The 57,671-nt window shown below is 54.3% G+C and carries 47 protein-coding genes and 1 riboswitch (2 of these 48 running past the window's edge); of the genes, 22 read left to right on the top strand and 25 right to left on the bottom strand.

Annotated features, from left to right (window positions below; genetic code table 11):
* Positions 1–4,360, bottom strand: partial view of an Ig-like domain-containing protein gene (locus tag ACO07T_RS19260; protein WP_422050731.1) — the 5' portion only. 3,845 nt of this gene lie to the left of the window's left edge; the window shows 4,360 of its 8,205 coding nt (coding positions 1–4,360); it begins with the start codon at positions 4,358–4,360; the stop codon falls past the left edge of the window.
* A 556-nt stretch (positions 4,361–4,916) separates the two neighbouring features.
* On the opposite strand from ACO07T_RS19260, the gene ACO07T_RS19255 reads away from it, so the two are divergent.
* The 10 genes from ACO07T_RS19255 (at position 4,917) to ACO07T_RS19210 (ending at position 15,824) form a co-directional block, all read left to right on the top strand.
* Positions 4,917–7,562: a molybdopterin-dependent oxidoreductase gene (locus tag ACO07T_RS19255; protein ID WP_422050730.1), complete on the top strand. Its 2,646-nt coding sequence runs from the start codon at positions 4,917–4,919 to the stop codon at positions 7,560–7,562.
* Between the two features lie 236 nt (positions 7,563–7,798).
* Entirely contained in the window at positions 7,799–8,851 is a 1,053-nt protein-coding gene (locus tag ACO07T_RS19250; RefSeq protein ID WP_422050729.1) for a TRAP transporter substrate-binding protein, read from the top strand.
* Between the two features lie 58 nt (positions 8,852–8,909).
* Positions 8,910–9,494 carry a TRAP transporter small permease gene (locus tag ACO07T_RS19245; protein ID WP_422050728.1) on the top strand — a complete coding sequence of 195 codons (585 nt, stop codon included), beginning with the start codon at positions 8,910–8,912 and terminating at the stop codon, positions 9,492–9,494.
* Positions 9,491–10,804, top strand: a complete 1,314-nt coding sequence (locus ACO07T_RS19240; RefSeq protein WP_422050727.1) for a TRAP transporter large permease — start codon at positions 9,491–9,493, stop codon at positions 10,802–10,804. Before ACO07T_RS19245 ends, ACO07T_RS19240 begins: the two co-directional genes overlap by 4 nt.
* An 81-nt stretch (positions 10,805–10,885) precedes the next feature.
* Positions 10,886–12,055, top strand: a complete 1,170-nt coding sequence (pobA, locus tag ACO07T_RS19235) for a 4-hydroxybenzoate 3-monooxygenase (RefSeq protein ID WP_422050726.1) — start codon at positions 10,886–10,888, stop codon at positions 12,053–12,055.
* 44 nt (positions 12,056–12,099) lie between these two features.
* Positions 12,100–12,507 carry a 4-carboxymuconolactone decarboxylase gene (gene pcaC / locus ACO07T_RS19230; protein ID WP_422050725.1) on the top strand — a complete coding sequence of 136 codons (408 nt, stop codon included), beginning with the start codon at positions 12,100–12,102 and terminating at the stop codon, positions 12,505–12,507.
* Between the two features lie 15 nt (positions 12,508–12,522).
* On the top strand, positions 12,523–13,251 hold the full coding sequence (gene pcaH / locus ACO07T_RS19225) for a protocatechuate 3,4-dioxygenase subunit beta (RefSeq protein WP_422050724.1): 729 nt from the start codon (positions 12,523–12,525) through the stop codon (positions 13,249–13,251).
* Positions 13,251–13,865 (top strand): protocatechuate 3,4-dioxygenase subunit alpha, encoded by a 615-nt coding sequence (gene pcaG, locus ACO07T_RS19220; RefSeq protein ID WP_422050723.1) that lies wholly within the window; start codon positions 13,251–13,253, stop codon positions 13,863–13,865. The genes pcaH and pcaG overlap by 1 nt, the downstream gene beginning before the upstream one ends.
* Before the next feature lie 34 nt (positions 13,866–13,899).
* The gene (locus tag ACO07T_RS19215) at positions 13,900–14,736 is read left to right on the top strand and encodes a 3-keto-5-aminohexanoate cleavage protein (protein WP_422050722.1); all 837 of its coding nucleotides are present in this window, start codon (positions 13,900–13,902) and stop codon (positions 14,734–14,736) included.
* Positions 14,737–14,765: 29 nt separating this feature from the next.
* On the top strand, positions 14,766–15,824 hold the full coding sequence (locus ACO07T_RS19210; protein WP_422050721.1) for a 3-carboxy-cis,cis-muconate cycloisomerase: 1,059 nt from the start codon (positions 14,766–14,768) through the stop codon (positions 15,822–15,824).
* Positions 15,825–15,852: 28 nt separating this feature from the next.
* Here the strand turns inward: ACO07T_RS19210 and ACO07T_RS19205 are convergent, their stop codons facing one another.
* The 6 genes from ACO07T_RS19205 to ACO07T_RS19180 all read right to left on the bottom strand — a co-directional run bounded on the left by ACO07T_RS19205 (position 15,853) and on the right by ACO07T_RS19180 (position 20,722).
* Positions 15,853–16,509 carry an energy-coupling factor ABC transporter ATP-binding protein gene (locus ACO07T_RS19205; RefSeq protein WP_422050720.1) on the bottom strand — a complete coding sequence of 219 codons (657 nt, stop codon included), beginning with the start codon at positions 16,507–16,509 and terminating at the stop codon, positions 15,853–15,855.
* Positions 16,506–17,288: a cobalt ECF transporter T component CbiQ gene (gene cbiQ / locus ACO07T_RS19200; RefSeq protein WP_422050719.1), complete on the bottom strand. Its 783-nt coding sequence runs from the start codon at positions 17,286–17,288 to the stop codon at positions 16,506–16,508. The genes ACO07T_RS19205 and cbiQ overlap by 4 nt, the downstream gene beginning before the upstream one ends.
* On the bottom strand, positions 17,288–17,869 hold the full coding sequence (locus ACO07T_RS19195; protein ID WP_422050718.1) for a cobalt ABC transporter permease: 582 nt from the start codon (positions 17,867–17,869) through the stop codon (positions 17,288–17,290). The genes cbiQ and ACO07T_RS19195 overlap by 1 nt, the downstream gene beginning before the upstream one ends.
* A complete protein-coding gene (cbiM, locus tag ACO07T_RS19190; protein ID WP_422050717.1) occupies positions 17,866–18,477 on the bottom strand; it encodes a cobalt transporter CbiM in 612 nt (203 codons plus the stop codon). The genes ACO07T_RS19195 and cbiM overlap by 4 nt, the downstream gene beginning before the upstream one ends.
* 6 nt (positions 18,478–18,483) lie before the next feature.
* Positions 18,484–19,269 (bottom strand): DUF4198 domain-containing protein, encoded by a 786-nt coding sequence (locus tag ACO07T_RS19185; protein WP_422050716.1) that lies wholly within the window; start codon positions 19,267–19,269, stop codon positions 18,484–18,486.
* Positions 19,270–19,401: 132 nt separating this feature from the next.
* Positions 19,402–19,601, bottom strand: a riboswitch (cobalamin riboswitch).
* Between the two features lie 107 nt (positions 19,602–19,708).
* Positions 19,709–20,722 carry a LacI family DNA-binding transcriptional regulator gene (locus ACO07T_RS19180; protein WP_422050715.1) on the bottom strand — a complete coding sequence of 338 codons (1,014 nt, stop codon included), beginning with the start codon at positions 20,720–20,722 and terminating at the stop codon, positions 19,709–19,711.
* A 241-nt stretch (positions 20,723–20,963) separates the two neighbouring features.
* On the opposite strand from ACO07T_RS19180, the gene ACO07T_RS19175 reads away from it, so the two are divergent.
* From ACO07T_RS19175 to ACO07T_RS19145, 7 genes are all read left to right on the top strand, one after another.
* A complete protein-coding gene (locus ACO07T_RS19175; RefSeq protein ID WP_422050714.1) occupies positions 20,964–22,259 on the top strand; it encodes an extracellular solute-binding protein in 1,296 nt (431 codons plus the stop codon).
* Positions 22,260–22,331: 72 nt separating this feature from the next.
* Complete coding sequence (locus ACO07T_RS19170; protein WP_422050713.1) at positions 22,332–23,213, top strand: ABC transporter permease subunit; 882 nt, start codon at positions 22,332–22,334, stop codon at positions 23,211–23,213.
* Positions 23,214–23,224: 11 nt separating this feature from the next.
* Complete coding sequence (locus ACO07T_RS19165; protein WP_209079662.1) at positions 23,225–24,121, top strand: ABC transporter permease subunit; 897 nt, start codon at positions 23,225–23,227, stop codon at positions 24,119–24,121.
* 11 nt (positions 24,122–24,132) lie between these two features.
* Positions 24,133–25,173, top strand: coding sequence for a sn-glycerol-3-phosphate ABC transporter ATP-binding protein UgpC (ugpC, locus tag ACO07T_RS19160; RefSeq protein WP_422050712.1), 1,041 nt, complete (start codon positions 24,133–24,135; stop codon positions 25,171–25,173).
* The gene (locus ACO07T_RS19155) at positions 25,170–26,189 is read left to right on the top strand and encodes an endonuclease/exonuclease/phosphatase family protein (protein ID WP_422050711.1); all 1,020 of its coding nucleotides are present in this window, start codon (positions 25,170–25,172) and stop codon (positions 26,187–26,189) included. Before ugpC ends, ACO07T_RS19155 begins: the two co-directional genes overlap by 4 nt.
* Positions 26,190–26,522: 333 nt before the next feature.
* Positions 26,523–27,008: an HPP family protein gene (locus tag ACO07T_RS19150; RefSeq protein ID WP_422050710.1), complete on the top strand. Its 486-nt coding sequence runs from the start codon at positions 26,523–26,525 to the stop codon at positions 27,006–27,008.
* 57 nt (positions 27,009–27,065) lie between these two features.
* Positions 27,066–28,430, top strand: coding sequence for a sodium:proton antiporter (locus ACO07T_RS19145; protein ID WP_422050709.1), 1,365 nt, complete (start codon positions 27,066–27,068; stop codon positions 28,428–28,430).
* 89 nt (positions 28,431–28,519) lie between these two features.
* On the opposite strand, the gene ACO07T_RS19140 is transcribed toward ACO07T_RS19145, so the two are convergent.
* The gene (locus tag ACO07T_RS19140) at positions 28,520–31,837 is read right to left on the bottom strand and encodes an error-prone DNA polymerase (protein ID WP_422051053.1); all 3,318 of its coding nucleotides are present in this window, start codon (positions 31,835–31,837) and stop codon (positions 28,520–28,522) included.
* 59 nt (positions 31,838–31,896) lie between these two features.
* Positions 31,897–33,375 carry a Y-family DNA polymerase gene (locus ACO07T_RS19135; protein WP_422050708.1) on the bottom strand — a complete coding sequence of 493 codons (1,479 nt, stop codon included), beginning with the start codon at positions 33,373–33,375 and terminating at the stop codon, positions 31,897–31,899.
* 227 nt (positions 33,376–33,602) lie between these two features.
* Here ACO07T_RS19135 and ACO07T_RS19130 point away from each other — a divergent pair, with 227 nt between their 5' ends.
* Complete coding sequence (locus tag ACO07T_RS19130; protein WP_422051052.1) at positions 33,603–34,721, top strand: aminotransferase; 1,119 nt, start codon at positions 33,603–33,605, stop codon at positions 34,719–34,721.
* Positions 34,722–34,846: 125 nt separating this feature from the next.
* Here ACO07T_RS19130 and ACO07T_RS19125 read toward each other — a convergent pair whose 3' ends face one another.
* Positions 34,847–36,931, bottom strand: coding sequence for a Hint domain-containing protein (locus ACO07T_RS19125; RefSeq protein WP_422050707.1), 2,085 nt, complete (start codon positions 36,929–36,931; stop codon positions 34,847–34,849).
* A 383-nt stretch (positions 36,932–37,314) separates the two neighbouring features.
* Here ACO07T_RS19125 and ACO07T_RS19120 point away from each other — a divergent pair, with 383 nt between their 5' ends.
* Positions 37,315–38,715, top strand: a complete 1,401-nt coding sequence (locus tag ACO07T_RS19120) for a DUF4856 domain-containing protein (RefSeq protein ID WP_422050706.1) — start codon at positions 37,315–37,317, stop codon at positions 38,713–38,715.
* 44 nt (positions 38,716–38,759) lie between these two features.
* Positions 38,760–39,725, top strand: a complete 966-nt coding sequence (locus tag ACO07T_RS19115) for a sterol desaturase family protein (RefSeq protein WP_422050705.1) — start codon at positions 38,760–38,762, stop codon at positions 39,723–39,725.
* Positions 39,726–39,776: 51 nt separating this feature from the next.
* Here the strand turns inward: ACO07T_RS19115 and ACO07T_RS19110 are convergent, their stop codons facing one another.
* From ACO07T_RS19110 to ychF, 15 genes are all read right to left on the bottom strand, one after another.
* Complete coding sequence (locus ACO07T_RS19110; RefSeq protein WP_422050704.1) at positions 39,777–41,264, bottom strand: mannitol dehydrogenase family protein; 1,488 nt, start codon at positions 41,262–41,264, stop codon at positions 39,777–39,779.
* Positions 41,264–42,037: an L-iditol 2-dehydrogenase gene (locus tag ACO07T_RS19105; RefSeq protein WP_422050703.1), complete on the bottom strand. Its 774-nt coding sequence runs from the start codon at positions 42,035–42,037 to the stop codon at positions 41,264–41,266. The genes ACO07T_RS19110 and ACO07T_RS19105 overlap by 1 nt, the downstream gene beginning before the upstream one ends.
* Positions 42,034–43,038 carry an ABC transporter ATP-binding protein gene (locus ACO07T_RS19100; RefSeq protein ID WP_422050702.1) on the bottom strand — a complete coding sequence of 335 codons (1,005 nt, stop codon included), beginning with the start codon at positions 43,036–43,038 and terminating at the stop codon, positions 42,034–42,036. The genes ACO07T_RS19105 and ACO07T_RS19100 overlap by 4 nt, the downstream gene beginning before the upstream one ends.
* A 12-nt stretch (positions 43,039–43,050) precedes the next feature.
* Positions 43,051–43,881, bottom strand: coding sequence for a carbohydrate ABC transporter permease (locus tag ACO07T_RS19095; RefSeq protein ID WP_422050701.1), 831 nt, complete (start codon positions 43,879–43,881; stop codon positions 43,051–43,053).
* 10 nt (positions 43,882–43,891) lie between these two features.
* Positions 43,892–44,770, bottom strand: a complete 879-nt coding sequence (locus ACO07T_RS19090) for a carbohydrate ABC transporter permease (RefSeq protein WP_422050700.1) — start codon at positions 44,768–44,770, stop codon at positions 43,892–43,894.
* 109 nt (positions 44,771–44,879) lie between these two features.
* Positions 44,880–46,196, bottom strand: a complete 1,317-nt coding sequence (locus tag ACO07T_RS19085; RefSeq protein WP_422050699.1) for an ABC transporter substrate-binding protein — start codon at positions 46,194–46,196, stop codon at positions 44,880–44,882.
* A gap of 91 nt (positions 46,197–46,287) precedes the next feature.
* Entirely contained in the window at positions 46,288–47,313 is a 1,026-nt protein-coding gene (locus ACO07T_RS19080) for a LacI family DNA-binding transcriptional regulator (RefSeq protein WP_422050698.1), read from the bottom strand.
* A 150-nt stretch (positions 47,314–47,463) separates the two neighbouring features.
* Entirely contained in the window at positions 47,464–48,237 is a 774-nt protein-coding gene (locus tag ACO07T_RS19075) for a Gfo/Idh/MocA family protein (protein ID WP_422050697.1), read from the bottom strand.
* Complete coding sequence (locus ACO07T_RS19070) at positions 48,197–48,454, bottom strand: Gfo/Idh/MocA family oxidoreductase (protein ID WP_422050696.1); 258 nt, start codon at positions 48,452–48,454, stop codon at positions 48,197–48,199. Before ACO07T_RS19070 ends, ACO07T_RS19075 begins: the two co-directional genes overlap by 41 nt.
* A 216-nt stretch (positions 48,455–48,670) precedes the next feature.
* Positions 48,671–49,366: an urea ABC transporter ATP-binding subunit UrtE gene (gene urtE / locus ACO07T_RS19065; RefSeq protein WP_422050695.1), complete on the bottom strand. Its 696-nt coding sequence runs from the start codon at positions 49,364–49,366 to the stop codon at positions 48,671–48,673.
* A 1-nt stretch (position 49,367) separates the two neighbouring features.
* Positions 49,368–50,108, bottom strand: a complete 741-nt coding sequence (gene urtD, locus ACO07T_RS19060; RefSeq protein ID WP_422050694.1) for an urea ABC transporter ATP-binding protein UrtD — start codon at positions 50,106–50,108, stop codon at positions 49,368–49,370.
* Complete coding sequence (gene urtC / locus ACO07T_RS19055; RefSeq protein WP_422050693.1) at positions 50,105–51,286, bottom strand: urea ABC transporter permease subunit UrtC; 1,182 nt, start codon at positions 51,284–51,286, stop codon at positions 50,105–50,107. Before urtC ends, urtD begins: the two co-directional genes overlap by 4 nt.
* A gap of 3 nt (positions 51,287–51,289) precedes the next feature.
* The gene (gene urtB, locus ACO07T_RS19050) at positions 51,290–53,257 is read right to left on the bottom strand and encodes an urea ABC transporter permease subunit UrtB (protein WP_422050692.1); all 1,968 of its coding nucleotides are present in this window, start codon (positions 53,255–53,257) and stop codon (positions 51,290–51,292) included.
* 64 nt (positions 53,258–53,321) lie between these two features.
* Positions 53,322–54,602, bottom strand: a complete 1,281-nt coding sequence (gene urtA / locus ACO07T_RS19045) for an urea ABC transporter substrate-binding protein (protein WP_209065597.1) — start codon at positions 54,600–54,602, stop codon at positions 53,322–53,324.
* Positions 54,603–55,073: 471 nt separating this feature from the next.
* On the bottom strand, positions 55,074–56,171 hold the full coding sequence (gene ychF, locus ACO07T_RS19040; protein ID WP_422050691.1) for a redox-regulated ATPase YchF: 1,098 nt from the start codon (positions 56,169–56,171) through the stop codon (positions 55,074–55,076).
* Between the two features lie 336 nt (positions 56,172–56,507).
* Here ychF and ACO07T_RS19035 point away from each other — a divergent pair, with 336 nt between their 5' ends.
* On the top strand, positions 56,508–56,993 hold the full coding sequence (locus ACO07T_RS19035; RefSeq protein ID WP_422050690.1) for an acyloxyacyl hydrolase: 486 nt from the start codon (positions 56,508–56,510) through the stop codon (positions 56,991–56,993).
* An 86-nt stretch (positions 56,994–57,079) separates the two neighbouring features.
* A protein-coding gene (trpA, locus tag ACO07T_RS19030; RefSeq protein ID WP_422050689.1) for a tryptophan synthase subunit alpha crosses the window boundary here: on the top strand, positions 57,080–57,671 show its 5' portion. Its footprint extends 200 nt past the window's final position; 592 of the gene's 792 nt are visible here — the first part of the coding sequence; the start codon lies at positions 57,080–57,082; its stop codon lies beyond the right edge, outside the window.

The following is a 57,671-nucleotide window of genomic DNA, read 5'->3' as shown; positions in this document are numbered from 1 at the left end:
CTATCGGATCATAGAGCGAGCCAACGGTCACAGATACATCTGCCATGCTGGACGTGGTGCCGTCTGACACCGCGTAAGAGAAGCTGTCGCTGCCGATAAAGCCCGCATCCGGTGTGTAGACAATCTCGCCGTTCACCACAGACACCGATCCATTGGCAGGTGTGGATCCCGAGACATCCAGCGTGAGACCGTCCCCATCCACATCGCTGTCATTGGCCAGAACGTCAATGGTGACGGCCACATCCGGGTCCGTACTGGCGCTGTCGTCCTGCGCCACCGGCGCATCATTTTGCGCCTGAATGGTCACCGTGGCACTGCCATCGGTGGTGGTTTTGCCATCACTCAGCACATAGCCAAAGCTGTCCGTCCCGGCATAATCCGCATTCGGTGTGTAGGTGGCAACGCTGCCCGCCAGGGTCACTGAACCATGTTCGGTTTCCACAACCCCTACGGTGCCCGCGTCATCATAATCGCTGGTCAGAGCCGTCACCGTCAGCGGATCGCCATTGGCGTCACTGTCATTGGCCAGCAGATCCAGAGCCACGGCTTGATCTTCCAAGGTGTTTGCCGCATCCGCCACGGCCACAGGTGCCGCATTGGTCTCATAGACTGTGACAGACACAATTGCTGTGCTGCTGCTGCTGCCATCGGAGATCGCATAGGTAAAGTTGTCGCTGCCCACAAAGCCGGGATCGGGCAGATAGACGATCTGCCCATCCACAACGGAGACCTGTCCGTTGGATGGAGTAGAACCGGAGACATCCAGCGTCAGGCTGTCGCCATCCGCATCGCTGTCGTTGGCCAGAGCATCAATCTGGATCGGGCCATCCTGCTCGCCATTGACCGCGTCATCCTGGGCCACCGGTGCATCGGGGGCAGGGGCCACGGTCACTGTCACCGTGGCAACAGATTGCGTGCCCTGATCATCGCTCACTGTGTAGGTGAAGCTGTCGGTGCCATTGGCGTCGGCATTGGGGGTGTACGTCAGCTGTCCCGCATCAATCACAACAGAGCCAAACTGCCCTGGAGTGACCGCATCCAAGCTCAGCGCAGCGCCTTCAGGATCGCTGTCATTGGCCAGCACATCGATGGTCACCGCTTGATCCTCTGTGGTGCCGGCACTGTCATCCACCGCGTCCGGCGCGGCGTTGGGGCTGGCCGTCAGAAGGCCACCGCTGGCTTCCAGGGATGCCTCGGTGCCTTGCAGGTTACGCACCCCTTGCAGGATGGCGACGGGTACAAAACCACTGACCCCATCCGGATTAATCTCCATCAGCGTGTCGCTACCAGTCGTGGTGAAGCGTACAAAATCCGTGATGTCATCGGTCGCAGAGTTGTAGCCAGCCAGCGCTTCCGTCACATCAATGAAGTTCCACCAGGCGTAGTCGGTGACCGTATCCACCGCGCCATCCACCACAGAGAACTTATAGGTGTCGTTGCCCTTGCCGCCGGTCAGCGTGTCCGCACCAGCACCGCCATCCAAAGTGTCGTTCTGCTTCTCTCCGGACAGGTTATCATTGCCAGAGCCGCCGTAAAGAATATCCGCGTTGCTGCCACCATAGAGGGCATCATCGCCAATATTGCCATAAAGCGTGTCCAGTCCATCACCACCATAAAGCGTGTCATTACCCGCCAGCCCGTCAATCGCATCAGCACCGCCAGTCAGGATCGGTAGGCCATCGTCATTTCCGTCGGTGAGCAGAACCGCGTTGGGATCAATCGGATCATAGAGCGAACCAACGGTCACAGACACATCTGCTGTGCTGGACGTGGTGCCGTCTGACACCGCATAAGTAAAGCTGTCGCTGCCGATAAAGCCCGCATCCGGTGTGTAGACAATCTCACCGTTCACCACAGACACCGATCCATTGGCCGGTGTGGATCCGGAGACATCCAACGTGAGACTGTCCCCATCCACGTCGCCATCATTGGCCAGAACGTCAATGGTGACGGCCACATCCGGGTCCGTGCTGGCGCTGTCGTCCTGCGCCACCGGTGCATCATTTTGCGCCTGTATGGTCACCGTGGCACTGCCATCGGTGGTGGTTTTGCCATCACTCAGCACATAGCCAAAGCTGTCCGTCCCGGCATAATCCGCATTCGGTGTGTAGGTGGCAACGCCGCCCGCCAGGGTCACTGAACCATGTTCGGTTTCCACAACCCCTACGGTGCCCGCGTCATCATAATCGCTGGTCAGAGCCGTCACCGTCAGCGGATCGCCATTGGCGTCACTGTCATTGGCCAGCAGATCCAGAGCCACGGCTTGATCTTCCAAGGTGTTTGCCGCATCCGCCACGGCCACAGGTGCCGCATTGGTCTCATAGACTGTGACAGACACAATTGCTGTGCTGCTGCTGCTGCCATCGGAGATCGCATAGGTAAAGTTGTCGCTGCCCACAAAGCCGGGATCGGGCAGATAGACGATCTGCCCATCCACAACGGAGACCTGTCCGTTGGATGGAGTAGAACCGGAGACATCCAGCGTCAGGCTGTCGCCATCCGCATCGCTGTCGTTGGCCAGAGCATCAATCTGGATCGGGCCATCCTGCTCGCCATTGACCGCGTCATCCTGGGCCACCGGTGCATCGGGGGCAGGGGCCACGGTCACTGTCACCGTGGCAACAGATTGCGTGCCCTGATCATCGCTCACTGTGTAGGTGAAGCTGTCGGTGCCATTGGCGTCGGCATTGGGGGTGTACGTCAGCTGTCCCGCATCAATCACAACAGAGCCAAACTGCCCTGGAGTGACCGCATCCAAGCTCAGCGCAGCGCCTTCAGGATCGCTGTCATTGGCCAGCACATCGATGGTCACCGCTTGATCCTCTGTGGTGCCGGCACTGTCATCCACCGCGTCCGGCGCGGCGTTGGGGCTGGCCGTCAGAAGGCCACCGCTGGCTTCCAGGGATGCCTCGGTGCCTTGCAGGTTACGCACCCCTTGCAGGATGGCGACGGGTACAAAACCACTGACCCCATCCGGATTAATCTCCATCAGCGTGTCGCTACCAGTCGTGGTGAAGCGTACAAAATCCGTGATGTCATCGGTCGCAGAGTTGTAGCCAGCCAGCGCTTCCGTCACATCAATGAAGTTCCACCAGGCGTAGTCGGTGACCGTATCCACCGCGCCATCCACCACAGAGAACTTATAGGTGTCGTTGCCCTTGCCGCCGGTCAGCGTGTCCGCTCCTGCGCCGCCGTCCAAAGTGTCGTTCTGCTTCTCCCCGAACAGGCTGTCGTTGCCGGAACCGCCATAAAGAATATCCGCGCTGCTGCCACCATAGAGGGCATCGTCGCCAATATTGCCATAAAGCGTGTCCAGACCATCACCGCCATAAAGCGTGTCATTGCCTGCCAGCCCGTCAATCGCATCTGCGCCGCCGGTCAAAATCGGCAGGCCGTCGTCGTCAGCATTTGTCAGTTGCGTCGCTTTAGGATTAATTGGGTCCAAGCCTACTTGTACGACCGCCCATGCGGTATTGGATGTCTCACCATTAGCATCAACAACTGAGTACTCAAAACGGTCAACACCCACGAAACCTGCGCTATTAGGAGTGTAAGTAAAGACTCCAGAAATGGGATCCTGGTTCAGACTTCCGTAAACCGGAGCTTGGGTAATGGTGATATCTAAATCGTCTAGTGCCAGACCATCTGGATCATAGTCGTTGGCCAGTAAGTCGAGCTCCATGAGGCTGCTTGTTTCGCTGAAGAACCAATCGTTTTGTGCGATCGCAGCAGTACGCGCAGTGAAGCTGACACTTTCGTAAGATGCCGTGGTGGACGGAGCAAAGTTCGGGTCCCCCATCCAGCTAGGTGTACCGTGCCAAATGCTCATGAATATTTGAGCGTCAGCAGTCGGTACATCCAGATCCATAGGGTCGACAACTGAATGTAAAAGAACGCCATCCGCGTACCATGAAATTGAATCCGGTCCCCATTCAATTTCATAAGTGTGGAAACCAGCGGAGGAATCAAAGCCGAGATCGACCACAGTTCCAACGCTTTCACCCTCAAAGTGGTAGGTCAGCCAGGCTTTTGTGGGATCTTCGCTTAGAAACTCAAAATCTATCTCTGTTTCCGGAGAATAGAGAAAAAATGTCGAATTTGCGCCGCTGCCAGATGCGGTCTGCATTTCGACGGTATAACGCCCAAAACTATACTCGTTGATCGTGCGGACTTCCCCACCGCCATATGATTTCCCGTCAGACGGTTGATCATCAAGTGTCAGGGTCAACTGCCCTGCCGAAACAGCAACATTGCCCGGAGACCAAGCAGTGTCGATCCATCCTCCTGGCAGTGCATAATCTGAAATCAGCCAGACGTTCGAATCTAACTGGCTGTTAAAGTCATCAGAAAAATTAGACATGCATCCAAACCCATAAAATCCCACAAAAACACGACTTATTAAGGAACAAGAAATGTCGCTTAAATTGCTAATATAATTAAATAGTCTTGAACCTTGTTAACGCATTTATAACAAATGTCGAGCACCTAGCAAATCAACTCTGCGTAAAGATAGTGAGAGTTGTTTCCGGAGCTGCAACAGTGAGCTGTCGAAGTTCGCATTGTGAGGGCAGGGCGCGCATTTGGGCGGATTTTGAGTCCGCCCTCGTCAATAAAATAGAATCAACGAACCGTTCAAAATTCAACGCGATTATTTCTTCAATTCTACAGCATACTCGAAACCAATGTGTTGAATGATCTATTTGAATAACCCGTGAATGGCGCTTCTTCGAAGAACAAAGCAAAGTACTCTACTGCGTTGTAATTTATGGGTGGTGCATCTTCTTTGTTTTCGGCCCTATATGAAAACCTATAAGGCTCCGAGCCTCCCGGTAGGAACCGCCTAAACGCTGTGTTAGTCTGCCGGCATTCAAAACGTGCGACCCAATTCTGTTATTCGGCAAAAATTGGAGGCAAAAATGCATATTTCTCGCCGGAACTTTCTGAAGTCGACGTCATCCATTGCCCTCTCTTCCCTCGCTCCATTGAGTGCCTACGCTCAGGCGGATCGCGATGTGCAATTCATTCCACACGCCGGCCAAGCCGGTGTCTTCTGGGGAATGGTTGAGAATGGGGAATTGGTAAAAGCTATACCGCGTACTGAATTTGATCCGCGCCCAACCAAAATGATATCCGAGGGAATTGTCAGTCGGACCTACAGTAAGACACGTGTTCTTTATCCGCATGTCCGAAAATCTTATTTGGAAGCGGTTCAAAATGGCGTGAAAGACGTAAAGCCAGAACGTCGCGCTCGAGAAGAATTTGTGCGTGTGGATTGGGATACCGCCCTCGGCCTTACGGCCAAGGCCATATTGGATACTATTGAAGAGTATGGGAATGAGGCGATTTTTTCGACTTCCTATGGTGGGTGGGCGCATGGCGGAGTTCTCACACCCAATGTTCTGCAGGGCCGCTTCTTCAATCTGATCGGTGGGGCGTCTGTAACTGTCGGCGATTTTTCCGGTGGCGCCGGTCAAATCATCATGCCGCATGTTATTGGAGACATGGAGGTTTATTCACGCCAGACCGCTTGGTGGCAGATACTCAATCACTGTGAAACCTTTGTCTTGATCGGCACCGACCCGCACAAAAATGGCCGGGCTGAAGGCGGCACAACCGACCATTCGATGTTCCCAAGATGGGAAGTCATTAAAGAGGCTGGCGTTCGCTTTATTTCAATCAATCCTCAACGCACGACGACTGATGAGTGGCTTAGAGCGCAGTGGTTGAAAATTATTCCAAACACAGACACTGCGCTCTTTCTTGCGATGTCGACCCACGTCTATGAGAAAGGCACTTATGATAAAGACTTCCTTGAAACCTATACCGTGGGTTGGGAACGCTTTGTCGACTATCTGCAAGGCAAAGATGACGGCATTCACAAAACGCCTGAGTGGGCGGCCGCCATTACGGGAATTCCAGCCAATCGTATCCGCGCGCTGGCCAATCGCTGCGCCCGCACGCGCACTCAGTTTGCCGGGTCTTGGGCGATCCAAAGAGCACATCATGGCGAAATGCCCTATTGGGCGATAACAGCCTTTGCCGCAATGACGGGGCAGATCGGATTGCCGGGCGGCGGGGTTGGCTTCTCGTGGCACTGGGGGCAAGGTGGCGCGCTTTTTGCTCAGGCACGTGCGCCGGGTGGCCTCCCTCAAGGGCGCAATCGCGTCGTGGGGATCTGCCCGGCGTCTCGTCTTAACGAGATGCTTCTCAATCCTGGGAAGGAATTCACACGCAACGGTGGTAATTTCACATTCCCAGATGTCCATATGATCTATAATGCCGGAAACAACTTCGGCTCACACCAACAAGACACCAACGAGCTCTTGAAAGCGATGAAGAAGGTCAAAACGGTTGTTTGCCAAGACCCATGGTGGACAGCAGCAGCACAGTTTTCTGATATTGTTTTGCCTGCAACATCAACTGTAGAGCGCGATGAGATCAGCTCGGGTGGAACGTACTCCAAGGACAAAGTGTATGCTATGCGCAAAATCATCGAGCCTCTTGGGGAGAGCCTAGACGATTTTGAGATCTTTCGGCGGCTTGCTGCAATGTTCAATGTGGAAGAGCAATTCACGAACAATCAAGACCGGATGGAGATCATCGAGACATCTTACGACAAATCGACAGCTTCCGAATATATGGATTTTGAGGAGTTTTGGGAAACCGGTGTGGCGCGAGTCCCTCAACCTCTTGAAGAATTTGACTGGGTGCGGCACGGCGCCTTCCGAACAGATCCCGCTGCAAATCCTCTTGCGACGCCTTCAGGGAAAATTGAGCTCTTCAGCCAGACGATCGCAGATATGAACTTAGAAGACTGCCCGCCAATGCCAACATGGCTCGAGCCAGCAGAGTATCTTGGGAACGCGGAGCCGGACCAATTGCACGTTGTCAGCCCGCATCCTTACAATCGCATTCATTCTCAGTTCGCACAGTCCGATCTTCGTCATGAGCTCAATATTGAAGACCGCGAATTCCTATTGATCAACACTGACGATGCTTTGGATCGCGATATTCAAGATGGCGACCTTGTCGAGCTCTACAACGACCGCGGCGCAGTGATTGTTGGCGCACGCGTAACAGACAATATTATGCTCGGTGTGGTGTCGCTTTATGAAGGGGCGTGGTTCTCGTTTGACAGCAAAGGGCGCTGCAACTCAGGGGCTATCAATATGCTCACCTCGAGCCGCCGCTCCTCGGGCCTCAGTCAAGCGACCACTGCCAATAGCTGTCTGGCGCGATTGCGAAAGGCCACAGATGTTGAGGGATCCAATATGGCTTACAACGGGCCAGCCACGATTTCGGAAGTTGTTTCACTAGATGTGGCAAGTTTTGGGTTAGACAGGGCCGACGGACTTCAGGAAGAATTCACCTCAAACATGGATCCTGGTGAGAAGCTCTTCTATGAATACTGTACGCTTTGTCACGTACCTCAGGATCCCGCGGCACATACAAAGGCGCAATGGCGCAGCATCACCGCAAGCATGTTCCCCAATGCCGGGGTAGACGAAGAGCAACAAGCGTTGATTTTGGAGTTCCTGGACAAATACGCAAAACCGGATTGATATCATCTCAGTGGATCTCGTGGGCTTAGTCTGATCCGACGGATGTGGACTGTCACTGCGCTAGCAATAATCAAACTAAGAAACACCGGAGTCGCTGCGAATTGGCGCCAAATTGCTACCGCAAACCGAGAAATTGCAGGCAGTGGCAGCAGTTGCGGGTACGACGATAGATAAAAAACATTGCATCACGCGCGCAGCTTTCCCAACATCGCATCAGGTCATAATGGGAGGATAACATGACCAAAATGCGAAGAACTTTCGTGAAAGCGGTTGGAGCGGCGGCCTGTGCGGCGATCACAATGGGATTGTCAGCACTGCCTGCGTTTGCCGCTGACGTCACATTGCGGATGCATCAGTTCCTGCCTGCGCAGGCAAATGTGCCAAAGAATATTCTGGATGTCTGGGCGGATACAATCGAAGCAGAGTCAGATGGCCGGATCGAGATTCAGCGCTTCCCGTCGATGCAACTTGGCGGCACCCCGCCACAGCTTATTGATCAGGCGATTGACGGCGTGGCAGATATTGTCTGGACCGTTGCAGGGTATACGCCTGGACGTTTTCCACGCGCCGAAGTGTTCGAACTTCCTTTCACGATGACCAGTGCAGAAGCGGTTTCACGGGCCTATTGGCAGCTTGCCGAAGAAACCATGATGGACGCAGACTTTAAGCAGATCAAAGTGCTCGGTTTGTGGGTGCATGGGCCAGGCTTGATCCACTCCAAAAAACCGATCGAAAGCGTGTCGGATCTCAATGGCATCAAACTGCGCGCGCCAACGCGTGTCACCACACAGCTCTTTGGCTCCATGGGAGCAACATCTGTCGGTATGCCCGTGCCCGCTGTACCAGAAGCGCTTTCAAAAGGTGTGATTGATGCGACGGTAATCCCTTGGGAGGTTACAGGGGCTCTCAAAGTCAACGAGCTGGTGGGCAATCATACGACTTTTGGAGATGAAACCCTTTATACAACCACCTTTATTTTCGCGATGAATAAAGATCGCTGGAATGCACTGCCCGATGATCTGAAAGCCGTGATTGACGCAAATTCCGGGCTCGAGTTTTCGGGTTTTGCTGGCAAACAGATGCAATCTGATGATGCCGGCCCCGCCAAGGCAGCTAAGGATCGCGGCAACAATATCATCACACTCTCTGAGGCAGCCGTTGCTGAATGGAAAGCTGCTGCACAGCCCACCACAGAAGCTTGGGTTGCAGAAATGGATGGCAAGGGTTTGGATGGCACTGGATTGCGCGCACGGGCGCTCGAATTGATAGCCGAAAATTCCGAAAACTAAGCGCGAAGACACACGCCCCCGTTTGCAACAAACGGGGGCGTGAATTGAGGAGACGGGCATGTACAAATGGGTGGAGCGCCTCGCGCGGCTGATGGCCGTGGCGGGCGGGGTGGTGCTTATACTGCTGGTTGGGCTTACTTGTCTGAGCGTATTGGGCCGCGGGCTTAATACCCTAGGCCATTCCGATCTTCTTGGAAGCCTGTCAGAAAGGGTAGCAGCTGGGTTGATCAGTAGCGGCGTCGGGCCGATCAATGGTGACTTTGAGTTGGTCGAGGCGGGAGTGGCTTTCGCTATCTTTTCTTTTTTGCCCATCTGCCAGCTCTACAAAGCACATGCGACGGTAGATATCTTCACCAATGCTCTACCGCGCCGCGCCAATCGAATTCTCACAGCATTCTGGGAAATGGTACTGTCCGCCGTTATTTTGCTGATCACCTGGCGCCTATTTGTCGGGATGCAGAACAAGCTAAGCTATGGCGAAACCACCTTTATCCTACAGTTTCCGATCTGGTGGGCCTACGGCTTGAGCTTCATCGCTGCGTGTGTCGCTTCAATCGTAAGCATCTATTGTGCGGCTATGCGCTTGGTTGAAATGTTGGCAGGGCGCGACCATCTGCTCGGTTCCGAGGAGAGCGGTCAATGAGCATGCTAGAGATGGGCTATCTGTCCTTTCCTGTCCTCCTTTTGATGATTTTTCTGCGTGCGCCGATTGGCTTGGCGATGTTCCTGTGCGGTATAGGCGGCCTCTACTTTGCCATGGGCGGCACCAATATGTTCATGGCGCGCCTGAAAACAGAGACCTATTCCACCTTTTCCAGTTACTCACTGACAATTATCCCGATGTTTCTGCTCATGGGGCAGTTTGCGACGCTGTCCGGCATGTCCTCAGCGCTTTTCAAAGCTGCTGAAAGCTGGCTCGGCCATCGCAAAGGTGGGGTCGCAATGGCCGCAGTAGGTGCATGCGCTGGCTTTGGCGCGATATGTGGCTCTTCATTGGCCACAGCTGCCACTATGAGCCGCGTCGCCCTGCCAGAGTTGCGTCGGTATGGCTACTCAGGCGGGTTCTCAACGGCGACTTTGGCTGCTGGAGGCACGCTCGGCATCCTGATACCGCCTTCTGTGATCCTTGTGATTTACGCCATACTGACCGAGCAAAATATCGCCAAGCTCTTCTTGGCGGCTTTTGTCCCAGGGCTTTTGGCTGCGCTGGGATATATTGCGACCATTTCAATTTATGTCCGGGTCAACCCTGATGCAGCTGGTACACGACCTGCTGTTCCATACGCAGAGCGCATGAAAGCACTGTTGGACGTTTGGCCTGTCCTGCTGATCTTCGCGCTGGTCGTCGGAGGAATTTATCTTGGTTGGTTCACTCCCACAGAAGGTGCGGCGGTAGGTGCAGCAGGAACCGGTATCATTGCCTTGTTGTCCGGCAGTCTCAGTTGGAAGATCTTTGTTGATAGCATCATCGCGACGGCTACCAGTACGGCGATGATCTTCTTCATCATTTTAGGGGCTGCGCTTTACAATGGGTTCCTCGCGCTCACCCAAGTGCCGCAAGAGCTTTCAAACTGGGTGGTGAGTTTGGGTCTTAGTCCCTGGATGGTGTTGAGCCTGATCCTCTTTTTTTATTTGGTATTTGGCTGCCTCATGGACAGCCTCTCGATGATCCTTCTGACAATTCCAATCTTCTTTCCTGTGATCAGCGCGCTTGATTTCGGGATGAGCGCGGAACATGTCGCAATCTGGTTTGGGATCTTGGTACTGATTGTGGTGGAAGTCGGATTGATCACCCCGCCTGTTGGAATGAACCTGTTTATCATCAACGCGATGGATCGAACCACGCCGATGATGGAAACCTACAGGTCCGTGCTTTGGTTTGTCTCCTCAGACATACTGCGCGTTATCCTGCTGGTGCTTTTTCCGACAATCACGCTGTTTCTAATACCTTAGTCAAAGGCGATCGGGCCGAACTTCAATTTACTTTACCGCGATTGTTAACCAATATCGTAAGGAGGGGCAGGGAGGATAAGGATGCGCACGCAGGTGGCCATCATTGGAGGAGGACCGTCTGGGCTCTTGCTTGGACAATTGCTTCATGGTGCAGGGATTGACACCGTGGTGCTTGAGCGACAGTCCAAAGCGCATGTCCTAAGCCGCATTCGAGCGGGTATCCTTGAAACTGGCACCGTCGCACTGATGCATCAGGCGGGGGTTGGTCAGCGGCTTGAAAAAGAGTGCTTTCGTCATGATGGCACCGTAATCTGCCATGGTGAGATGCGATTTAGCGTCAACTTCTCTGAACGCACGGGCAAACACGTGGTAGTTTATGGGCAAACAGATCTCACGCGCGACCTTTACGAAGCCCGAGAGATTGCAAGCGCGAAAACCCTCTTCAATATTGAAAATGTCACTATTCAAGGCGCAGATTCCGACACACCCTCGGTCAGCTATGAACAAGATGGGCTTACACATACGATCAAATGTGACTTCATCGCCGGATGTGATGGATTCCACGGTGTCAGTCGCCAAACTATCCCTGCTCACCTGAGGCGCGAATATGAAAAGCTTTACCCTTTTGGCTGGCTAGGTGTTCTTTCCGAAACGCCACCGGTCCATGATGAACTCATATATGCAGGATCTGACCGCGGCTTTGCACTTTGTTCCATGCGCAATGCAAACCTTAGCCGTTATTACATTCAATGCTCCCTGACAGATAAGCCTGAAGACTGGAGCGATACAGCTTTTTGGGAAGAACTAAAGCGCCGGATGCCAAACGACTACGCAGATAGACTTGTGACGGGTGCATCCATTGAGAAATCTATCGCTCCTCTTCGTTCATTTGTGAGCGAACCGATGCGCTGGGGGAGGCTGTTTTTGTGTGGAGATGCAGCGCATATCGTTCCCCCCACAGGCGCTAAGGGGCTCAATTCTGCGATGGGAGATGTGCACTATCTCTTCAACGGATTTCGGCAGTTCTATGAGGAGGGCGACAGTCTGGGTATCGACGACTACTCTGCCAAAGCCCTTGCGCGTGTTTGGAAAGCTGAACGTTTCAGCTGGGCAACAACCAAGCTCTTGCACAGCTTTCCTGATGACAGCGAATTCGACCGAAAGATGCGGCAGGCTGAGGTCGCGTTTCTAGCAGAAAATAGCGCGGCTCAGACCGTCTTTGCCCAGAACTATGTTGGGCTACCCTATTGAATTTGAGGTAAAATGCATGACGTTTTGGAGGAGGGAGGCCCTCAATGGTTGACCGTTTTGAAGAAGGTATGAAAGTGCGGCGCAAAGTCTTGGGCGACGCCCATGTGGACCAAGCTGAGCAGGCCAAAACCGAATTCGACTATCCGTTTCAAAATCTCATTACTGAAGCCGCTTGGGGGCATGTTTGGGCATCCGGTCGCATATCAGACCGCGAACGGTCCATGCTTACATTGGCATTATTGGCTGCGCTGGGAAACTTCGATGAAATCCCCATGCATATCAGGGCGACGGCCAACACAGGCGCATCCAAAGAAGATGTTTTGGAAGTCTTTCAACATGTGGCGATTTACGCAGGGGTGCCACGTGCAAACCATGCTTTGAAGCTTGCAAAACAGGCTTATGCTGAAATGGAAGGCGATCCACCTGCACCTATGCGCAGTACGAACGATTGAGCGAGGCCCAAACCCATGATCAAACCAGGGAGTTTCTATCAGAGGGATATGCAACGCCAACCTCCGGCGCGTGCAGAGGCGTACAAAACTAGTGTCAGCCGTTCGCCGAACTATCCCCGAATTGCTCTGGAAAATACGATTGGCGAAATGACTGGTCCCGTCTTTGGACATCATGATATCGGTCCACTGGACAACGATCTGCTCCAAAATTTCGCTCAAAACGGTGGAGTTCCACTTGGTGAAAGAATAATCCTGCATGGCCGAGTGCTCGATGAAAACGCTCGACCTGTAACGAACACTTTGATTGAAATCTGGCAGGCAAATGCTGGCGGCCGTTATCGACACAAAAACGACAGCTATCTTGCGCCAGTTGACCCCAACTTTGGTGGCTGTGGTCGAACCCTCACCGACGAGAATGGGTACTATGCCTTTCGCACTGTAAAACCAGGTGCTTACCCTTGGCGCAATTGGGTTAACAGTTGGCGCCCGTCACATATTCATCTGTCGGTGTTTGGCACAGGTTTTGCGCAGCGTCTGGTTACACAGTGCTATTTTGAGGGTGATCCACTGATCGCCAAATGCCCAATCGTAAATGCCATTCCTGATCCGAAAGCGATTGAGCAACTGATCGCACCGCTCGACCTCAAGGCGGCCATTCCGCTTGATTGCTTGGCCTATAAATTCGACGTGGTGCTACGAGGACAGCGCTCTACGTTGTTTGAAAATCGACTGGAGGGTAACTGATGGCGCAAAAACTACCCAACTTACAGGAAACGCCTTCTCAAACTGCTGGGCCCTATGTCCATATTGGTCTCGCGCCTCACGCCACCGGCATTGAAATCTACAATAAAGATCTGGGGTCTGACATCGCTGGCCCAAATGCCGAAGGGGAACGGATTGGAATAGAAGGCCACATCAAAGACGGCACAGGCGCGACTGTGAAAGACGCGCTTATCGAGGTCTGGCAAGCCAATTCAAAGGGCCACTACGCGGGGTCTAGCAACGCCTTAGAAGAAGGTTTTTGGGGATGGGGCAGGGCGGTCACCGATTTTGAAACTGGCCTGTGGCGTTTTGAGACCATCAAGCCCGGCCAGACGCCGGGCCTAAATGGCAGAGTTCAGGCTCCGCACATCAATCTCTGGATCGTCGCTCGAGGTATCAATTTGGGTCTGAATACTCGGCTGTATTTTGACGATGAAGAACAGGCCAATGTGGCTGATCCTACCCTCAATCTGATCGAACAGGAAGAACGCCGTGCCTCCCTGCTTGCGACACGCATTATTCAAGGCGATGCGGTGGTTTATAATTTTGACATAACGCTTCAAGGTGAGGGCGAAACAGTATTTTTTGACATTTAGGTACCGGGTGTGAGGAAAGAGGGGGATAAACACGATGGGCAAACCTTGCATCATTTGCTGCGCTATAACGGGGTCCGTGGCGCGCAAGGAGAACAACCCGGCTGTACCGATCTCCATTGCAGAGCAAGTTGAGAGCACGCAAGAAGCTTTTGAAGCGGGAGCGAGTATCGTTCATGTACATGTACGAAATGACGATCAAACACCCACTTCCGATCCGGATAAATTCGCGCGTTTTCAAGAAGAGATAAAAAAGCACTGTCCGGGACTCATCATTCAGTTCTCCACCGGCGGGCGCTCCGGGGCCGATAAAGAACGCGGCGGCATGCTGCCCTTGTCTCCGGATATGGCCTCACTCTCTGTCGGTTCTGTAAACTTCCCCACAAGGATTTACCCTAACGCGCCCGATCTGGTCGCCTGGCTTGCAGAAGAAATGAGACGCTACGATGTAACACCGGAAATCGAAGCCTTTGACCTTAGCCACATACTGCACGCGATCCGGTTGAACGCTGAAGGCATCTTACCCGGCAAGCTCTACGTACAGTTTGTGATGGGTGTAAAAAATGCCATGCCAGTCGACAAAGACGTGTTCGATTTCTACGTTGCAACCATGCAAAGCCGCGCCCCAAAGGGGGAATGGTGCGCGGCCGGGATCGGAATCAACCAGCTCGTGGTGAATGAATGGGCGATTGCCGCTGGCGGTCATACGCGTACGGGCCTTGAAGACAATGTGCGTCTTAATCGCAATACACTTGCACCATCAAATGCAGCGTTGGTCGCCCGCGCAGCAGAACTTTGTGAAAAATACCATCGCCCCGTCGCCACATGGCAACAAGCGCGCGAGATGCTGCAACTCACACCTGTGTCTGCGTAACAAGCTCGGATCACTGGGAGACCTCAAACATGATTTTTCAGGATCAAGATCACTGGTTGTATGGACTCTTTGATGACCACGAAACAGCCACTCTGCTTTCCGGCCAGACCAGTTTGGATCACATGCTTGCAGTAGAACGGGCTTACTCGACTGCTCTGGGCGCTAACACCGTGGTTCCTGACAGCGCGGTCCAAGAGGCGTGCGACGCTATAGATTCTTTTGTCCCTGATTGGTCGGTGCTTAAAGCAGGCACCGCGATTGACGGTGTTGTTGTACCCACGCTTGTCAAAGAATTGCGGTCTCAATTCCCTCAAAGGAGTCACGCTGCGCTGCATAACGGTATGACCTCGCAAGATGTGGTGGATAGCGCGTTGATGATGACACTGTGCCGCCTTTGCAGCCTCTTTGAGCACCGCCTCAACGAAATTGTTTCAGAACTCAATATGCTGATCTCGGATTTTGGAGATGTCCCTCTGATGGGTCGTACGCGCATGCAGGCAGCTCTGCCCATTTCCACAGAACATCGGCTGAAGCAATGGAGGGATGGAATCGCGGATGGCCTGAACCGTCTGCACGCGCTGAAGTCCCATGGGTTTGCGCTGCAGTTGGGGGGACCGATCGGGGATCAGAGTAGCTTAGGGGATAAAGTCGATCAGATTTCTTTGCATATGGCAAAGGCACTCGATCTAACCGTGCCAGAGCAGCCTTGGCATACCAATCGGATCAACATTGTAGATTTTGCCAATCTGTTGTCCTGCATCTCTACAGCGCTCGGAAAAATTGGTCAGGATATCACACTGATGGCGCAGCAAGGTATTGAAGAAATTGAGATTTCGGGTAGCGGCAGCTCCTCGGCAATGCCGCACAAACATAATCCGATACAAGCTGAGCTGCTCGTAGCCACTGCACAGTTTATCGCCACGCAGATGTCGGGCATCCATTTGGCGGCATTGCATGAACAGGAACGCTCTGGTGTTTCTTGGACATTGGAATGGATGCTCTTGCCCAACATGGCTTTGGCTACGGGGAGCGCGCTCAAAACAGCGTCTGCGCTGTTAAAAAATGTTGAGCGAATAGGGGTGGCCTAACAGTATCCCGATCACACACGATGGCTGGTTAAGGGCGCAAGTCCACGAGTTGTCCTTCACGCAGCTCCAGCGTATCTGGAGCCAAGGCTTCGCGAAATGAGGGCGTATGGCTGACCAACAAAATTGCTTGCGGCAGCCCCTGAAGGATTTCCAGAAGCCGCGCTTCATTCTTCGTATCCAGTGCATTTGTCGGCTCATCAAGAAGAAGCGCCTCGGGCTCCATTGCAAGCACCGTCGCCAAGGTTACCAGACGTTTCTCTCCTCCTGACAGCTTGTGCGTGATGCGATCGCGCAGATGCATTAGATCAAGGTCGGCGAGGACACGATCTACGATAGCAATTGCTTCGGATTTACTGCGCCCCAAATTGAGCGGCCCGAAGGCAATATCCTCAGCGACCGTGGGGCAAAACAGCTGGTCGTCAGGGTCTTGAAACACCAAGCCAATGCGTTGGCGCACCTCATGGAAATCGGCCTCGACACTGCGCTCCTTACCAAAAATCATGACGGTACCTGCGTCTGGCTTCTGAAGGCCAAGTGCAATGCGAAACAGTGTGGATTTACCAGCACCATTCGCCCCAGCAATGGACAATCGCTCTCCAGGTTCAAGATGCAGCGAGGCACCATTCAGCACTGGAGCGTGGCCAGGGTATGCGAAGTGAATGTCGTCGAGCCTTAGGATCGTCATAGGTGGTCCAGAATGAGAAGACCCGCACAAAGCGCGCACATCGAAACGGCAAAGAGGCGATCCCGCCGAGTCAGTGCGTAATCTTGTAGCAGGAAAAGTCGCCCTGAAAAGCCTCGACACTTCATTGCCGAAAGGATGCGCTCTGATCGTTCGATGGCGCGCACAAGCATCATTCCCACAAGATAGCCAAAGCTTCGATATGTGTGCCAGTTGGTTCCCGGACGAAATCCGCGGATTTTCATGGCGCCTCGGAGCCGGAGATACTCCTCTCGCAGAACTTCAATATAGCGGATAGTAAACATCAAAAGATGAACCAAGACTTCAGGGCATCGCAAACGATGGAGAGCATGCCCCAAGGTGACCGGCTCCATAGTCCCAACCAGAACCATGAGAGCAAGGATCACTGTGTTTGCGGTTAAAGCGATCTCTATGGCCTTCCAAAGCCCTTGCCAGCTCGCCGGAAAGCCAAAAACCGTGAACATTGCGTCGCCCGGCATTGAGAATGGCATCAGCACGAGCATGAATATTATGAAGCCGTCCATCATCGCCATGCGCTTCAAGGTTCGACGCTTAGGAAGGCCTGAAAGGATGAGAAGACATAGGGAGACCGAAAATGCAGCAACCAAAGCTGACAGGGTTTGCAAAGCCACGGTCACCACAGCAAAAAGACACACCGTTAGAATACGCATCCTAGGATCAAGCTCTGTAAGCTTACCATAGAGACTAGCGCCGCCAGCCTCAGAGAGCGTTTTTGCTTGTGGTTCCAGTGCGTGTGCCATCAGCTTGTCAACTTTTTGCGTGCGGCAATATAAAATCCGAGCCCAAACAAGCCAAAAATATAGCCAATACCCCCCAGAATGCTCTGAAAGTCGTTGTGCTCGCGATACGCCGCAATCTCGCGACGCAGTGGGCGCATCTCGTCTCTAACAGCTTGGGCAATCGCTGCGCGTTCTTCCTCAGAAAGCGAGGCAACGGTCATACCGCTGACATTTGAGCCTGACTGGGCAGCTGGCGCTGGATCTACTGTTTCTGCCGCAAGCCCCAAAATTTCCGCTACTTCTTCGTCAGGCATAGTGACCTCAGCAATGTGGCCTGCACCAAGATCAGCAAAAAAGGTATGCGCGACCGGGCTGCTTGGTGTGAACACAAAAAAACCATCCGCGTCAGTCACCGTGCGCCCCAATTCGGCACCATCTGGACCAGTGACGATAACTTCTTGATCTTCGGCCATATCGCCGTTTGAGAAGCCCAATTCTCCTTCGATCGCATCACCCGACGGGAACACTCCGGCAATCACCTTATGGGCCAGGGCAGGCAGCGGTGAAAGAACCAGCACACACATTAAGATCAGCTTTTTCATGCGGCTCGCCCTTTCAAAAACAGCTCCGGTTTGACTTTGCGCGCGAGCAAGACCGCAAACCCCGTGAGAACAGCCTCAATGATCATCACGGGAATATGGGCAAAAAACACGAGTTTCGCCGCAGGAATGAACTCTTCGCCTGAAAGGGCCAATGAAACCGCGACAAGTGCGGTTGTGGCAGCAATTGCAAAGGCGCCGCCAATTCCGCCCCAGATCGCCCCTTGAACAGGCGAGCCTCGGCCGATTAGGCGGCCAAACAACATCCAGGCTAATACGGCAGGAAACGCGATATTGACGGCGTTGATCCCGAGCACGGTTAAACCGCCAAAGCCAAAGAATACAGCTTGCAAAAGCAACCCCACAAAGAGGGCGGGAAATGCGGCCCAGCCGAGCAAGAGCCCGGCCAGACCGTTCAAAATCAAATGCACAGATGACGGGCCAATTGGGACATGGATCAGAGATGCCACAAAAAAGCTTGCCGACAACACGCCAGCAGCCGGGATGCGGTCAAGGTCCAGCGATTTTAGCCCCATCGCGATACCGCCGACCGCTGCGATTGCGCCGCCGATGACAACCGGATTGGACAAGGCTCCGTCAACAATGTGCATGAAGCGTTACTCCAGATCCCAAGCGCGGATCCAGATCACCGCATCCTGGCTCAGCTCTTTGCCCTCATGCTCGGTTTCCGGCCCAGAACCCAGAGCGGCAAAACCCCAATAACCTGCTTTTGGAACGCCAAAAGAGAAGTAGCCATTGTCGTCAGAGATCGCGACGATTGCGCCGCCTGGCAGAGGCGACACGGTCGCTGCTTTGGCTCCGGTGCCTTCCAGATCTGGCTCCGCTGCCATATATTCAATCTCGATTTCAGCACCCGCCACTGGCTGACCTTCGTTCAGAACACGGCCCGTGAAGGTAGACCCCGCAATAATGTTGTATGGCTTGTTCAGGGGCAGAATCTCGGTTGCGAGCCCTTGGGGCTGATCCCAGTCGGTCGGCAGCTCGTTGCGGTTCAGGTAGGTCTTGGTGATCTGCTGAATGTAGATATCCTCGGACTCTTCATAGTAAGGTGCGGGCACAGTCACGACGACATAGTCCCCCGAACGCTTTACCGGAACCGATCCCAAAAATGCTTTTGCGCTGTTGTCAGGACCGTCAAAAGTGGTCTCTTCAAGCGTCCCCAAGAGATCCGTTTTCTCACCGTTGTGGATAACGAAAAACTCTTCAGGCTTTTCCAAGGTCATCACATGACCCGCTTCGTGTGGATGCCAGAAAATAAGCTTGACTGGAACGTCACCGGGGCGCTCAATCATCGTGTCTTCGGTGTATTCCAGAAGAAAATGCGCTTGCGCCATCGCAGGGATGGAAAGAGCAGCGGTGGCCGCCAAAAGCAGCTTTTTCATTTGTTTGGTCCTTATCACGTTGCGCCTTCCCCGGCGCATTTATTTTTGTGTGACTTCGGAGAGCACGGAGCCACTCAGCTTCCAAACCAAGTGGACCCGGCGCACACCCCGTCGCCGATAATGAACGCCCCTTCCAAGGGCGCATGTCCGGCAGGTCTCCTGACTTGCGGGTCAAAACACGATGCTGGCCTTCCCGGGAAACCCCAGTGGCGTTTTCAGCCGTGCTCGCCGCTTACAGTTGCGGGGGCAGTTGTAGAGTTGGCACCAATCTCGCCGCACTACATTCCCTATTGCTTCCGGGTTAACCCGGAACCGAACATGGCGCGTTCTTGCCAGATGCGGGGAGAGCGGGTCAATAACGGATTGCGACCTCAGCGGACACAATTGCGGACTCACAGTAGATAAACATGAAACGTAATGGCGCGAGTCTGCCCAAAAATTAGTGCGTGCCGCGTTCAACGACGCTGGGATCGACGTAGACTGTCTCATCGTCTTTCGCCGGATTGGTAAGCCGGCGCTCCAAGAGCGCAACGATCTCGCGCACAGAAGCGTCGATGGGGTTGCGCACAGTGGTCAGGTCAAACATCGGCCACTTGGCCATGTCGATATCATCAAAGCCAACAATCGCCAATTCACCCGGAACCGAGCGCCCCAGTTCGCGTGCTGCCGTCAGAGCGCCAATGGCCGAAGCGTCATTGGAGCAAACCAAGGCGTCAATGAAATTGGAATCCAGCATCTCAAGCGCAATCTGGTGACCAGAATCCACGGTGTAGTCACTGAAAGCTTCACACTGCAGAGACAGCCCTGCTTCACCGAGGGCATCAAGCACGCCCTCTCGGCGGTCTTCAGCTGAATGAAAGTCCTTTGGGCCTGCAATAAGTCCAAACCGTTTTCTTCCGCTGGCTATAAGGTGCTCTGTTATCAGCCTACTACCCACCGCATTGCGACAGCAAACGTTATCAACTCCGGATGCATCTACTGGCCGACCCGAGGAGATCATTGGAATGCCAAAGCGCGTGCAATGGGTGACGATGTCAGCAGACATGCTTCCCCCGCGCAGAATGAGAGCGTCCAGCGGATAGCGCATGATTTCGTCAATGGCCGTGGCAGCACGTTTGCCGCCGCCATCAATCAAAACAGGCCATTTATCGATCCCATTGAGCTCGCGCACCAGTTGGCTGACAAACATAGAGTCATAGGCGCTGCGCATATTGCCGACAAAGATGGCGACAAGATGGGATCTGCCTCCCTGAAGACCTGCAGCCAGGGCGTTGGGCTGATAGCCCATTTGCGCGGCCATCTGCAAAATCGCCCGACGCTTCGCGTTGTCCAGATATGCGCCTTCGGTAAATGCTCGGGACACCGCGGAACGAGACACTCCAACTGCATCCGCCACCGCTTGGGCGGTCACCCGGCGTGATTTGGGCCGCTCTTTGTCAACGCCATGATTCATCTCCGCTTGGTGCCTCCCGGATGAAACTTAACAAAAACGCAAAATTCGCTTCACAGAACTGTCGCATATCTCCGCTACCTGAACACGTGTGCAGACATTGCACAACCCTCGCGCTGAGCAATCTGCAGGCGCACAGAATTTACACAGATCACCTTTGTCAGAGGGCAATGGGGGTCGGAAAACGCTGGTGAATCCAAACAGGGTTTGCCGACTCAACTGGAGACCGATTGTGAAACATTTCATGACAAGCACGGCTGCGGCCGCATTTGCAATGGTGGCAAACTCTGCCTTTGCTGAAACTGAAATCACGTGGTGGCACGCCATGGGCGGCGCATTGGGCGAAACTGTGAATGCCATCGCAGAAGACTTCAACGCGTCTCAAGACGAATACAAAATCACTCCGGTTTTCAAAGGCACCTACGAAGAAGCCCTGACCGCAGGCATCGCCGCTTTCCGCGCTGGCGAACAACCAAACATCCTTCAGGTTTTTGATGCTGGCGCCGCAACCGTCATCGGCGCCAAAGGCGCCACTGTGCCGGTGCAGGATCTGCTGACCGACAATGGCGTTGCTTTTGACATCAATGACTACATCTCTGGCGTGCGCTACTTCTATGCTGATGCCGACGGCAAAATGATCGGCATGCCGTTCAACTCCTCTTCGCCGATCATGTACTACAATGTGCAGGCGTTTGAAAAAGCGGGTGTTGAGCCACCAAAAACCTGGGAAGAGTTCCAGACCGTCACAGCTCCGGCTCTGAAAGGGGCTGGTTATACCGCGCTGACGCAATCCCACCTGCCATGGATCTTCACCGAGAACTTCATGTCTCGTCACGATCTGCCGTTCGCCACCAACAACAACGGCTACGAAGGCGCTGAAGGCACCAAGATCCTCGTGAACAACGACGCGATCAAAGCCCACTTCACCGCTGTGACCGAATGGCAGGATGCGGGCTACTTTGAGTGGTTCGGCACCGGTTGGGGTGACAACGCAACCCCATTTGAAGAAGGCAAAGTTGGCATGTGGCTGGGCTCTTCCGGCTCTTTCGGTGGCCTGTCCAAGAAAGACCTGCCGTTTGATTTCTCCGCGACCTACCTGCCTTACTGGGAAGCTGTGACTGCCGAGCCAAAGCAAACCTTCATCGGCGGTGCATCTCTCTTCGCTATGGCTGGCCACGACGCGGCTGACAACGAAGCGACCGCGGCGTTCTTTGAATTCCTGACCCAGCCTGAGACCCAGTATTTCTGGCACCAGGAAACCGGTTATGTGCCGATCACGGAAGCAGCCTATGAAATGGCAAAAGCGGATGGCCACTATGAGCGCGCGCCAGCTGCTGAGATCGGCATCAAACAGCTTTCCCTGCCAGCAGGTGACAACACCAAAGGCTATCGCATGGGTTTCTATGTGCAGATCCGTGACGTGATGAACCGCGAATACGGCCGCATCCTGACCGGCGAAACCACTGTGGAAGACGCCTTCGCGACCATCGAAAAAGAAGCCAACGATCTGCTGGCGAAATTCGCCAAGACCCAGAGCTAAGCTTCTCTTCCAGACAGATAATGGGCGGCCGCGCGAGATCGCGGCCGTCCCCTCTTTCAAAGGACACCTTCAATGAAACGCGCCGGTTTCACCACCAGATGGCTGCCGATCCTGCTGCTCTTGCCGCAGTTGATTATCATCGCCATCTTTTTCTATTGGCCAGCCGCCCATGCGGTGCAGTCATCATTCTATCTGCAAGATCCCTTTGGGTTTGGCTCAACCTTTGTGGGGGTCGACAACTATACGGATCTCGCAGGCAGCGGCGAATATCTGAAGATCGCGCGGTTCACGCTGGTGTTCACGATACTGGTGACCTTTTTCTCGCTTGCCTTGGCGCTTTTGCTTGCTGTGAAGGCAGATAAAGTTCTGCGCGGAGCGCGCAGTTACCGGACGCTGCTGATGTGGGTCTACGCGGTTGCGCCCCCCGTTGCGGGCTTTATTGGGTTGATCATGTTTGACCAGAGCTGGGGGCCGCTGACCGAGCTCGCGCGCAGCATCGGCTGGGATTTCAAACTGGGTGTAAACTTCAATGACACCGCAATCGCCATGGTGATCGTGTCCGTTTGGAAACAGGTACCGGTGAATTTCATTTTCTTTCTCTCAGGACTGCAATCCATCCCGAAAGCCGTGCGCGAAGCCGCCCTTATCGACAACCGCTCCGCCACCGGCCGTTTCTGGGAGGTCACCTTCCCACTGCTGGCACCAACCGGTTTCTTCCTGCTGATCATCAACATCACTTACGCGCTATTTGACACTTTCGGCATCGTCGACACGCTCGTGAAAGGTGAGCCTGGCAACAACCCGATGACGCTGGTTTACAAAGTCTATGTGGACGGTTTCCGCGGCAACGACCTTGGCGGCTCGTCTGCGCAATCCGTCGTGCTCATGGTGCTTGTGCTGGCACTGACCATCTTCCAGTTCCGCTTGGTTGAGCGGCGCATTCACTACACATAAGGGCGCAAATCATGACAGATATATCCCAAAGCCAGGCGCCCACGATGCCCATGCGCAAGTTCCGCATCCGCTGGAGCGATGTAGGCGATCACGCTGTGCTGATCCTTGGTTCGCTCTTCATGTTGGTGCCCCTGCTGATCGTGCTGCAAACCACGACGACCACCGATGTCGCGACCATCAAGAACGGCCCGGAGCTGGTGATCGGAGATCAGTTTGGCGTCAATTTTGAGAAAGCAATGTTTGAGGCTTCGGGTTTCTCTGGCGAGAACACCGGTATGTCCATGCTAAAAAACTCGCTGATCCTTGGCCTCGGCTTTGCCCTTGGTAAAATTGCGATTGGCATGATGGCGGCCTATGCGCTGGTTTACTTCCGGCTTCGGTTTGCAACCTTCGCCTTCTGGCTCATCTTCACAACGCTGCTTCTCCCGCTCGAGGTGCGCATTCTGCCGTCTTATGAGATTGCGCAAAAGCTCGGGTTGCTCAACAGTTACAGCGGCTTGATTGTGCCACTAATCGCATCTGCGACCGCGACCTTCTTCTTCCGCCAGTTCTTCCGTTCCGTACCTGAAGAGCTGGTTGAGGCTGCCCGGATCGACGGCGCCGGACCGGTCAAATTCTTCATCGATATCCTTGTGCCGCTCAGCCAGACGATGATCGCCGCCATGTTCATCATCATGTTTGTCTTTGGCTGGAACCAATACCTTTGGCCGACGATGATCACGACCGAAGAGCACATGTACACGCTGGTGCGCGGGATCAAGCAGATCACCCAAGATCTCGAAGGTACCAATATTCCCGAGTACGGCCGCGCCAATATGCTCGCATTGATTGCGATCCTGCCGCCTGTGCTCGTGGTGATTTTCTTCCAAAGCTGGTTCGTCAAGGGCCTCACGGAATCTGACAAATAAGGACAAGAGAAATGGCTCAGGTCTCTCTGCAAAACATCCGCAAAATCTATCCTAACGGCTTTGAAGCCGTCACCCGCACCAGCTTTGACATTGCCGACGGTGAGTTTGTCGTGCTGGTAGGCCCTTCTGGCTGCGGCAAATCCACTTTGTTGCGTATGGTCGCCGGGCTGGAAGACATCTCCGAAGGCCACCTCTCGATCGGTGATCGCGTAGTGAATGACGTTGATCCGGCGGATCGCGACATCGCGATGGTGTTTCAGAACTACGCGCTCTATCCGCATATGACGGTGCGCAAAAATATCGGCTATGGCCTCAAAAACCGCAAAACGCCGGCTGAAGAGATTGAACGTAAAGTGGTCGAAGCGGCCAAGATGCTGAACCTTGAGCCGTATCTTGATCGCAAGCCAAGCCAGTTGTCTGGGGGGCAGCGTCAGCGTGTCGCCATGGGGCGTGCGGTGGTGCGTGATCCGGCCCTGTTCCTGTTTGATGAACCGCTTTCCAACCTCGACGCTAAATTGCGCAACCAAATGCGCATCGAAATCAAGGCGCTGCAACGCCGCCTTGGGGTTACCTCGATCTATGTGACCCATGATCAGGTCGAAGCCATGACCATGGCCGACCGCATTATCGTGCTGAATGTGGGGCGGATCGAGCAGATCGGCACACCGGCGGAGATCTACCATTCCCCCGCATCAACCTTTGTTGCGAGCTTCATGGGCGCGCCTCCGATGAACCTGATCAACGCCCGTTTGGAAGGAGGACAGGTGCTTGTGAACGGTGGTACTCCATTGGCCAAAGCGCCGGGGGTAGGCGCTGTGACGCTGGGCATCCGCCCGGAAGATGTCGAGCTCAATGCAGCAGGGCCGCTGGATTTTCACGTCGACATCGTCGAAGAACTTGGCGCGCACCGCCTCCTGCATGGTCAGTTAGCAGAGCAAAACTTCACCATTCACGTCAGCAAAGAAATCGCGGCTGTTCCGGGTGCCACACGTGTGGCGCTGAAACCCGATGCGCTGCGTCTCTTTGATGTGGAAACGGGGAAAGCGCTGTGATCACTCATACCGTTGATACGCTGCCAAGAATCACCGCTGCCGAACAAAAACACCTTTTGGAGGCCCCTCGCACCGCACAAGCACATAGGGCGTTGCTTTCGCAAACCCCCGCGATGAACGCCGTGCAAATTGGTGGGACCGCCGCACAGTCCCTGCTGCCAACAACACCTACGGTCGCAGCGTGGAATGTGGAGCGTTGCCTATTTCCGGAAGACACTGCCGCCCATTTGAACATAGTGTCGCCAGACATCGTGCTTTTGTCTGAGGTAGATCACGGTATGTCCCGCACAGGGCAACGCCACACAACTGAGGACATGGCTGCGGTTTTGGGCATGCAATACGCCTTCGGCGTCGAGTTCCATGAGCTGGATCTTGGCGGGCCAACCGAGCGGCAGTTCTGCAAAGACTCCTTCAACAGCCTTGGCTGGCATGGCAATGCTATTTTGTCTTCCGTTCCGTTTGAGCGCGTTGGTATGATCCGGCTCGACCAAGACGGCCATTGGTTTGCCGCAGATGCTGGCGCCTCCGATCCTGATCAACCTCGGCTTGGTGGGCGCATGGCGCTTGCGGCCATTGTGCCCACAGAGGATGGCCCTCTTTGTGTCGTCTCCACGCATTTGGAGAGCAATGCAAACGCCGCACATCGCCATACGCAGTTCGCGGACCTTTTGGCTGCGATAGAAGAATTTGCCCCTGATATGCCCATTCTGATCGGCGGAGACCTGAACACAGGCAATCACATTCCTCCGGATTTTGACTGGAAGCGAGAAACGCTTTTTGATTTGGCTGAAACACAGGGTTATTTATGGGAGTTTACCGCCGAAGGGATGACCACAAGACCAAGCCTCATAACCCCGCACCCTGATCGGGTGATGAAGTTGGATTGGTTCGCGGGCAGGGGGCTGCACTGTGATGAAAAGGGCATCTTGCCCTCCATTGACGCAACGAAACGTCCTTTGTCAGACCATGATTGCGTTTGGTGTTCTGTGAGCCTTAAACATTCCCAGCCCGAGTAATCCCTAGTAGTAAAGCCCCCCTGAGCGTCCCTTCCGGACATCGGGAGGCTTGGTTCGTTGATGCATTTGCTGCGAGCATGGTGGGTGCGATTTTGTTTCCCGCGATTCCAAAAGAGGCGTTCACCAACAAAACTACGTAGAGGTTAAGCCTTCCAATCGGCTTTTCATCATTTCTGCACTGGTAATTGCCGGAAAAACACTAGAAGTAAGCGCCCGACTCTGGCGATTCAATAGATGATGTGCGTTTTGCGACTCTGCACGTTATCTTTGCGCCGCCGCCGGTTGCAACACTGGTGCGATTTCAAGCGTGCCACTCAAAGAAAGGTCACGATTATGGGTCTGACATGTTTTGATGTCATGGTTTCGCCCGACCTGCAGAAAACCATTCGTCCTGATGCAAGCGTTGCTGATGCCCTTGCGATCCTGAAAGAAACTCGTGCGCGTTTCCTGCCAGTGGTGGACGAGAGCGGCAAGTACTGCGGTGTTTTCAGTGCTCCCACAATGCTGAAGCTGATCCTGCCAAAAGCGGCAACCATTGGCTTGAACACGGAGAGCATGCGTGTCTCCATGGACCACCTCGGTTTCATGAGCTTGGATAAAGAAGACTTCCGCAACCAGATCGAGCGCCTCAAGCAAGAGAAAGTTGCGGACAACATGTCCAATCCGAGCAACATTCCAGTGGCTGCACCGGATACGCCGATTATGGAAGGCATCTTCCTTGTCTATAAATTCAAGCGTCACGTGATGCTTGTGGAGCCCAAAACCCAGCGTTTTGTGGGCACAGTGAGTGCAAACTCGCTGATGGACAAAGTCTTATAAGGTCAGCGCTGCCGCTGAGCCCAACTCACTGAAATCAAACGAAAACGGGACAGTATCTTGTCTGCACATTCTTCCTCACACTCTGAGGCAGGCTTTTCCTTGGCGGAAATGCTTGGGATTGATCCCCTGTGGATCGCTTCCGGTATTCTGGTTCTGGTTTATGCCGTACTCATCACCGAAAAAATCAACCGTGCCATCCTCGCGATGCTTGGCGCCTCGCTTATGGTGCTGTTTGGGATCTTGAACCAACAACAGGCTGTGGACGGGGTCGACTCCAACACGCTGGCGCTTCTGATCGGCATGATGGTGGTGGTTGCGATCACCAGCAAAAGTGGCCTTTTCCAGTATGTGGCCATCAAATCCGCCAAATGGGTGAAAGCGGATCCCACAGGGATTTTGATCATGCTCACGCTGATCACCGCTGTGTTCTCTGCAATGCTGGACAACGTCACCACCGTGTTGCTGATTGCACCGATCACATTGCTGATCACTGATGCGCTTGAAACACGTGTGTTCCCGTTCTTCCTTGCTGAAATCCTGGCCTCCAACGTGGGTGGTACCGCGACGCTGATTGGGGATCCGCCCAACATCATCATCGGTTCTGCTGCCAACCTCAGCTTCAATGACTTCCTCTACAACCTCGCGCCCATTTCCGCGATCTGTCTGGTGGTTCTGACCGGCATCATCTACTTCATGAACCGTAAAGAACTGTCCAAGATTCCGCCGGAAGCCAGCGCGCGCATCATGCAGTTCAACGAAAAAGAAGCCATCACCGACAAAGTGCTGCTGGTGAAATCCCTGGCCGTTCTGGCGCTGGTGATCTTCGGTTTTGTGGTTGGTCACGGCTATGGCGTTCAGCCGGGCACCTCTGCCCTCGCAGGCGCCGCGCTTCTGATGCTTCTGGCCTATGGCCATCAGCACGGCGAAGACCAGACCGAAAGCGTGCACCACATTTTTGGCGAAGTGGAATGGGTCACCATCTTCTTCTTCGGCGGTCTGTTTGTGATCGTGGCCGGTGTGGAGCAGGTGGGTTTGCTAGAGTACTTCGGTGAGAAAGTGCTGGAGTTGACACAGGGCGATATGATGTGGACCTCGTTCTTCATCTTCTGGGCGTCCGGCATTTTGTCCGCGATCCTCGACAACATCCCGTTTGTTGCGACGATGATCCCACTGATTGAATCCACCGCTGACACATTTGGGGGCCCCGATGCGATTGAGCCGCTGTGGTGGTCTCTGGCGCTTGGGGCGTGTTTGGGTGGCAACGGTTCGCTCTTGGGCGCATCTGCCAACCTGACCGTTGCAGCCTTTGCTGAAAAAGCAAAGCAGCCAATCGGCTTCCTGACGTTTATGAAATACGCGTTCCCCATCATGATCCTGACACTCATGATTGCCAACGTTTACCTCTGGCTGCGCTATTTCTAAGTTCGCGTAAGAGCATTCTAAGAGCCCGGTGCATCGCGCCGGGCTTTTTGTTTGCGGCCTGCCAACGTTGGGCCGCTCCGAAAGGCGGCTTAGTGGAAATCACGGCTGGGGAAGAGCCGTTTGGCCTGGTCACGGGGATGCATTGCCCGTGCAGGATAACGGGCCGCTTTGGGCGTATCGTCGGTGCGCTGCCCCTCGGTGGTCAGTGCCTTCGGCTCCGGATGACCCAACTCTGCCAGTTTATAAGAGAGATCCTGAATGTCCTGCGCGATCAGATGCACCACGATCCCTTCTCGTTGCAGATAGCCTGTGACATGCAACAGTCGACCGCCCATAACAATGCGCCGGTACTGCTCATAGATTTTGGGCCAGACCACAATGTTGCTGACACCTGTTTCGTCTTCCAGCGTGAGGAAAATCACCCCTGACGCTGTGCCCGGGCGTTGCCGCGTGATGACAAGGCCACACACGCTGTAGCGGCCCAGAGCGACCTGCGGCAAAGACGCATGGGTTATAATGCCCGGCAAGGACGGGCGCAGCAGTTCCATGGGATGCGCGCGCAGGGTGAGCCGTGTGGACACATAGTCCTCCACCACCTCTTCCCCCAAACGCATCGCAGGCAATATTACCTGAGGCTCAGAAACGCTTTCACCATCAATCGGGTCATTGAACAGCGGTAGGGGTTTCGGACTTTGAATGGCTTTGACCTTCCACAGTGCATCACGCCGCGTCAGGCCAGTGTCTGCAAATGCATCGGCCTCCGCCAATCGCGCCAAAACATCAGGTCGTGCACCGGCCCTCAGCCAGAGAGCTTCGGGATCAGGGTACCCATTGCCACGGGCCGCAACGATCCAATTGGCGTCCTCCTTTTTGAAACCCTTGATCTGCCGAAATCCCAACCGCAGCGCCAAAGCACCATCAGGGCGGCGCTCCAGCGTGTTGTCCCACTCAGAGTGGTTCACGCAGATCGGGCGGGTCTCCACCCCATGTTCCCGTACATCACGCACGATTTGTGCCGGGGCATAAAACCCCATGGGCTGGGAATTGAGGAGTGCACAGGCAAAGACAGCAGGGTGATGGCACTTCATCCACGCTGAGACATAGACCAGCATCGCAAAAGCGGCAGCGTGACTTTCGGGGAAGCCATAATCCGCGAACCCTTCGATCTGGCCAAAACAGCGCTCAGCCACCTCCGGAGAATAACCGTTGCTCAGCATCCCGGCGATGAATTTGTCCCGATGCTTGCCGATGGTGCCCATACGCCGGAAAGACGCGAGTGAGCGGCGCAGGTGGTCGGCTTCTTCCGCAGAAAACCCTGCGCCGACCATGGCAATTTGCAACGCTTGCTCCTGAAAGAGCGGCACGCCCAGCGTCCGCCTGGTCACCTCTTCCAAAGCAGGCCCGAAAGGTTCCGACTTTTCCTGCCTGTTACGGCGACGGATATAGGGCTGCACCATATCTCCCTGAATAGGGCCGGGGCGCACAATCGCCACTTCGATCACTAGATCATAGAACTCCCGAGGCTTCATCCGCGGCAAAAAATTCATCTGTGCGCGGCTTTCCACCTGAAAGACCCCAACGGCATCCGCGCGGCAAAGCATGTCATATGTGGGAGCGTCCCCCTGCGGGATGGAAGCAATGCTATGACTGAGGTTTTCATGCTGGCGCATTAAGGCAAAGGCCTTTTGAATGCAGCTCAGCATACCCAAACCCAGCACATCGACTTTCAGAATGCCAAGAGCGTCGATGTCATCTTTGTCCCAGCAGATCACAGTGCGGTCTTCCATCGCCGCATTTTCAATAGGCGCAAGCTCATCCAATCGCCCACGGGTGATGACAAAACCTCCCACATGTTGTGAAAGGTGGCGGGGAAATCCGATGATCTCGCCAATCAGCCGGAGGGTCTGCATCAGCCGGCGATCTTCGGGATTGAGACCCAACTCGCGCACACGGTCCAGATCAACACCGCCATTTGTCATGCCCCAGATTTGCCCGGACAAACCTGCTGTGACATCCTGACTGAGGCCCATCACTTTGCCGACTTCACGGATTGCAGCGCGGGTGCGAAAATGGATGACCGTTGCGCACAATCCCGCGCGATGACGCCCGTATTTTTCATAAATCCATTGAATGACCTCTTCGCGGCGTTCGTGTTCGAAATCCACGTCGATATCCGGCGGCTCACCACGGTGTTTTGACACAAAGCGCTCAAACACCATGGCGATCATATCAGGGCTGACATCAGTGATGCCCAACAGATAGCACAGGATGGAGTTTGCAGCGGAGCCACGTCCTTGGCACAAAATACCCTGCGATTTGGCAAATTGCACAATGTCATGCACGGTCAGAAAGTAGGCAGGAAATTGCAGCTCTTTGACCACAGCGAGCTCTTTTTGCATCAACTCGACCGCCCTATCCGGTGCGCCTTCAGGGTAGCGGCGCTCTAAGCCCTCGTTGGCAAGCCGCTCCAAACGCTCTTGGGGTGTTTCATCCTCTGTTTCTGCATGCGGATACTCATAAGACAGCTCACTCAGATCAAAACTGCACCTGTCCGCAATCTCGAGCGTTCGACGCAGTGCAGCCGGGTAATCGCGAAAGATCCGCGCCATATCTGTACCGGCTTTGATCCGGCGTTCTCCATTGGGTAAAGCACGGGTGCCGATTTCATCAATGGTGACATGCTCACGCATACATGTAAGCACATCAGCGAGCTGCCGACGGCTGGCGTGGTGCATCAACACATCACCTACAGCCACCAGAGGTGCTGAGGATTTTTGGGCTGCGCACGCGCAAGCCGCAAAATAGTCTTGATCGCTGCCGTCATAACGTGGTGCAGCGCCCAGAAAGACATGATTGGGAAACTGGCGCCGCATATGCTGGATATCTGCAATGCTTGCCTCCGGCTTGCTGTGGGGCAGGGCAATCAGGATCATGCCGCTACAGGCAGCAACCAAATCGTTGACATAGAGGACACATTGTCCTTTTTCGGCCCGACGTTTCCCCAGTGTCAGCAAGCGGGTCAAGCGTTGGTAAGCCGCGCGGTTGCGGGGCAGGGCAATCCACTCAACAGCGCTGTCCTGCAACACCAAGCGGCACCCCACAATCAGCTTGGGCAAGGATATGATGTCCGATTTGGCAAGCGGATTGCTCTGCCCCACATCCTGCCGGGAGGAGGAATCCATTTGCTGTTGCGAGCGGATCTGCACCTGTTCCAGCGTTTCCCGCTTCAGCTCTTTTAAGGCGGACCACGCACGCACCATACCAGCCAGGGAATTACGATCGGTGATCGCGATGGCAGACAGTCCCAGCTCCGCGGCCCGCACAACCAGTTCCTCTGGATGCGACGCACCTGTCAGAAACGTGAAATTCGTGGTTACGCAAAGCTCTGCATAAGCCTGACCCGACATGCGCGGCGTTCGCGTATCCTGTTGCCGCTCCGACAGTGCCGTGCTGTGCTGGATATCGTTCATGCGAATTCCCCTTGCACAAACCAGCCTGGGTTCTGTGGCGTATGAAACAACCAAAGCCGCCGTCCCTGTGCGGTATATACCCGCCAGTAATCGCGCAGTCCGGAGTGCCAATTTTCATCCTGCATCCACCATTCCGGAGCGATGCGCTCCGGCCCGGTCATACGCTCTGTTGTGAGCGGCATGCGACGCCAGTTAAACCGGGTAGGGGGGCGGTGACCGCTTCCTCCAATCGGCTCTGGTGGGAAGAGACAGATGGGACGCAATTGCATATGCCCCCAGCTCTTTGCCGGATCTGAATAGGCTGCTGAGGCGATCAAAAAACTGCGTTCGGGGATGTGACTGTCCGCCGGCAGGACGCGCTGTATGTGATCCAGCCCGATCCTTGTGCCAAGTCGCGAGATCAAGTCATCCAACTCATTCTTTCCGCCAATGGCGACATGGCTGATTTGCTGCACGGGCAGTGCCTCAACCTGTGTGGCAGCCAGCCGCAACATATCAATCCCAAATCCCGCATCGATCTCCATCAAGCCACGTTCAAACAGAGGCAAAATGCGTTGCGGATCTCGCAGGGCGCGCGCCAATTGTAGCTCAACCTGCTGATGGTCTTGATCTACACGGCGCAGCGTAAGGCAAAGCCTGCGTGCGCCTGTTTCTTGCGCCTTAAGCTTTGCACAGAGCTGAGCCAGCAAACGCTCTGTTCCCGCCATGACATCTGACAAAAGGCCAATAGGCTCTGGCAAGGTCATGCGTATGCTGTAATGCGGGGGATCGCTGCGCGGCGTAATCTCTTCGGCCTGCGCCCCCAGCGCTTGATCAAGCCGCAGCAGCAAGCCCGGACCAAAACGGCGTGTGAGGGGGGCGCGGGCCGCCTGGGCCAGCGCCCCAATGCTGCGCAGTCCCAATCGCTGCAGCGTGACGGAGGTCTGCTCATCTATACGGAGGGCCGCAACAGGCAGGTTTCTGAGCGCTGGCAACATCTCTCCAGGCGTGGCCACCCCCTCATCGTAATGCGCCAAAGCCCAAGCTGCGCCACGGGTATCTGCGAGACCTATGCAAACAGACAGTCCGGAACGCATCAGGCGCGCACGTATGTCCGCCAGCAGGGCCTCTTCGCCGCCAAAAAGATGTGCTGACCCTGTGATGTCCATCACCAAGCCATCGCGACCTTCCAAGCCGACCCATGGGCAATAGCGTGTGGCCCAACGGCACAGCAGATGCAGAAACCTCTGATCCTGTTCGGGATCCGCCACATGGCTTTGTAGATCCGGGCAGAATGCCCGCGCATCGGCATAGGCCATACCCTGATGCAATCCATGATCTGACGCGGCTGCATTTAGACAATAAATCCGGTTGGAGTTCTGCTGATTCAACGTCAGCGCAAAAGGGTCGTCGACCGGGCGCCGTCGCAGAACCCGGTCACTTGCCAACCTGGGGAACCATAATGAAACAATGCGACGCTGTATCCCATCGAACATGCCAGACACCAAATGTTCTCTATTTGTTCTAAATAGCCGTTCTCTTATATGGAGTCGAGTCATGGCGCGTGGCTAACAGAAGCAACTGGTGCCGAAGGCGAATGGCGGGTGAGGGGACATACGCCCACCATTATTCGCTGCACGAATGTAAACAAACCACTTGGATGCCGCCCGTTCTAGGCTGTATGCGTGTGGGACAGGCCCACGAAACACAGAGAGATCATCCCATGTACATTGAACCATTTGGCGTAGAGCAATGGATGAACGAGTGGGAAACAAAATGCGCTCTGAACCTCGCTGAAACCTGCGTGGAAAGCTTGACAATCGAAGAGCTCTTGCAAATTTCAGGCAAAAACGACACCGATTTGTCCGATCTACTGTCAATGAAGATGACATATGGCGACATCGAAGGGTCTCCACGCCTGAGACAAGCCATAGCGCACACCTACGCACAGCAAACGCCCGCCAACATCATCACGACCCACGGCACCATTGGTGCGAACATGCTCGTGCATAAAGCTCTGGTATCGCAAGGCGATAGGGTGGTGGCCGTCGTGCCAACTTATCAGCAGCATTACTCGATACCCGCCAGCATTGGCGCTGATGTGCAGGCTGTGCAACTCAGAGAAGAAGATGGCTGGCTGCCCAATCTGGATCTTTTGCGTGCAGCAGTGACACCGGGTACAAAACTGATTGCGCTAAACAATCCGAACAACCCAACAGGCGCACTGATTGATCGCGACATGCTCCTGCAGATCGTGGAGATCGCGCGCGCCGCGGATGCCTGGATACTTTGCGACGAAGTCTATCGCGGGACAGATCAATCCGGGGATGGCATAACCGCATCCATCGCCGACCTCTATGAAAAGGGCATCAGCACAGCGAGCATGTCGAAGGCTTATTCTCTAGCAGGGTTAAGATTGGGCTGGGTCGCAGGACCTGAGGCTTTGATCCACGAAATCGCCATCCACCGGGACTACGACACCATCTCTGTCGGTATGCTGGACGACCATTTCGCCACCATCGCGCTGGAAAACAGGCACGCGGTGCTGGAACGCAGCCATGCGATCACGCGAGAGAACATTGCGATCGTTGAGCGCTGGATCGCGAAGGAGCCGCGTATGAGCTGGGTAAAGCCACAATCCGGCACCACAGCGCTTCTGAAGTACGACCTACCAATGACATCGCGCGCGTTCTGCGTTGCTTTACTGGAAGATTGTGGCGTTATGCTGACACCGGGATCCGCCTTGAATATGGAAGGCTACGTTCGACTTGGCTTCGCCAACAACACGAATGTGCTTCGTGAAGGATTGGAAAAGCTTTCCAACTTCCTTGCGCGTCAGTGAGGCCAAGGCGAAGACAGGTTATCTGCGAGCCTGAGTAAGTTCTGAGGGATTTCAGGCATAATCAATGTTATGTCATTATAATGACTTATCGCATACATCAAAGCCGTATCCAAACTCAACCGAGATCAAGCCGCATTCGTCACGCAGCGCGTGGTGTTCTTTGCAACTTTCTGCCGCCGTTTGAGGTGGCGCATAACGTCTTTCTTGGACACCAATTTTCGCGCCCGCGCGCCATACGCACACTCCACCGGCTGACGGCGGATCGCTGGAATAGCGTCCTCCAAAGACCGAAGACTCTCAGGTGAAAGCATCGCGCGGGCGATTGGCCCCGGATAAAAACTCTCGCTCGCTGCGCCATTGCCATAAACGACCTCATGATGCTCAAAGAGCATGTGGAAATACGTCTCCTGACGCCGTCCATTCGCCACCCGCACAGGCCCTGGCGCTTGCGCCAAATGCTTTGCCCGCACAAATGCCTCGCCCGGATTACCGGCAATATCTGGCATCAGAATGCAGTGCTGCGGGGAGACAAAAAGCGGGCTGTGATTGTCGAGATACCCTTCAGGCAAACGTACGGAACGCCATTCCGGATTGGCCTCCAAAGCCTGCCGATCCAGATGGGTATATGTGATCCACTTGATCGGTTGCGGACCGCGATCGCGGGTCATCACGAGATCTCCCGCGCGCAGGCTTTCAATTGGCACTTCACCGTTTGGGGTCATGATTAACGTGCCTTTGGTGAAACAAGGAATACCGATTGAGTTCAACTTGATCCCATTGTCCAGCTGATCCGGCGTAACGCCGCGCAGCAAGACGGTTTCACCATTGGGAAACGTCAGCAGTGCGTTGCCATTACCGTCATCCCCAACCACCACATCGGTGGTTTTAATCGGATCGGAGTTCGCGTTGGTCAGCAGCGAGACGTCGAGCTGGTCGTTGGTGAAGCCATCGCCATCGTCATCACTCATGTCAAAGTCGGTGACAACGTCGTGCTCGCCAAGATCTGTGAGGGCAAAGGTATCATCCCCTGCTCCTCCGCTCAGGGTGTCATTGCCCTTCCCGCCAACCAGCGTGTCTTTGCCATCGCCGCCAGACAGGACGTCATCGCCCTCCCCTGAAACGCCACCACCGTGCAACAAGTTGTCATTGCTGTCGCCAGTGATGTTGTCACCGCCAAAGGTGCCGTAGACGTTCTCGATGCTGACAATCGTACCGTAATCGCCCGTCCCAAGAGTGTAGGTGCCTTGGTCAAGATCTACGGTGGCAAAAGACGCAGGGCCGAAAGAGCGAAACGTCAGCGAGTCAATGTCAGCGCCACCGTCGAGGGCTTCCCCGTGCCCAAAGCTACCATGAATGGTGTCATCACCTGCACCACCAAAAACCGTATCGGTGCCGGCACCGTTCTCATACCCAAATCGGCTACCGCTAAAGGCATCGATAAAATCGTTACCCTCACCGCCGGACAGGTAATCTGCGCCATCCCCACCTATGATGGTGTCGTCACCGGTGCCACCTTCAATTGTGTCGTTGCCTTTGTCCCCATTGATTGTGTCATTGCCACCGTTGCCTTCGATCCGATCATCGCCAGTGGTAATGATATCTCCCCCGCCGTCTTCGGCGCCGTTTTCATCATTGTAGCCAAGGCCCATATTCTCGCCGGTCTGCTCACCATCAACGGTTCCATCCGGCGGAGCATCAAAACGCACATTATCAATGAGGGTGTTTTCAGAGAGGCTACGCGCATCTGCATTGATTCCAAAGAATGCAAGATCGCTCATCACCGCTTCAAACTGTGCTGGCGTGACGTTGCCGCCCCCCTGGGTCTTGAAGGTTGCGGAGTCCAAATTAAACGAAACATTTTTGACAAGCGTGCCAGTTTCTGGCTGGAACGAAACAGAGGCAAAAAGCTTGGTTCCGTCATTCGCCACCAGCATCACATCAATGCTGCTGATTGGAGCGTCAGCGGTAAAAGGCTGCGCGTCTGCATTGCGGTAGGAGAAATCGACTGTGCCGCCGACGAGGGCGCTGTTGTCGCCTCCGAAATCGGTTGGCGTGGTCAACCAGGGAGACGGGCCCGTTTCGTTGTCACCGTGTTGGGCGCCGCCAAAGAAGGAGTTGAACCGGGCTCCTCCAATGAAAGAGTCGGAATTATTATCATAGACACGCCAGCCTTCATTGCTGCTGTCAAACGTGAATGTCTCTCTTGGCATCAGCCTACTCCAAGACATATGACAAACGTGGCATATGTCTCACTTAAAGTCCTTGAAGCGGCTGAATCACATAGGCAATCCAGCCGAACAGCAGAGCTAATTTCTGACCGTTAATTGGGGCCTAAATTGGACGCAGTCTTGAAAAGTTTGAAAAACAATTAATTGGCGAAATTTTTTCTAAAACGCACCACACCCTCGGCAGCGTGCAAAAAGGATGAAGATTTACTTCATCGCAACGAGACGTCTATGCACCTAGGTAGCGCCTCTTAAATTCGTGAAGATCAACAACAAGACAAGCGCTTGACACACTAAAACTTTTAATTGATTAGTTCGCTCAGGATTTTACCCGACTGACTTTGTCGGGTTTATTGGAGGGAACGCGAATGTTCGAAACGACTTTGAAATTGACCACTGCGCTTGCAGTATGTGCGGCGGCAAGCATTGCAAGTGCCGATACCTATGGCCCGTTTCCGGTGACCGTAAAAGGCTATGAAGGCGACAAGACCAACTCTGTTTCCTATTCCGGCCAAATCGCTCGTCACGCGCTGCACGACAGCCTCAAAAAAGCAGCAGGCAAAGGCAACGGCGGCGCAAATGCAGCTGACGTAGAAGCCATGCTGCTGGCGTATTTCAACGGCTCTGATGCAGACCTTGAAATCATGGCACCCGCGTCCAAAGATGGCTACCCGGTCAAACAAGCAACCGTAAACGCGATCTCCAAAGGCAAGAACATCTCCGGCAAATTTTACGACGGTGCGATGCCTGCGTGGCCCGGCAATGTGAGCGGCAAAGAAGCCATGCTGCACATGATCAAACACGCCGCGCAATCAAACGGTGGCTTTGATGCTGAGAACGGCTATGACTGGGGCCAGGTGATCTCCAAATACACCATGGGCGCCATGATGTATAACCAAGCGGTCGACAACTATCTCGACGAAAAGCTTGATGCCGACAACAAGCCAAACAACAAACCTTACAAAGACGGCGCTTACTACACCGGTAAAGAGCACTCTTGGGATGAAGCCTTTGGCTATTGGGGTGGCCCCGCGCACACTCTGAGCCTGAGCCCAGAGCAGGCCTACAGCATTGCAAAGCAGAAAGACCTGACTGCTGCAGACGCCAATGGCGACGGTGTGGTTGACCTGAAATCCGAGCACGTATTTGGTCCGGCTTACTACGCTGCCGGCGCAGACAAAGGCGGCACCAAGTCCACCAACTACATGCACACCATTATGCAGGCTTTCGTCGACGGTCGTCAGCTGATCGCGGATGCAAATGGCGAAGCGCTCACCGATGATCAACGCGCGCAGCTGAAAGGCTATGCGGAAGTCATCGAGAGCAACTGGGAAAAAGTGCTGGCGGAAGCGACCTTCAAATACGCGGGTTCGGTCTATAAAGACATCGGCAAGATGGGCGAACTGGAAGGCGAAGAGCTGGCCAAAGCCTATCGCAACTATGTCAAGCATTGGGGCGAGCTGAAAGGCTTTTCCATGGCTCTGCAAACCGGCAAAAACAATCTCGGCGCGACTGCGACCGAGCTGAACAAACTGATCGGTTTTGGTCCTGTGACGCTGGACAACACCTATGTGACCGGTATCGATGCGGACGGGAACTTTGTGCGTGAGCGTCGCAAAACCTGGAGCGATTACCAGCTGCAGATGCTGGAGACCCAGAAGCTTCTCGCCGACACCTTTGGCCTGAAGTCCCGCGCCAATGATGCACTTGCCGATCTGGAAACACTGGCAGGCAAGCTGAACTCTGCGGACAGCGCTGAAACTGACTAAACTCATCAGGGCGGCACCTGAGAGGTGCCGCCCGTTCTAACTCAATGGATTGGATACAGACACTTACGCCCTTCTTTGCTGATTTTGCCGACCCGAAAAAACGGATTTTTGTCGGCTATCTTGGGCTGTCTCTGCTGATCGCTTTCCTTTGGCTGCTTTTTATCAAACGCCAATCGTTCCGAGACGCCGTTGCCCGCGTGTTTGATCGAAAGGTGTTCTTCTCGAAATCCGCTTTGGCGGACTACCAGATTTTCTTCATCAACCGCGTCTTTACGCTGTTTGTTTCTCCCCTGCTCATCACGCAGCTGGCCATCGCAACAGCAATATACTTTGCACTGCACCGACAAAGCTTCGTTGTTCCGGGTCTATTTGAAGACGTAAACAAACCGCTCGTGGTTGCTGCGTTCTCCACCACGTTGTTTATGGTCGACGACTTGACCAAATACTGGCTGCACCGCTGGATGCACCGATGGCCGCCGCTTTGGGCCATTCACAAAGTGCACCATTCCGCCGAAACGCTCACCCCAATCACAGTTTATCGCGTGCACCCATTTGAAGGTGTGCTTTATGCATTGCGAAGCGCTTTTGCGCAGGGGCTTGTATTGCCAGTGTTTATCTTCGGTTTCGGCAATACTGTGGATCTCTATACGGTTGTAGGCGTCAACGTGCTGGTGTTCCTGTTCCACGTCACAGGATCAAACTTGCGCCATTCGCATATCAATATCAGCTATTGGCCGTGGCTTGAGCGCCTGTTGATATCCCCCGCACAGCATCAGCTGCACCACTCAACAGCCGAAAGGCATTTTGACAAGAATTTTGGGGCAGCGCTGGCAATCTGGGACTGGCTGTTTGGCTCACTACATCTCTCAGAGAAAGATGAGGATCTCACTTTTGGTCTTCCGGACAAAGAGGCCAGTGCAACCGATCTGATCGATATCTACTTTCGACCATTTTCAGACATCTGGCGCTATCTCAAAAGACGTGGACAACGGTTTCTGAGAGTGCGTTGAAACACCCGGCATTGGACTAGGAAGCTCGGTCTTAAGCTCGGTGAGTAAGGATCAAATATAAGCCTTGAGAGCCGCGAGGCTCCCCGACTGAAAGATCATCGTGTGCCAATGCGTAAACGCCTCAGAAAAAGCGCTATTCTTAGATAGATCGCCGTAAATCTCACTCATGCTAAGCCATGCCGATGGGTCGGCTTTGCTTCTATGCGCCATTTCCGTAAGCCGGTCCCAATTGGGGTCGTTTGGCGCGATCATCTCGCCGTTCTCGCGGGTTCCCAGACACATACGCGCCCAAAGCGCTTCAATTAGAGCAAGGCCTGAGATCGAACCGCCAGCCGCCACAGCATCTCTCACAATCGGAAGCACGAACCCGGGATGGCGCGAGGACCCATCAAAGGCGACCCGTCGTGTTGTGTCTTTTATTTTGGGGTTTGAGAAGCGGGCCTCAATCAGAGAAAGGTAGTCTGAGGGTATCATCCCATCGACCCCCTCAACATGCGGCAGCACCTCTTGTCCCTGTACTTTGTGAAAAAATGTCGAGATTTCTGGGTGCGCCATGCAGTCCGAGATTGTCGGCAGGTTCAGCACTTCCCCAACATTGGCAAGCATCTGGTGCCCGGCATTGAGCACGCGGATTTTCATGCATTCATAGGCATGCACATCCTCGGTGATGGTGACACCAGCCCGCTCCCAAGGTGGGCGGCCCGCGCAAAACTCATCCTGCAGAACCCATTGCCGAAAGTTTTCATGCGTCACAGGAGCGGCGTCATTTATGCCAAGGCTTTGTGTCATAGCCCTCTCGGCGTCACCGGTTGCAGGCACGATGCAATCGACCATTGCATTGGGAAACGTCGCATTTTTGTCGATCCAATCTGCGAGATCCGGATCAGACAGCCTTGCCAACCCAACGACTGTGCTGCGTAAAACATCACCGTTGTTCTGGAGATTGTCACAACTTTGTCCGGTAAAGGGGAGCTCCCCGGCAAAATAGCGGGCGCGATAGGCGGCAACCATGGCTCCGAACGCTGTCTTTGGCTGATCTGGGTGTGCAACATCGTGCATGATATCAGGATGCGCGGTATTCAGAGCACCGTCCTCAGATTGATAATATCCCCCTTCGGTGACGGTGAGCGATACAATACGGATGCGCGCATCACTCATTGCCCTGATGAGCGGTCCGTTGGTTGGGGCCACCTCCACAAAGTCAATCATAGGTCCCACGACCTCGATGGCTGAGCTTTCAGGATCCAGCTCAATCAATGTGGTCAGGCAGTCCTGCGCTAGCAGTTTTTGCCGCATCTCTGCATCATTCGGCCGAACACCTGCCCCGATGATACCCCAATCCATGGCAAGCCCTTGCTGCATCAGGCGGTGCAAATACCAAGACTGATGAGCTCTGTGGAAATTTCCAAGCCCGATATGAACAATCCCGGGCGTAATCTCGCTCCGGTCATAGGTTGGGGTGATGACGCTTGCCGGTAAACGCCCAAGCGCACCGTTGGTCAAATCAATTGCGGGCGTTTTTGAAGCCGGTGTCTTCATCAGCTCATCCAATTCCCGCCATCAACATTGTAAGTCTGAGCGACAACGTAATTTGCCTCTTCGCTGGCCAAGAAAATAGCCATGCCACAAAGATCTTCAGCAGTTCCCATCCGGCCAAATGGCACCGCAGCTCCAACTTCTTTCTTCTTTTGTCCGAGAGGCTTACCTTCGTATTTGGCAAAAAGAGCATCTACGCCGACCCAATGCTCACCATCGACCACACCAGGTGCGATCGCATTCACGTTGATACCGTGTTCTATCAAATTCAGGCCAGCAGATTGCGTAAGCGAAATCACTGCGGCTTTGCTCGCACAGTAGACCCCGACAAGGCTTTCACCACGGCGCCCGGCCTGACTGGCCATATTGATAATACGGCCCTTCACGCCGTTCTCGATCATGTGGCGTGCCACAGCCTGCAGCGTGAACAATGTGCCCGCGACATTGACGTCAAACACACGAGAATAATCTGCTCGGGTAATGTCGCAGACAGGCGCTGCGCTAAAGATAGCGGCATTGTTTATCAGTATGTCAATCTTCCCAAAGGCTTCAGTTGTCTTCGCTACTGCCGCGTCAATGCTCGCCTGATCTGACACATCCATCTCAACGGCGATCGCAGCATTCCCAATGGACTGGGCTGCCGCTTCCGCCAAATTCACGTCGATATCTGCAATGGCCACGCGTGCACCTTCATCAACATATGCTTTGGCAAATGCCAACCCGATGCCCCGCCCCGCCCCGGTAATCAAAGCGTTTTTCCCAGCAAGTCTCATCAAACAATCCGCAGTCCATCGGCACCAAAGCGGTGTATCTCTTCAGCGCGCGGGTTGAGATGAATGGTGTCGCCATGTCTAAGGCTGACATCCCCGATAGCGCGCACCGTCAGTGTTTCCGCCAATCCCGTATTGTGGATGTGGAAAAACGTATCTGAGCCCAGATGCTCTGCGACACCAACGGTGCCTTGCCATTGGCCAGAAGTTTCGACCACATCGATATGCTCGGGGCGGATGCCAATGGTATGAGCGTTGAGTTTTTGCGCTTCACTGCCCGTAAGAAGGTTCATTTTCGGCGAGCCAATGAATCCTGCGACAAAGGTATTTCGCGGGGTTCGGTAAAGCTCAAGCGGAGAGCCGACTTGTTCGATAACGCCTGCCTGAAGCACCACAATCTTGTCAGCCATCGTCATTGCTTCAACCTGATCATGCGTCACATAGATCATGGTAGTTTTCAGACGCTCATGCAGCTCGCTGATTTCCAACCGCATACCCACACGCAGCGCTGCGTCCAGGTTTGAAAGCGGCTCATCAAAGAGGAATGCGGCCGGCTCGCGCACGATGGCTCGGCCAATTGCGACACGCTGGCGCTGACCACCGGAAAGCTGGCCGGGGCGGCGGTCCAAATAATCACTAAGGTTCAGGACCGAAGCAGCCGCTTCCACGCGCTTTTCGATTTCCGCCTTTTCAAGTTTCGCCATCCGCAATGGGAAGGCGATGTTCTTGCGCACTGTCATATGCGGATAAAGCGCGTACGACTGAAAGACCATAGCAAGACCGCGCTTGGCAGGCACCACGCCAGTTGCGTCTTCTCCGTCAATCTCGATATGTCCACTGGTGATATCCTCAAGTCCTGCGATCAGACGCAACAAAGTGGATTTACCGCAGCCAGAGGGGCCGACGAAAACGGTGAATTCTCCATCCTGGATCGTCAGGTCGAGTGGCGGGATCACCTCGGTGCTGCCGAAGCTCTTGGAGACTTGCTTGAGTTGAATTTGTCCCATGTATCAGCTTCCTTATTTAACAGCGCCGAATGTGAGGCCGCGGACGAGTTGTTTCTGGCTGAACCAGCCAAGAATGAGGATGGGGGCGATGGCCATGGTGGACGCCGCGCTTAACTTCGCAAAAAACAGACCTTCGGGGCTGGAATAGCTCGCGATAAATGCCGTGAGCGGAGCTGCATTTGCTGCGGTGAGATTGAGCGTCCAGAAGGCTTCATTCCAAGCTAAGATAAAGTTCAGAAGAAGGGTCGATGCGATGCCAGGCACAGCCATCGGTGTGAGCACATAGAGCAGTTCTTCTTTCAGCGTTGCACCGTCCATACGGGCCGCTTCCAGTATCTCACCGGGGATTTCCTTGAAATATGTGTAGAGCATCCAGACAATGATCGGCAGATTGATCAGCATCAGCACGACCATAAGCCCGCCTCGAGTGTCCAAAAGGTTGAATTCCACAAAGATGAGCGAAATCGGATAAAGGACACCCACCGCTGGCAGCATCTTCGTAGACAGCATCCAGAGGAGGATGTCCTTGGTGCGTCTGGAGGGCACGAACGCCATAGACCAGGCCGCGGGGATCGCGACCAGAATGCCCAGAATGGTAGAGCCGCCAGCGATAAACACTGAATTCCAAAGGAATTTCATGTAGTCAGAACGCTCTTGAACGATGGCATAGTTTTCCAGCGTCCAGTCAAATGCAAAGAAAAGCGGAGGATCGTTGATGGCTTGGGCTTCAGTTTTGAAACTGGTCAAAATTGTCCAATAGATCGGGAAGAAGATGATCAGCGCAACAGTCCAAGCGGCCGCTGTGGTGACGATCTTGCGTTGCGGTGTTGCAGAGCGTGCCATATTGCGTCCCTTAAGCGTCGAGATTTTTGCCAACGATGCGCATCAGGAAGATCGCTACGAGATTGGCAAGTATGATGGCGTAAACACCGCCGGCAGAACCGAGACCGATGTTTTGACTGTCAATGACGCGCTGAAAGATCAGATAGGTCAGCGTGCGGGTCCCAAAGGCGCCGCCAGTGGTGACAAAGATTTCCGCGAAGATAGACAGTAGGAAGATTGTCTGGATGAGGATCACAATCGTGATCGCCCGAGCCAGATGCGGCAGGATGATATGCCAAAATCGCTTCAAGGTCGGTGCGCCATCCATTTCGGCTGCTTCAAGCTGTTCTTGATCCAACGATTGAATCGCGGTGAGTAAAATTAGCGTCGCGAAGGGCAGCCACTGCCACGAAACAATGAGGATGATAGAGCCAAGCGAAACATCTTGCAGCCACGCCACAGGCTCTGCTCCGAAGAACCGCCATAAATGTGCAAAAATGCCATTCACAGGGTCCATCAGCATGTTTTTCCATACCAATGCGGAGACCGTTGGCATGACAAAGAAAGGCGCAATTACTAGAATGCGGACCACGCCCTGCCCCCAGATCGGCTGATCCAGAAGCAACGCAAGCAGTATGCCCAAGGCAACTGTGATAAGCAGGACGCCGCCCACCATCACAAGCGTGGTTTGCACCGCAGGCCAAAATGAACTGGAAGAGAGAAAGCGGCCGTAATTGGCAAAGCCGACCCAATCCAACCCACGTTGGATGCTATCGCCTCTCAAAGGCAGATATTTTGTAAAGGAAAACCACAGCGTCATGATCAAGGGCACAAGCATCCACCCCAAAAGCAGGACAACCGCTGGCGCCATCATCACGCGGGCAGCAGATCTGGAGGCTTTGGTGGACATGGGACGGACCTCTCCTGTTGGCGATAGTTTCGCCTGTGACCTTAGCAAATGTTAGGGAATTGATGAGAGAGATCAGGGGCAGCTGAGAGCTGCCACCTGAATGGGGAGCTTAGCGGTAACCCGCAGCTTCCATCGCATCATTCGTGAGTGCCTGTGCTTTTTCAAGCGCGACGGCAATGCTCTGCTGACCAGCATAAGCCGCAGAGAACTCTTGGCTCACTTCAGTCGCGATACCCGCAAACTCCGGGATTGCGGCAAATTGAATGCCAACGTATGGACTGGGATCTACCGTGGAGTCGTTCGGATCGGCAGACAGAATGGAATCCAGCGTCATCTTGGCAAAGGGTACCGACTGGTAATTCGGGTTTTCATATAGGGATGTACGTGCGCCCGGCGGCACGTTCGCCCAGCCTTCGTTGGCCGCAACCAATTCAATGTAGCTCTTTGAGGTTGCCCATTCGATGAATTGTTTGGCTTCTGCTTGTTGTTGTGTACCAGCCGGAATGGCGAGGGCCCAAGCCCAGAGCCAGTTGGACCGTTTACCGAGGCCCGTATCCGGTGCGAGCGCAAAACCCACACTGTCCGCAACGGTCGAGTCTTTTGGGTTCGTCACAAAGCTTGCTGCGACCGTGGCATCGATCCACATGCCGCATTTGCCTTGTTGGAACAACGACAGGTTTTCGTTAAAACCGTTGGTTGCGTAGCCTGTTGGGCCCGCCGCATCCATCATGGTTTTGTAGAAATTTAGCGTGTTGGCCCAGGCCTCAGTGTCGAACTGGGCATTCCAGTCTTCGTCAAACCAACGGGCACCAAAGGAATTTGACATCGCAGTGATGAACGCTCCGCCTTCGCCCCAGCCCGCTTTACCGCGCAGACAGATCCCGTTGATTTCGTTGTCCCGATCGGTCATTGCAGCCGCGGCTTCAGCGATAAACTCCCAAGTTGGCGCTTCAGGCATGTCCAGCCCGGCTTTTTCCATCAGATCCGTGCGGTACATGATCATGGAGCTTTCGCCATAAAATGGTGCGGCATAGAGCGTACCGTTGTGGGAAAGACCGCCCGCCATCGCAGGCAGGATGTCGTCAACATCATATTCTTCGGAAAGATCATCCAGTGCGACGAGCCAACCGTTCTCGCCCCAAATCGGGGTCTCGTACATGCCGATTGTCATGATGTCGAAAGCCCCACCTTTGGTGGTGATATCCGTTGTTACGCGCTGACGCAGGACGTTTTCCTCGAGCGTCACCCACTCGACGTCGATACCGGTCGCTTTGGTGAATTCGTCTGTATAGCCCTGCATGCGGATCATATCGCCATTGTTAACGGTAGCGATTGTGATCGTTTTGGAGTGGCCGTCTGCGAAAGCGCCGCTTGCTGTGATCAGCGAAAGCGCGGTCGCAGCACAAAGTGTGCTTTTAAAGGACATCCGGTTTCCTCCCTGTTTGGATGTGGAAACAGGCTAGCCCTCAACGCGACGCGGCGTCAATAAATTTTTTACGCGCGTAAATTTTGCACCGTTAAGCTGAATCACGCAATATGAGCTGCCCTTTCAAACGCGTGCTTTTCCAAGGAGATAGTTGACCTTCTATCGCCAGAAATAAAGCATTTGCAGCCGTTTGAGACACTGCATCATAGTTGTGAGAAATTGTGGTGAGCGGCGGGCAGGTATAGCGAGAATGGGGATGACCGTCCTGACCTGCGACCCGAATCGCACAGTCCTGCCCTCTTCCGACACGCACGCCCTGCTCGTAGCATGCAGTCAACAGCCCAATGGCAAGGCGGTCGTTGCTGCAGAGGATAGTGTTTGTCGAGAACCATTTGTTTGTGAGCGCTTCATGGCCTCCGAGCCGTCCAATCTCCTCAAAGCCCCAGCCCTCACCGTCGACAGACACTACTTCGGGCCTATGACCAAAGCTCTCCATAGCCGCGATATAGGCCTGGCGGCGACGGTGCGCATTTGGGTTGGCTGGGGTCTTCATTTCAAAGAAACAGGGCGGCTCACCCGTCCGGCACAAATAATCCGTGATGTGCGTGGTGAATTGCACATTGTCTGATCCGACAAAGGAGAGACCTATTTCCTCGACACTGCTGTCAAAAATGAGCGTTGGAACCTCAGCGCAAAACGCCTCTAACGCCTTAGTGTCGGATGCCCGCCCCAGCGGTGCCAGCAACACCCCTGCAGGTTTCAATGAGCGTAAGGTTTGCAGCACCTCAACTTCAAGCGCCGTATCGCCGTGCGAGCTGAACAATGTCGGGCGGTAGCCAGCCGCAATGCAGCGCTGTTCAAGATTGCGCGCAATTTCGGCAAAATAGGGATCTGAAAGCAATGGCACCACGATCCCGATGTTCTTTGTGAGCTTACGGTTCTGGTTCATCGCATAGATGTTCGGGCGATAATCAAACTGCTCCAGCGCCGCCTCAATCCGGGAGCGCGTACTTGCTCTGACACTGGTTGGGTCATTAAAGAACTTCGAAAGCGTAGGTCGAGAAATCCCGCTCATGCGTGCGAACTCTTCCATGTTTCGAATTTTCTCGCCTGCCATGAATTACACTCCAAATTCTTTGACAGGCAAGATACAAAACTTTCCTGAGGCATCAAATTAATTTGCGCGCGAAAATTTCTAAATTGCCACAATGTGCTATTGTTCGCACTCACCAAAACCGGCGTCACTGGTCGTTAGAGGTTCTCAACGTCACCGCTTTTCCAGAACGAGCGGCGTCACACGTTCTGCGATGACTTCGACAAAATGATCCAATTGATTGACGAGCGGGTCAGAGGTCTCGGTCGGATAGTACGTTGCCGATATGGGTGACCACCAGTCAGCACGCCCCTCATGCCGCCAAAGGCGCAAATCCGGGACAGATAGTGCTCCCTCACTTCCCCCCAAAAGGTAGGTGCTTTGATCAGTCGCGGGATAGATCGGGTATTCTTTCGCTGTCAGTTCCCAGCTCCAAGGGGACACGACACTGTCCGACACACTCAGCGTTCCCAATGCGCCCTGCTCAAACCTTAAAAGTGCGCTTGCCAGATCTTCGTTCTCAAAGCCTCTCATGGAAGGAACTGTTTGAGCCTGAACGCATTCGATTTCACCACCAAGGTAGCGTAGCAAATCTACATCGTGCACCAAGTTGACAGAAATTGGACCCGCCCCTTTTTGTTTTCGCCAAGAGGCTTCTTCGAAATAGTCATCTGGCTTGTAGAACCAACAAGTGGCATGCACAGCGCGCAGCTCCCCGATTTTGCCTTGCGCGATAAGGTTTTTGGCCTGCCGGATGATGGGGTTGAACCGCCGGTGATGGCCGACCAATACCGCGACGCCTGTCCTTTTTGCGTCCGCCACAAGTTTTGCAGCTGCGTCGAGGTCGTCTGAAAGTGGCTTTTCATTCAGTACAGGCACGCCCGCTTTGACACATTCAATTGCTTGTTCAACGTGCAACTTGGTGGGCGTCGATAAAATCGATCCCATCTGGTTTGTCGTCAGACATGAGATCCGCCAAGTTTTGATAATATCGCGCCCCAAATGACGTAACTTCCGCCGCCACGTCTTTACGAGGATCGACCACCGACACAAGAGTTGCCGACCGGCTGAACCCGATCGCCGCAGCATGGCGGCGCCCAACCAAACCGAAACCTGCAATTGCTATTCGGGCCTTTTGCCCGTTTGTTGGCTGAGATTTCGCCAAGGCAGCTCCTAATCAAGGCCAATGCTGCTCCCCATCAGTAGAGCGCTGCCAATGTTAAGAAGCGATATCTGGCAAATCAATGGAATCTGGCTCTTCAAGCCCTGCCAGTATCTGGCAAACATTCCCTAACGACCCAGCGCAGCGACGCCTAGCTCTCGATTTGGCCACCAACACTATCGCTGACAATGCAAGCAACTTTCTGACCTCGAACTTGCCTCAAACGGAAACGCTACTTAGCAATTCTTCGCGGTTCAAATCCTCTTTGGCGCCTGAAAGCATCACCTCCCCGCGCCGCAGAACCACAAAGCGATCTGCCAACCCGTAGGCAAAATCGAAATATTGCTCCACTAGAACAATGGCCATTTCACCTTTGTCACGCAGGAGTTTGATCACTTCGCCGATCTGCTGAATGATGTTGGGCTGAATACCCTCTGTCGGTTCGTCCAGCAGCAGGAGTTTGGGTTTTGTGATCAGTGCGCGTGCAATGGCAAGCTGCTGCTGTTGACCGCCAGATAGATCCCCTCCACGACGTCCCTGCATTTCTTTGAGCACCGGAAAGAGCTCAAACATCTCTTCTGGTACAGCCCTCTCCCCTTTGGGCAGACAGTTAAATCCGGTTTCCATATTCTCCCGCACTGTCAGCAGAGGAAATATCTCACGCCCCTGCGGAACGTATGCAACGCCTTTATGCGCAAGAACCTGCGCCGGTAGAGGTGGGAGGGCTTCACCATCCAGCGAGAGCGCTCCACCAGAACGCAAGTGGGTGCCTGAGATGGCTTTGATCAAACTGGTTTTGCCCACGCCATTGGTGCCCATAACACAGGTCACCTCACCCTTTTGAGCCTCCATGGAAATCCCGTTCAGGATTTGAGAATGGCCGTAATGCAGAGTGATATCTTCAAGTATCAGCATTCTAGCGCTCCAGATAGACGTCGATCACGTTTTGGTCGGAGGTCACATGGTCAAGGCTGCCCTCAGCCAGAACAGCGCCTTCATGCAAAACCGTCACTTTGCAATTGAGCCGGCGGACAAATTCCATGTCATGCTCAACAACCACGACCGCTCGGGTCTTGGCGGCTTCCACCAAGATGTCGGTGGTGTGCTCACGCTCCGCAGGCGTCATCCCTGCAGCCGGCTCATCAACCAGCAACAAGCGTGGTTCTTGCGCGAGCAACATACCGATTTCCAGCCATTGTTTTTGCCCATGACTCAATTCGCCAGAAGTCCGCGTCAGCTGATCACGCAGACCGATTTCCTCTGCAAGTGCATCGACTTTGGCGAGATCAGCGTCGCTCGGTCGATAGGCAAGTACTGAAAACCAGCCCCGGGGCTTTTTAAGCGCCATCAGCAGGTTTTCCTGTACCGTCTGTTCCTCAAAAACCGTGGGTTTCTGGAATTTACGCCCAATGCCTTCCTGTGCGATCCGGGCTTCATTCATGCCCAGAAGGCTGATGGACTTCTCTCCCCAGATCACCCGACCTTCATCCGGTCTGGTTTTGCCGGTCACGATATCCATGAACGTGGTCTTGCCCGCGCCATTGGGGCCAATCACCGCGCGCATTTCAGCCTCACCAATCTGGAACGACAGGTTGTTGATCGCGCGAAAGCCATCAAAGGTAACCGAGACGCCGGAGACTTCAAGAAGTGTGGTCATTGGTTTGCCTCCTTTGCGGCGCGGCGCTCAGTAACGATGTCAAAGAGGCCGCCAATGCCTTTGGGTGCAAATAGCGTCACAAGAACAAAAGAGAGACCCAGCAAAACCAGCCACCAATCGACCCATTTGATGGTGTAAAATCCAAGGTTAATGTCCGGAGCTTGCCCGCCAGTGAACCATGTGGACAGCAGACTCACAAAAGCCGCACCAATGACAGCTCCATAAAGCCGTCCACGTCCGCCGATAGCGACCCAAACCGCAAGATAGATCGAAGCGATCGGTGCGATCTCTGCTGGGTTAATGATACCTGCTTGCGGGTAATACAGCGCGCCCGCGACTGCTGCGATGCAGGCCGTAAGCGTGAAAATCACCAGCTTGTAGGTCTCTACCGAATATCCAAGGAACCGCGCACGGGCTTCGTTGTCACGGATACCGCGAATGACGGATCCAAATTTTCCGTTTACCAGCCAAGCACACAATACGTAGCCTGCGCCCAAGGCAAAAGCCGAGGCCCAGAAGAACCAAAGCGAGACATGATCTTGCGAAGCCGTGACACCCGGCAGGTTTTGCAGGCCAGACAGGCCATTGTTGCCGCGCAACCCGCTGTCGTTCTGGAAGAGATACAGCGCCAGTGCGAGCGTCATGGCTTGTGTCAGGATCGAGAGATAGACGCCGGTGACACGGCTGCGGAAGGCCAGCCAGCCAAAGATCAAAGCCAACACGCCGGGCACCAGCAGAACAAGCATCAACTGGATTGTCAGACTGTCAGCAAAAGCCCAGATCACTGGGAACTCGCTGGAGCCCACGACGCCAAAAATCTGATTACCAATTGCGTCGATCACTTCGCCGTCCGTGGGCGGGATCTCGGTGCTGGTGAGGCTGTCGACCACAATCAGACGGGTTCGCTCATACATCAGCCACATGCCAATCATATACCCGCCGAGGCCAAAGAAAGCGAAATGCCCGAGACTTAGAATACCTGTGTACCCCCAAATCAAATCCATCGCGAGGGCGATGAGGCACAGGCAAAGTGTCTTGCCCAGCGTCTTGATGAAGCTGGTGGAGATGCCCCCCACGCCAAAACCCTCAGACATCACAGTCACAAGCAGTGTGAAGAGCGCCAGGATCGACAGGAAAATCAGAACGGATGGGTTTTTGGCAATGAAACTACGCTGCATGGTTTAGTCCCCCGCCGCGCGACCTTTGAGGGCGATGATGCCCCGTGGCCGGAATTGGATGAAGATGATGATGAAGATGATCATGTAAGTCTGCGCGGCGAGCGTGTTGGATGGGTTCATCCACTCGATGCCTTTTTGCAGGAAGCCAATCATGGTTGCACCCGCAAGTGTGCCCCAGATGTTGCCTACACCGCCAACGACAACGGTCATAAAGCTTTGCACGATATAGTCGCTCCCAAGCTCGGAGGTTACTTTGGCAAACAGGCCGATGGCTACACCGGCGATACCAGCGATGCCCGAGCCCAGCCCAAAGGTCAGCATGTTCACGCGATCGGGATTGATGCCCATTGAGGCCGCCATACGCGGATTTTGGGTCACCGCACGGGTCTCAAGCCCCAAGCGTGTACGTTTCATGATGTACAGAAAGGCCGCGAAAAAGATCAGGGCGAGGATAAAAATCGCAATCCGAATATAAGAGATCGACACCACATCGTTCATGATCCAAGCACCGTCCAGCCAGCCCGGTGCCGTAAGTGGACGTGCCTGCGTGCCAAAGATGTTCTTCGCAAGCTGCTGAAGGGAAATGGAAATACCAAATGTGGCCAACAAGGTCTCCAAAGGGCGGGCCTGCAGCCAGCGAATGACCAGCCGCTCCATGGCAACACCTGCGGCAAAGGTCACTGCGAAGGCGGTTGGGATGGCTACGATAATGGAAACCGTATGATCGGGAATGATCTGCTGTACCACGTAACCGGTGTAGGCGCCCATCATAATGAATTCACCATGCGCCATGTTGATCACGCCCATCACACCGAATGTGATGGCGAGGCCAATGGCTGCGAGGAAGTAGATCGATGCGAGTGACACCGCATCCAGCGTCAAATCGAGTGTCTGGTTGAGGCCCACCTTCAGCTCTATGTCTTTTAGCGCTTCCGTGGCGGCATCGGTCACTGCCTTGGACGGTTCCAGATAGACATCAAAGAAAGTGTGCGCGGCAAGTGCTGCCTCAATTGCGGTGTCACCGACAAAGGCGGGCACAGTGCCTGCCTCTGCGAGCGCATTGTAAGCCGCGAGACGATTGGCGTCGGTGTTGAGCTGCGCCACCGGCACACCGCCAACGCGCGCGCCGTCGATATGGGCGGCAAGCTGCGTGCGGATGTCATCCTTGCTGATGCGTGCGGGCGCGAGGTCTTTGGCGACAAGCATGTCATAGGCGGCGAGGTGATCAAACTCCCCCTTCCCCGGTGTCAGGATTGCAGCGAAGTTTGCATCCTCAGGTGCGGCTCCCAAAACCACATCCCGCTTGGTCGCCAGAATTGGATTCAACGTCGCGCGCACATCCACACCCAGATCGCCCGACATATCGGAAATGGCGGCCAAACGCGCGGCCTCGTCTTCATCATAGCCAATGGTCAGCAACCGTTCGAGACGTTGCTTCTGCGCCTTAAGCGCAGCGTTTGTTTCCCCGTCAATCGAAGCGCGCAGCGGCGCAAGCAAACTGGCTTCTGGATCGCGCTCGATCGACAGGAGTGCCGCGCGGCGGGCCTCAATATCGGGATCGCTCAACTGGAACTGCACCAATGCCGTGCCAATCAGCGCGCGAATGCCGCTATTAGGCTTAAGATGTTTGAGGTCCGACTTGGGAAACTCACCGAGCAGCTCGCCGCTGTCAAAATCCGTCAGCGCGTAGGTCTTGCTGTCAATTTTCTCACCAATGAAAAACAGGCCATCGGATTTACGCTGCCACATATTTTTGGCGGCCCAAACCTCAAGTACGGATTGCGCCTGCGGCAAACCAGAGCTGGCCACGGCATCGATTACCGGGCCAATGGTCTTGCGCGAGCTCTTCACAATAAGCGCCTGATGCTCTTGTAGTATGGGTTGGATCAAGGCGTCCTGCGCCTGCCCCAAGCCGGGCGAAATCAGGCAAGCGACCAAGAAGGCAAGACCCGCCAAAAAAAGTTGTCTCATGTGAGGAAGTCCGCGCGAGTGGTTACGGGGGCGCAGGTCGTCGCGCCCCCAAAAAGGTCAAACCTTAGTAGTTGGACAGCGTCTGAACGCAGGTTTTGGTTTCGGTGTTGTACATACCGCAATCCAGCTCCTTCCAATCAGACACCAGAACTGCAGATTCTGGCAGGAAGTCTGTCCATGCATCGCCCGGCACTTCTGCGGTCTGGGAAATGATGTCAAACTGACCGTCTTCCTGAATTTCACCGATCAGAACCGGCTTCGCCAAGTGGTGGTTTGGCAGCATCACGGCGGTACCGCCAGTCAGGTTCGGGAATTCTTGGCCATACATTTCCGCGCGCACAGCATCCACTTCGGTAGAGCCTGCTTCAGTTGCTGCATTCACCCACATATTAAAGCCAATGTAGTGGGCTTCCATTGGGTCGTTGGTCACGCGTTCTTCGCCCATGGTGGCTTTCCAGGTTTCCACGAACTCCGCGTTCACCTCAGAGTCAGCGGACTGGAAGTAGTTCCACGCCGCGAGATGGCCCACGAGGTTGGAGGTGTCCAGACCCGCCAGCTCTTCTTCGCCAACGGAGAAGGCCACAACAGGGATGTCATCGGCAGAAATGCCAGCAGCTGCCAGCTCCTTGTAGAAGCCTATGTTCGCATCGCCATTGATGGTAGAAATCACGCCGACTTTCTTGCCATCCGCACCCAGCGCCACGACGTCTGCCACAATCTTGGACCAGTCAGAGTGACCAAAAGGAGTGTAGTTCACGAAGATGTCGTCGTCCGCGATCCCTTTGTCTTTCAGGTAGGACTCAAGGATGTTGTTCGTGGTGCGTGGATACACATAGTCGGTGCCCAGCAGCGCGAATTTTTCGACGCCCAGCTCTTCGAGGAAGTAATCGGTTGCCGGGATCGCCTGCTGGTTTGGAGCTGCGCCGGTATAGAAGACGTTTTTGGAGCTTTCTTCGCCCTCATATTGGACCGGGTAGAACAGCAGGCCATTCAACTCTTCGATCACTGGGAGCACGGATTTGCGAGACACAGACGTCCAGTTGCCAAAGATCACGTCAACTTCGTGTACGGTCAGCAGTTCGCGGGCTTTTTCCGCAAACAGCGGCCAATCAGACGCAGGGTCCACCACGACCGCTTCCAGCTGTTTGCCCAGCAGACCGCCTTTGGCGTTTTGCTGATCAATCAGCATCAGCATGGTGTCTTTCAGCGTGGTTTCAGAGATCGCCATAGTGCCAGACAGTGAGTGCAGCACGCCAACTTTGATGGTGTCTTCCGCCGCCATCGCTGCACCTGCGAGCGAAGCAAAAACCAGGGATCCGGCGAGCGTGGATTTCAGAAAGGTCATAAATTTCTCCCTGCGGGGATGGCGCAGAAACACTTGCGCTCAAGCGCGCGTTTCCATTACCTGATCCCGCAACTTTTGTTGCATCCGTGTGGCGGCTTTACCGAGGTCCAATTCGTGGGCCGTCACACACCCTCCGCTTTCTTAAGACATCCCGTCCCGCGGTTGGCGACATCACCCTTTGACACGCGCGGCGTGTTGGCAATTTTCACGCGGGTGAGAGACAAAAAATCCAGTGATGCTGATCAATAATTGAACAAATATCCCCAAGAAGCACAAAAAATAATCACACCAAGTGGCGCGCCGCACATCTTATGCGTGTTTTGACAGCATAACTGACGTAAGGGCGCTAATTCTTCATCACTCCCGGTCAATCCCCACTCAAACGTCACGCCGGTCAATGAATCCTCCATCCACAAAAAAGGCCCGCAGAAATCTGCGGGCCAATCTTCGTATTGAATGGGGCGGTCGCAATCAGGTGTTAAACAGGAAGTGCATGACGTCTCCGTCTTTCACTTCATAACCTTTGCCCTCGGCCCGCATTTTGCCGGCCTCTTTGGCGCCGCTTTCACCATCGCAGTTGATATAATCCTCGAACGCGATGGTTTCCGCGCGAATGAATCCCTTTTCAAAATCACCATGGATCACCCCGGCCGCCTGCGGTGCCATGGTGCCTCGGCGAATGGTCCAGGCCCGCGCCTCTTTGGGCCCTACTGTGAAATAGGTTTCCAGCTGCAAGAGTTCGTAGCCAGCACGAATGAGACGGTCCAGACCGGCCTCTTCCAGCCCCATCTCCTCAAGGAACATGGCGGCTTCTTCATCTTCAAGCTGACTGATCTCTTCTTCGATCTGCGCAGAGATGATGACATGGCTGTTGCCTTGCTTGGCAGCCATTTCCGCCACAGCGGCAGAATGCGCATTGCCTTCGGCGGCTTCGCTTTCACCTACGTTGCAGACATAAAGGATCGGTTTAGTTGTCAGCAGCTGCAGCATTTTCCAAGCTTTGGCGTCTTCGTCGTCAACCTCAACCACACGCGCAGGTTGGCTATTTTCCAGCGCCTCCTGTGCCATTTGCAGCAGGCGATCCTGTTGCAGCGCCTCTTTGTCGTTGCCCTTGAGCTTGCGCACCAGGTTGGCGCGGCGCTTCTCAATGCTTTCCAGATCGGCAAGCATCAGCTCGGTCTCAATGGTTTCTGCATCCGCCACTGGATCAACGCGGCCATCCACGTGGGTCACGTCGCCGTCTTCAAAACAGCGCAGCACATGGGCAATCGCGTCGGTTTCGCGGATGTTGGCCAAAAACTGGTTGCCCAAACCTTCGCCTTTGGAGGCGCCTTTCACCAGGCCAGCAATATCCACAAAGGTCATACGCGTTGGTATGATCTGCTTGGATTGCGCAATGGCAGCCAGTTTATCAAGGCGCGCATCCGGCACGCCCACTTCGCCCACATTGGGCTCGATGGTGCAGAACGGAAAGTTCGCTGCCTGCGCCGCTGCTGTTTTTGTCAGCGCGTTAAAGAGCGTGGATTTGCCAACATTCGGCAATCCGACGATGCCCATTTTGAAACCCATATCCGGTCTCCTGATCTCTTGTTTGTGCTGCTCATAGGCAGAGTCCCGTCGTGACGCAAGCCACGTGACATAGCAGCCCTTCAAAATAACGACTTCTGGACAAAAATGGCGCGCTTTCAACAGGCGCTTCAGGAGCCTCCTTTCGAGCTCTCGATCCACAGCAACATCAAGGGAGCAGATGCTTCCGCTTAGAAATGAAACACTTAGCCAGCAGGCATCACACAACTTCAAGTCCACGTGATGCGATGCTTTTTCAATTTGACCTCTGAGATGAATTCTCGCACAGGTGACCTTGGGGAAGACAGGAGGCGACTCTTTAGACGGAAAGACACGCACATGAAACTTCTGGCACCAATAGCCGCTGCAATTTTAATCGCCACTCCAGTGGCTTCGCAGCAACTTGTCGTTGGATTGGGATACGCAGATTTCTCCGACGGCGCCGCGAACGATACGGTCGAGCTTGATATTGAATATCACTTTGACCCCTTTAGGGATTTCGGCCGATGGACACTTGCCGCTGGCGGCGTCCTGACGGTGGATGAAGAGGGTGACGCTTTTTTAGGGGCTGGTATTTCCAGCGTCTATGACTTCAACGAAAAGTGGTTCGCTGAATTCAGCTTTATGCCTGGCCTATACACTGATGGCGACCGGCGTAATGATTTGGGCAATACCTTGGAGTTCCGCAGCTTACTCGCCGTTGGACGCAAGGTCACTGACACAGCCGCTATCTCCCTTGCGCTTCAGCACAAATCCAATGGCGGCCTTGGGGATGATAATCCCGGTGTGAATACGCTGAGCTTGCGTTACCACTACAATTTTTAGGGCGACCTTGCGAACGGTCTTGCGTGGGATTGATTTCCCACGCACCTTCCGGCACATGAGGGTGACCGAAAAACAAGGATCCGCCGATGACTCGTATCGACGCCAAATTCGCTGAGCTGAATGCCGCAGGCAAAAAGGCCTTTGTGGCCTATGTGATGGCTGGAGACCCAGACTACGATACCTCTTTGGAAATCGTCAAAGGGCTACCGGGCGCTGGTGTTGACATCATTGAGTTGGGCCTGCCCTTCACGGATCCTATGGCAGACGGGCCAACCATTCAGTTGGCAGGTCAGCGTGCGCTTGATGGCGGCATGACACTTCAGAAGACGCTTGATTTGGCGGCTGAGTTTCGTAAGGCAGATGACACCACGCCAATCGTATTGATGGGTTACTACAACCCTATTTATTCTCGCGGCGTTGAGGCGTTTCTTACCGATGCCAAAGCTGCGGGGATTGACGGGCTGATCGTTGTTGACCTTCCGCCTGAAGAAGACAGTGAGCTTTGCATTCCCGCGCAGGCAGCAGGCATGAATTTCATCCGGCTCGCGACCCCGACAACCGACGGCAAACGCCTCCCTAAAGTGCTGCAAAACACATCCGGATTTGTGTATTATGTTTCCATTACCGGCATCACAGGCGCCGCAGAAGCAGAGGCCACCGACGTAGGCCCCGAAGTGA

Origin of the sequence: Shimia sp., from assembly GCF_965227725.1 — a bacterium.
Classification (GTDB): Bacteria; Pseudomonadota; Alphaproteobacteria; order Rhodobacterales; family Rhodobacteraceae; genus Shimia.
The sequence above is the reverse complement of the archived record's forward strand: the minus strand, read 5'-3'. Positions and strand labels throughout refer to the sequence as shown.

Coding starts and splice junctions, on each gene's coding strand:
- ACO07T_RS19255 (WP_422050730.1), top strand. CDS start 4,917: ATGCATATTTCTCGCCGGAACTTTCTGAAGTCGACGTCATCCATTGCC.
- ACO07T_RS19250 (WP_422050729.1), top strand. CDS start 7,799: ATGACCAAAATGCGAAGAACTTTCGTGAAAGCGGTTGGAGCGGCGGCC.
- ACO07T_RS19245 (WP_422050728.1), top strand. CDS start 8,910: ATGTACAAATGGGTGGAGCGCCTCGCGCGGCTGATGGCCGTGGCGGGC.
- ACO07T_RS19240 (WP_422050727.1), top strand. CDS start 9,491: ATGAGCATGCTAGAGATGGGCTATCTGTCCTTTCCTGTCCTCCTTTTG.
- pobA (WP_422050726.1), top strand. CDS start 10,886: ATGCGCACGCAGGTGGCCATCATTGGAGGAGGACCGTCTGGGCTCTTG.
- pcaC (WP_422050725.1), top strand. CDS start 12,100: ATGGTTGACCGTTTTGAAGAAGGTATGAAAGTGCGGCGCAAAGTCTTG.
- pcaH (WP_422050724.1), top strand. CDS start 12,523: ATGATCAAACCAGGGAGTTTCTATCAGAGGGATATGCAACGCCAACCT.
- pcaG (WP_422050723.1), top strand. CDS start 13,251: ATGGCGCAAAAACTACCCAACTTACAGGAAACGCCTTCTCAAACTGCT.
- ACO07T_RS19215 (WP_422050722.1), top strand. CDS start 13,900: ATGGGCAAACCTTGCATCATTTGCTGCGCTATAACGGGGTCCGTGGCG.
- ACO07T_RS19210 (WP_422050721.1), top strand. CDS start 14,766: ATGATTTTTCAGGATCAAGATCACTGGTTGTATGGACTCTTTGATGAC.
- ACO07T_RS19205 (WP_422050720.1), bottom strand. CDS start 16,509: ATGACGATCCTAAGGCTCGACGACATTCACTTCGCATACCCTGGCCAC.
- cbiQ (WP_422050719.1), bottom strand. CDS start 17,288: ATGGCACACGCACTGGAACCACAAGCAAAAACGCTCTCTGAGGCTGGC.
- ACO07T_RS19195 (WP_422050718.1), bottom strand. CDS start 17,869: ATGAAAAAGCTGATCTTAATGTGTGTGCTGGTTCTTTCACCGCTGCCT.
- cbiM (WP_422050717.1), bottom strand. CDS start 18,477: ATGCACATTGTTGACGGAGCCTTGTCCAATCCGGTTGTCATCGGCGGC.
- ACO07T_RS19185 (WP_422050716.1), bottom strand. CDS start 19,269: ATGAAAAAGCTGCTTTTGGCGGCCACCGCTGCTCTTTCCATCCCTGCG.
- ACO07T_RS19180 (WP_422050715.1), bottom strand. CDS start 20,722: ATGAATCATGGCGTTGACAAAGAGCGGCCCAAATCACGCCGGGTGACC.
- ACO07T_RS19175 (WP_422050714.1), top strand. CDS start 20,964: ATGACAAGCACGGCTGCGGCCGCATTTGCAATGGTGGCAAACTCTGCC.
- ACO07T_RS19170 (WP_422050713.1), top strand. CDS start 22,332: ATGAAACGCGCCGGTTTCACCACCAGATGGCTGCCGATCCTGCTGCTC.
- ACO07T_RS19165 (WP_209079662.1), top strand. CDS start 23,225: ATGACAGATATATCCCAAAGCCAGGCGCCCACGATGCCCATGCGCAAG.
- ugpC (WP_422050712.1), top strand. CDS start 24,133: ATGGCTCAGGTCTCTCTGCAAAACATCCGCAAAATCTATCCTAACGGC.
- ACO07T_RS19150 (WP_422050710.1), top strand. CDS start 26,523: ATGGGTCTGACATGTTTTGATGTCATGGTTTCGCCCGACCTGCAGAAA.
- ACO07T_RS19140 (WP_422051053.1), bottom strand. CDS start 31,837: ATGTCGGGTCAGGCTTATGCAGAGCTTTGCGTAACCACGAATTTCACG.
- ACO07T_RS19135 (WP_422050708.1), bottom strand. CDS start 33,375: ATGTTCGATGGGATACAGCGTCGCATTGTTTCATTATGGTTCCCCAGG.
- ACO07T_RS19130 (WP_422051052.1), top strand. CDS start 33,603: ATGTACATTGAACCATTTGGCGTAGAGCAATGGATGAACGAGTGGGAA.
- ACO07T_RS19125 (WP_422050707.1), bottom strand. CDS start 36,931: ATGCCAAGAGAGACATTCACGTTTGACAGCAGCAATGAAGGCTGGCGT.
- ACO07T_RS19120 (WP_422050706.1), top strand. CDS start 37,315: ATGTTCGAAACGACTTTGAAATTGACCACTGCGCTTGCAGTATGTGCG.
- ACO07T_RS19115 (WP_422050705.1), top strand. CDS start 38,760: ATGGATTGGATACAGACACTTACGCCCTTCTTTGCTGATTTTGCCGAC.
- ACO07T_RS19110 (WP_422050704.1), bottom strand. CDS start 41,264: ATGAAGACACCGGCTTCAAAAACGCCCGCAATTGATTTGACCAACGGT.
- ACO07T_RS19100 (WP_422050702.1), bottom strand. CDS start 43,038: ATGGGACAAATTCAACTCAAGCAAGTCTCCAAGAGCTTCGGCAGCACC.
- ACO07T_RS19095 (WP_422050701.1), bottom strand. CDS start 43,881: ATGGCACGCTCTGCAACACCGCAACGCAAGATCGTCACCACAGCGGCC.
- ACO07T_RS19090 (WP_422050700.1), bottom strand. CDS start 44,770: ATGTCCACCAAAGCCTCCAGATCTGCTGCCCGCGTGATGATGGCGCCA.
- ACO07T_RS19085 (WP_422050699.1), bottom strand. CDS start 46,196: ATGTCCTTTAAAAGCACACTTTGTGCTGCGACCGCGCTTTCGCTGATC.
- ACO07T_RS19080 (WP_422050698.1), bottom strand. CDS start 47,313: ATGGCAGGCGAGAAAATTCGAAACATGGAAGAGTTCGCACGCATGAGC.
- ACO07T_RS19075 (WP_422050697.1), bottom strand. CDS start 48,237: ATGGGATCGATTTTATCGACGCCCACCAAGTTGCACGTTGAACAAGCA.
- urtE (WP_422050695.1), bottom strand. CDS start 49,366: ATGCTGATACTTGAAGATATCACTCTGCATTACGGCCATTCTCAAATC.
- urtD (WP_422050694.1), bottom strand. CDS start 50,108: ATGACCACACTTCTTGAAGTCTCCGGCGTCTCGGTTACCTTTGATGGC.
- urtC (WP_422050693.1), bottom strand. CDS start 51,286: ATGCAGCGTAGTTTCATTGCCAAAAACCCATCCGTTCTGATTTTCCTG.
- urtB (WP_422050692.1), bottom strand. CDS start 53,257: ATGAGACAACTTTTTTTGGCGGGTCTTGCCTTCTTGGTCGCTTGCCTG.
- urtA (WP_209065597.1), bottom strand. CDS start 54,602: ATGACCTTTCTGAAATCCACGCTCGCCGGATCCCTGGTTTTTGCTTCG.
- ychF (WP_422050691.1), bottom strand. CDS start 56,171: ATGGGTTTCAAAATGGGCATCGTCGGATTGCCGAATGTTGGCAAATCC.
- ACO07T_RS19035 (WP_422050690.1), top strand. CDS start 56,508: ATGAAACTTCTGGCACCAATAGCCGCTGCAATTTTAATCGCCACTCCA.